Source organism: Kribbella sp. NPDC050124 (genome assembly GCF_044460355.1).
In the GTDB taxonomy this organism is placed as follows: domain Bacteria; phylum Actinomycetota; class Actinomycetes; order Propionibacteriales; family Kribbellaceae; genus Kribbella.
Map to the genome: position 1 here is coordinate 151,101 of NZ_JBITJU010000017.1, position 44,615 is coordinate 195,715.

Genomic DNA, 44,615 nt, shown 5'->3' on the forward strand with positions numbered 1-44,615 from the left:
TCGGGGTCGAGGAGCGGCGGACGCGGATCGGCCGGCGGCACCGGCTCGGGCCGGACGTCCAGGCCGCGGACCCGGTCGAGGCGGCCGCGTCCGTCGTCGCCCTGCACGCCACCGATCCCGCCACCGTCCACCTGTCCATCGCTGCTCGGGTGCCTGGCAGTGAGGTGGCGGGCACGGAGCGTGCACTGTACGACGATCGGACGCTGATCCGGATGCTCGGCATGCGCCGTACGGTGTTCGTCGTACCCACTGCGTTCGCGCCGGTCGTGCAGGCGGCGTGCACGGACGACATCGCGGTCAAGCAGCGGAAGTTGCTGGTCAAGCACCTGACCGAGGCGGGGATCGCGCCGGACTTGGACGCCTCCGGGAAGTGGCTGCGGGCAGTCGAGGAGTCAACCGCTACTGCGCTGACGCTGCGCGGGTCTGCGACCGCCCAGGAGCTGTCTGCGGACGAGCCGCGGCTGCGGAGCCGGCTCAGCATGGCAGAGGGCAAGGCGTACGCCGCTCAGCCGTACGTGACGAGCCGTGTGCTGTTCCAGCTGTCAGCTGAGGGTCGGATCGTACGTGGACGGCCGCTGGGGACGTGGCTGAGCAGCCAGCACCAGTGGTCGCCTGCTGAGGACTGGGTCCCGGGCGGGCTCGGTGACAAGCTCGCGGCCGAGGAGGCGCGGGTGACGCTGGCTCGGGCGTGGCTGTCGTCGTTCGGCCCGGGTACGGCGGCCGATCTGCAGTGGTGGGCTGGTTGGACGGGCGGTCAGACGAAGAAGGCGCTGGCTGCGGTCGAGGCGGTCGAGGTGGACCTGGACGGGCAGGTCGGCTACGTGCTGCCGGGCGACGAGGCGCGTGAGGTGCCGGTGGAGCCGTGGGTGTCGTTCCTGCCTGCTCTCGACCCGACGCCGATGGGCTGGAAGGACCGGGACTGGTACCTCGGCGAGCACAAGGCGAAGCTCTTCGACAACACCGGCAACGTCGGCCCGACCGTCTGGGCCGACGGCCGCATCATCGGCGGCTGGGGCCAGCCAGAGTCCGGCGAAGTCCGCTACCAACTCCTGGAGGACGTCGGCGCGGACACCGTCGCCCTGGTCGAGTCAGAAGCCGCCCGCTGGACCGCCTGGCTCTCCGGCGTCCGCGTGACTCCCCGCTTCCGCGCTCCCCTGGAAAAGCACCTCAGCCAGGGCTAGCCCTACCCACCCGCATTCGAGGGCTGGGTCAGGGCGGGTCGTCGTACGCCGAGAGGGCTTCGCGGGCTGTGGCGGCTATTTGGATCGTCAGGTCGGGTGGGTCCAGGACCGTGGCGGCGCCGCCCAGGCGGAGGACGAGGCGCTGGAGCCAGCCGGTGTCGGCGACGCGGAGCTTGACGATCAGGGAGTTGTCCGGGCCTTCCTCGACCGACTCGTTCGGGTAGTACTCGGCCACCCAGCGGGCCGGCGGCGCGAGCCGGATGGTGGCCAGCAGGTCCCGCTCGGACGGCTGGAACATGCCGTTCGACAGGTCCCGCGGGGTCGCCTCCGGCGGCGGCTCGCTCGGCAGCTCGAGCAGCTTCACGGCGGCGATCCGGTCCAGGCGGAACAGCCGGACGTCCTCGGCCAGCCGGCACCAGGCTTCCAGGTACGTGCGCCCCTCGGACACGACCAGGCGCATCGGGTCCACATCGCGCTCGGTGGTCTCGTCACGCGACGGTACGTCGTACGTCAGATGCAGGCGACGCTTCGCAGCCAGGGCCCGGTTGACCGTCTCGGCGATCTCCGGCGCGGCCGGCTCGACGTGCACATGGGCCGCCGCGCCCTCGCTCGCCGCCGCGGCCTCACCCGCGGCGCGCTCGAGCTTGGCGATCGCCCGGTCGACGGCGTCCCGGTCGCTCCCCGCAGTCACCTCGCGCAGGGTCCGGAGCGCGGTCAGCAGCGCGAGCGCCTCGTCCGCGGCCAGCCGCAGCGGACGGGCCAGGTAGTCGGCGTTGTTGATGTGGATGACGCCGTCGCCCTCGGCCGCCTCGATGTCGATCTCGATCAGGTCGCCCATCTGCGCACCGGGCAGCCCGCAGAACCACAGCACCTTCAGGTCCGCGATGATCTGCTTCGGCCGGACGCCGAACTCCTTGGCGACGTCGTCGACGCGCGCACCGTCGTTCTCGCGCAGGTAAGGCACCAGTGCCAGCAACCGCTGCACCTGGTCACGCGCATTACTCATACCCCAGCCACCGTCCGGAGTCTCCAGAGCACGCCATCCAGTACGTCGCCAGGCCCCTCTACGACCGCGTCGGGCCCGTAGGAGGCAATCTCCTCAGCCAGCACGCCGGAGTCGGCGTACGGGACGTGCAGGAGGTCCCAGCCCTCCTCGTACGGCTCGATCGCGTTCGCTCGGCGCCGCAGGCTGACGCAGGAACCGGTGCGCGCCCGCACCTTCGCCTCCGACGTCGGTCGCGGCGGCGCCAGCTCGGACACCAGCGAGCGCAGGTCGGTGCCCTCCGGCACCGTGAACGCGCCCGGCTCGCCGACCGTCTTCACGTCCCCGCCGATCCGGGACAGCCGGAACATCCGGGTCGCCTGACGGTCGCGGTCGCGGCCCACGACGTACCAGCGGCCGTGCCAGGAGACGATCCCCCACGGCTCCAGGGTCCGCGTGGTCGGCTCCGACGCGCCGCTGCGCAGGTGCTGGAACCGTACGGCGGTCCGGCTGACCACGGCCGACCACAGCGGGTCGAAGGCCGGCTCGGACGCGCCGACGTGCGGCTCGATCGCGCTCAGCGCGGACTGGTCGGTCTGGATCCCGGCCGCCTTCAGCTTGAGCACGGCCGACGTGGTCGCCTCGGCCAGGCTGGCGTGCTGCCAGACCCGGGCGGCGACACCGAGGACGGCGGCCTCGTCCGGCTCCAGGTGGACCTCGGGCAGCTCGAAGACATCCCGGCGGATCCGGTAGCCGACCTCGTCGGAGAAGAACTTGTCGATGGTGCCCATCTCGATCGGGATGCCGAGGTCGCGCAGCTCGTCCTTGTCCCGCTCGAACATCTTCTCGAAGGCGTCGTCGGTCTGGCCCGCGTACCCCTCGACCACCTCGCGGATGCGTTCCTTGGTCACGTAGGTGCGCGCGACCAGCAGGCAGATGACCACGTTGAGCAGTCGCTCACTCTTCCGCGCCGACACCCGACCACCTTACGGCCTGAAAGCGTCAAAACCCGCCCTCCCGCACCGAAATCTTCGAACACACCTTCGAGGCGCTGTACGAGGCACTACAGTCGCCCTGTGATTCGGTGGCGTGACGGTGTGGTGCGTGAGGTCGGGCGGAGCTGGGCGGGCGCTGTCGAGCTGACAGTGACGGTCGGTTCGCAGGCTGTGCGCGCGCTCGCCTACCCGGAACTCGTCGGTACGCCGGTGGCCGGCGACCGGGTGCTGCTGAACGTCGGCGCGCTCGACAAGGGCCTGGGGACGGGCGGGTACGCGTTGGTGGTCGCCGTACCGGACCGGCTGCCCGAGGACCCACCGGAGCACGGGCACCTGGTCAAGGCTCGCTACACGCCGCTGCAGGCGATGGTGCTGGGTGCGGACGAGCAGGACTCCCCCGACCACGATGTGCTGCGCGACGCGGACGACCTGTTCGGTACGCCGGTCGTCGTGGCGGACCTCCACTCGGCGCTCCCCGCCGTACTGGCCGGTGTTTACGAGGCTCGGCCGACCACTCGGGTGGTGTACGTGATGACGGACGGTGGGGCGCTGCCGCTGGCGTTCTCGCGGACCGTGGCGGCCCTGCGGGACAGTGGGTGGCTGGGTGGGACTGTGACCGTCGGACAGGCGTACGGCGGGGACCGGGAGGCTGTCACGGTCCACACCGGGCTGCTGACCGCCGTACACGTGCTGGCGGCGGAGGTCGTCGTACTGACGCAGGGGCCGGGCAACCTGGGGACTGGGACGCGGTGGGGGTTCTCCGGGGTGCAGTCCGGTGAGGCAGTCAACGCGGTGGGCACGCTGGGTGGGCGGGCTGTGGCGTCGCTGCGGATCTCCGAGGCCGACCCGCGTCCGCGACACCGCGGGATCTCGCACCACAGCCTGACCGCGTACGGCCGGGTGGCGTTGCAGCCGGCGGATGTCGTCGTACCCGACCTGCCGGGCGAGTTCGGCGACGCGGTCCGGGACGCCGCCGAGCCACTGAAGGCCCGGCACCGCGTCGTCCGCGTGGGAGTAGACGGCCTGTACGACGCCATGCGCGCAGCACCGGTGAAGCTGTCGACGATGGGCCGCGACCTGGACGCCGACCGCGCCTACTTCGAAGCCGCCGCCGCCTCCGGCCGCCACGCCGCCGGCCTGGTAGACGTGCCGTGATCATCACCGCCGCGAGCTTCCCGACACCCGAGTTCATCAAGACGACGAACAACCCGGCGGTCTGGGACCAGAAAGCGCGGTTCGCCGACTTCCAGGCAGCCGCCGCCAACCAAGCGCTGGAGCGGCTGAGCGGGACGCTCGACCGGCTGTCGACGCCGGGCGAGCGATCAATGGCCTTCGTGCAGCTGTACCGCGACCTCGCGGAGTGGCGGTATCAGCTCGCGCAGACAGCCGAGGGTCAGAGCCCCGGCGCCGAGCTCGAGCAGTACCACAGCCCGATCGGTGGCCATCGCATGCTGGATCGCTTCGGTCCGGGCCGTCGGCGGGAGCTGACGACCGACCCGGCCACCGGTCTGGTGGTCCGGGTCGCCGAGACCCCTGGCAGTCGGACGGCGGCCCGGCTCGGCGCGCTCATCGAGGCACGGTTCCAGGCCGAGCTGCCGCCCCGCGTCGAGATGCTCCAGAACCACGTGCGGTTGCCGGACGGCCGGACGATCCCGGGGAACGTGCTGATGCGCGGGAGCGCCGCCGCCGAGGCGTACGGGATCCCCGTTCCGCCCGAAGGGATCTGGTGCACGATGACCGGGCTGGAAGCCGACCGGCGGGCTCTGCAGCAGGAGGCCTTCACCGTGCTGGGCGACCTGGAGACGCAGCGGGCCGAGGGCCGAGCGGACCTGGTCGCGGACCCGGCCGCGCGGCGGGCGTTCACGGCGGCGGAGTACTACCTGTACCAGGGGCCGGAGTACCAGCGCGGTGGGGACGCGACGATCAGAGTCCTGCTGGCCGCTTCGCACACCCGCATCTTCGGGGCGGCGCCGAAGTTGCCGCAGGACATCGACCTGATGGCGTACGTCGCCGGGCAGCACGAGTTCCACAGGCGTTTGGACAATACTCAGGCGGTGCTGTCGACTCCCGGCTCCCGTGTCCAGGCCGATGCGGGGCATCAGTCGGCAGTACGGCGGCCGCAGCAGCGTGGGGTAGCGCCGGAGCGAGGGTGATCGGTGGGGGTACGTCCACCTCGGGTGTGGTCGCAGTACTCCTGAAGCTCAGGGCTCCGGCGGCGACGCTGGGAGCATGGCAACCATCACTGCAGTTGAAGCCCCGCTGACTGCCCGGTGGGCGACCCTGATGTGGTTGCTCGCCATCGGTGCGGGGGTCGCGGAATCCATCGTGGGCGCGACCCAGGCGGATGCTTCCCTTCCTGCCCTCGCGGCCCAGCTCTCCGTCCGCGCCCTCGTGTACGGCGCCCTCTTCGTCACCATCGACCGCTACTTCCGCCACGGCGTCCCGTGGTCCCGCTACCTGCTGGCCGGCCTCCTGGGCACCGTCGGCCTTGCGTCCCTCATCTACGAACCCATCACCTGGCTCGCCGACCACCACCTCGCCGACCTGAACTGGTCCCCGATGTTCGTCCTGTCGGCCGGTCTCCGCGCAGTCCACCTGAGCGCCCTGGCGGCGGCCCTGGCCCTCACCTTCCACCCAGACACCAACCGCTGGTTCCGCCGCTAGACAGGCCGAAGGCCGGCCTCCCAACGGGAGACCGGCCTTCGCAACGCCTGGAGTTACTGCCCCTGGCCGGGAACTACCTCCACCACCCGGCCGAAGGCCGCTTACTGACCCTGCTGCTTCGGGGCCGGGAAGGCGTTCAGTACGTCGATGACCGCGAAGGCGCTGATGGCCTTGCCGGAGGCGTCCTTGGACGGCGGGAGCTCGACGAGGACGCGGCTGCCGATCGGGATGCCGGCGAGGGCGTCCAGCGGGCCGGTCTGACCGTTCGGGCCGGGGCCCACCTGGAGCTGGTCGGTCGGGGCACCCGGCTGCGCGGGCTGACCCTGCGCCGCGGGCTGGCCGTCCCAGGTGCTGGCCTGCTTCTTGCCGGCGTAGTCGAACACGACGTACCGGCCGATCAGCTGGCTGCCCTTCTCGATCGGCTTGCCCTTGCCGGTGGCGAACACGACCGGCTTGCCCGGCTTCGCCGGCGCCTTGATGCCCGCCGGAACCGTCACCTTCGGCTCCGCGTTCAGCGCGCCGGTGACCTTGATCGCACTCGCCGCCGAGGCCGCCGGAGTGGCGTCCAGCGGGGTGTCGTTGGCGGCCGAGCCGACCAGGTCGACGACGAAGATCAGCGTGTCGTCCTTGGTGATGCCCGCCTTCTCGTTACCGCCGGCCGGACCGTAGCCCTTGTCGGCCGGGATGGACAGCATCACCCGGCTGCCGATCTTCTTGCCGACCAGGGCCTCGTCCCAGCCGGCGATGACGCCGCCGACCCCGATCGGGAACGACGCCGGCGCACCGCGGTCGTAGGAGTTGTCGAAGACCTTGCCGTCGCGCCAGATCTGGCCGAGGTAGTTCGCGGTGAGCAGCTCGCCCTTCTTGACCGCCGGCCCGTCGCCCTCCTTGAGGACCTCGGTCACCAGGGTCTTGTCCGGGTCACCTTCGCGGTGGGTGACGGTCGGCTTCTGGCCGAACTCCGAGGTCACCTTGACCCCACCGGCTCCGAACTCCGGTTCGTCGGAGCCACAGGCGGCCAGCCCGGACCCGAGCGCGACCACCGCGACCAGACTCAACAACTTGCGCACGAAACGAGCACCTCGAAACATCCCGGCGCGATCCGCGCCGCTCGACTCACGGTCAACAACGCGCCCACCCTAGCCTGCACGCGCAACCACACCGCCCGCTGCCCGCGTCACCGTTGAGTCACACCACGCACAGTCACAGCCCTCAGAAGCCGACAGCGTTGTGCGGAGCCCGGTCCTGACGCAGTAGGGCGTCCAGCACGGACACCGCCCCAGCTGTGTGCTCGGCGAGCCGCCCCGCATGCAGGAGCACCACAGGACTGACGCCACCGAGGTACAGGGAGCCCAGCTCCGCCACCGTGAGGCTGATATCCGCTGACGCACCGGACACCGCCGTACAGGTCGCTCCATCGGGACCGGCGTCCAGCCGCCACTTCCTCGCGTTCGACCCGTACAGGTCGTCTGACAGGTCCAGGACCAGCGAACCGGCACCGGCGTACGCGCGAGCTTCCAGAGCTGCCTGTACGTCGAGGAGCCGCAGCCACAGGTTGTCCCGCGCCCGAGTCACCTTTATTGCCCGTGAGTTCTTCAGCATCCAGCGGAGCGGCTCGTCGACGGGACGCTTGGCAGCGACGACCCTGTTTGTCAGGTCGAAGTCGGTCAGCAGCCCCCATAGAGCGCGATAGGCGCCGAGGTTCAGCGTCTCAAAGGCCGAGACCTGCAACGCACCGGCCTGCGCAGGGTCCGCAGACCACGGCAGACGGAACAGGGCCGCGCCGTCTACCTCACCCGACGCGTTGAGGTGCAGGAGATGGTGGGCCGGGCCAGAGCCGTCCGCAGGCAGTCCGGCCGCGCCAAGCCCCTCCCACTTGCCCGGTAGTGTGCTGATCTCACCGACCCGTTCAGCCCGGACCTGCTCATGCAGCGTCGCCCACGCACCCGCAGCGATCGGCGCCTCCACCAGCTGCAGCGAGCCGGGGTCGTCGAACGTGTCGCGGAACGCGGCGTCAGTACGACGTAGCTCCCACCGCTGCTGGAACGTCGCAGGCCCGAACCCGTATCGCCCGTAGATCGTGGCTTCACTCGCACTGAGCCCAGCGAGGAACTCGCCGCGCTCCCGGCAGTCGTCGAGCATCGCGGTCATGATCTTCCGCAGCAACCCGCGTCGCCGGTACGTCGGAAGCACTCCGGTGGAGGTGACACCGCCGAGCGGGACCCGCTGCAGTCCGGGGACGGTGATCTCGACCGACACGATGCCCGAGGCCCCGGCGACCTTGCCGTCGACGAATGCCGCCTGCGGCCGATACCAGTCGCTCTGTATTTCCTCGACATACTGCTCGAGCGCCTCGTCGGTCGCGGGGATCTGCGGTGGCCAAGCGGCCGCACCGGCGTACCAGGCGGACGGTTCGGGCTCCTCCTGGGGCAGGCCGCTCACGAACGGTAGTGCGCGGAGGTACTCCTTCGTCTCGGCTCGGGTCACCGGCCGGATCTCGATCGCCATGCCGCCGTTCTACCTGGAGGGCTCACAGGCCCGCGACCAGTTTTCCCAACCGCTCGCCGTGCACCCCACGACCCCCAGCTTCTACATGCTGGCGATCAGCTTCTCGACCCGCTCGTCGTGCGACTTGAACGGGTCCTTGCAGAGCACGGTCCGCTGGGCCTGGTCGTTCAGCTTCAGGTGCACCCAGTCGACGGTGAAGTCGCGACGGCGCTCCTGCGCGCGCTTGATGAACTCACCGCGCAGCCGCGCCCGGGTCGTCTGCGGCGGCACCGACTTGGCCTCGAAGATGCGCAGGTCGTCGACCACCCGGGTGACCGCGCCCTTGCGCTCGAGCAGGTAGTACAGCCCGCGCGGGCGGTGGATGTCGTGGTACGCCAGGTCGAGCTGGGCGACCCGCGGGCTGGCCAGGCCGAGGTTGTTCTGGTGCCGGTAGCGCTCGATCAGGCGGTACTTGATCACCCAGTCGATCTCGCGCTCGATACCGCTCAGGTCACCGGACTCGATCGCCTTCAGGGTCCGCTCCCACAGCGAGAGCGCCCGCTCGACGGCCGGCGTCCCGAGCTCGCGGCGGTCGACGAAGTCGCGCGCCTTGGTCAGGTACTCGGTCTGGATGTCGAGGGCGCTGGCCTCGCGGCCGTTGGCCAGCCGGACCTCGCGGCGGCCGGTCATGTCGTGGCTGATCTCCCGGATCGCCCGGATCGGGTTGTCCAGGGTCAGGTCGCGCATCACGATGCCGGCCTCGATCATCCGCAGCACCAGATCGGTGCTGGCCACCTTGAGCAGCATCGTGGTCTCGGACATGTTCGAGTCGCCGACGATCACGTGCAGCCGGCGGAAGCGCTCGGCGTCCGCGTGCGGCTCGTCGCGGGTGTTGATGATCGGCCGGGACCGTGTGGTCGCGCTGGAGACGCCCTCCCAGATGTGCTCGGCGCGCTGGCTGACCGAGTACACCGCGCCGCGCGGGGTCTGCAGCACCTTGCCGGCGCCGCAGATCAGCTGCCGGGTGACCAGGAACGGGATCAGCACGTCGGCCAGCTTGGCGAAGTCGCCGTGCCGGCTGACCAGGTAGTTCTCGTGGCAGCCGTAGCTGTTGCCGGCCGAGTCGGTGTTGTTCTTGAACAGGTACACGTCGCCGAAGATGCCCTCGTCGTGCAGCCGCTTCTGCGCGTCCACCAGCAGACCCTCGAGGATCCGCTCACCGGCCTTGTCGTGCGCGATCAGGTCGGTGACCGAGTCACACTCACCGGTCGCGTACTCCGGATGGGAGCCCACGTCGAGGTAGAGCCGGGCCCCGTTGCGGAGGAAGACATTGCTGCTCCGCCCCCAGGACACGACGCGCCGAAACAGGTACCGCGCCACCTCGTCCGGGGTCAGTCGGCGCTGACCGCGAAAGGTACACGTGACGCCGTACTCGTTCTCCAGACCGAAGATTCGCCGGTTCACACACCCACAGTACGTGGCACCTCCGACAACCGGGACATGTCTCAGGCGCGCCGTTTCCCGGCGTTATCCCTTTGATGTCAACCGACTGCGAGTTGAGCGCTCTCCGGACCAGCAGGTGGATCTTCGGGCGGAGGTCCGGCCGACAGTAGTGACGCCACGGGTTGCGACTGCCAGCGTCGGCATCATGAGGAGACGAACCTTCACCGCCGTCCTCACCTCCACGATCCTGACCAGCACGTCGCCCGCCTTCGCTTTTGCTGGTGACCTGACGTGGGCGGCTGGTGTGGTCACGTCGGCCGCACGGGCTCGGCTGATCGGCAGTACGTCTTGCGGCATCACCGCCGTACGCAAGTTGGTGCGGAGCTTCTTCGATCGGGCGCTGTAACTTTCTGGCGACGCAGTGCATCGACGAGGGTATGAGGACACTTCCTGGGTTGGCAGGCACGCTGAGCGCCGTACTGCTGGCGGCGACACTCGTCCCGACGGCAGCGGCCAGCACAACGGCCGCGTGTGGCCTCAGGCTGGGGTCGGTGACGGCATCGGGCGGTCACCGGCTCCAGCAGATCTCCGCGACCACGCCGCCGAGCGTCGTACAGTCGGTCGACGGGCCGAAGGACCTGTTCCCGGACGGGCAGGGGCGGCTGGCCACGTCGGTCGCGTGGGAGCCCGGCGCGAGCGAGGGCGAGCACCGGTTCGGCACTGTGACGATCGGCAACAGCCTGTACGACTTCTACTACCATGTCGGCGACAACCTGACGGACGTCACGCCGGAGACGTACGAGCAGACGCTGATCGGCGGTGGGTGGACGCCGAGCATCAGCTATGTCGAGGAGTCGTTCTACTTCCCGGACGACGGGTCGCACCGGGCCAACAACTACGCGCTGTGGTCCGGGACGATCCACCGGTGGAACCAGGGCTGGGGTCAGGCCAAGGTCTTCAAGGGGTTCGACGCGGTCAAGACGATGACGTTGATCAGCCAGACGGCGACGTACGACACGTTCCTCGCGAACACCCGCGGCGGCGCGCTCTACACGATCCGGATCCCGCTCGGCGCGACCGCCGTACCGATCGTCAAGAAGGTGCGAACCCGGACCTGGCAAGGCTTCGAAACCCTGATCGCCGAGAAGTGCGGCCGCGCAAGCACCCTCCTCCTCGGCATCGACAAAGACACCGGCGCGGGCTACCTGTACGCCGTAAGCCACGCCAACGGCACCGCCACCGTCATCAACCCCCTCGGCAAGGTCCCCACCTCCTTCACCGACCCCACCCACTTCCGCTTCCGCCGCACCATCACCAACCCCACGGGCGCCCTGAACGGCGAGTAGCCCCCCACCACAAGCCGACCTACCCCACCGGCTCGCCCGGTACGACGGGGTCAGCCGGTACGACGGGTCGGGGTGTCTAGAGGTCGACCAGGTCGAGGAGTTGGCCTAGTTCTTTCTGGTCGAGTTCGCGGAGTTCGCCGGTGTGGAGGTTGCCTCGGCGGACCGGGCCGATGGCGGTGCGGGTGAGGCGTTTGACCGGGTGACCGACCGCGTCGAACATGCGGCGGACGATCCGGTTGCGGCCCTCGTGCAGGCTGATCTGGATCAGCGTCCGGCCGCGGATGCTGGAGATCACCTTGACGGTGTCCGCCTGCGCCGGTCCGTCGTCGAGCTCGACGCCGTCGAGGAGGCTGCGCAGTACTCCCGGCTTCACGTTGCCGTCGACTTCGGCGACGTACGTCTTGGAGACCTCGTACGACGGATGCGCCAGACGATGCGCGAACTCGCCATGATTCGTGAGCAGCAGCAGCCCCTCGGTGTCGGTGTCGAGCCGGCCGATGTGGAAGAGCCGCTCCGGCCGCTCCTCAACGAAGTCCGCCAGGCAGCGCCGCCCCTGCGGGTCCGACATCGTGGAGACAACGCCACGCGGCTTGTTCAGCACCAGGTACACATGAGCGCTGGTAGGCGGAATCCGCTCCCCATCAACCCGGATCACCGAAACCGCCGGATCTACCCGCCGCCCGAACTCAGTCACCACCTGCCCGTCGACCTCGACCCTGCCCTGCTCGATCAAGATCTCCGCATTACGCCGGCTAGCCACCCCCGCCTGAGCCAACACCTTCTGCAGCCGAACCCCTTCAACCTCACCCATCCTGCGATCCCCACCCCCGCAACCGCTCCCAAGCCGCACTCCCCGCCACCCCAGCCTCGTCCCCCGTCTCAGCCGCATCAGCTGAGTCCGCCGTATCAGCCTCTCCCGCCGCGTCAGCTGGGGCCGCAGTATCAGGCTGTCCCGCTGTATCAGCCGCGTCCGCCGCGTCACCGTCACCATCGGCGGCAGACTCGCCTTCCACGACGGATGCCTCGCCCGCCCCCGCCTCAGGCGCGCTCGCCTTGTCCTCCGCGCTCGTCTGAGACGGCTTCGCCTTGTCGTCAGCGCTCGCCTCAGCCGTGCTCGCCGTGTCAGCGCTCGCCTCAGCCGTGCTCGCCGTGTCCGCGCTCGCCGCAGGCGTGCTCGCGTCCTCGGCCGGCCCGTCGCCCGGGGCCGACCCGTCAGCGGTCTCGAACTCGTCGGACGGCTCGAGCTCCCCCGGCTCACGTACGACGTCCAGCTCAACGGGCTCACCGGTCGCCAGATCCCCGTCGATCCCAGCGCCACCCTCGCCAGACTCGTCCGCGCGGGCTGTCTCCTCCGGCTCGTCGTCCGCCTCACCGAGCTGATCCACCGACTCGTCGTTCGCGCTCACCTCCGACGCACCCGCCTCGTCGTCCGCAGACGCCTCAGGGGCGCCCGCTTCATCGTCCGCGGTTGTCTCGGAGGTGCTTGCTTCGTCTCCCGCGGTCGGCTCGTCTGCGGTTGAGAACTCTGTGGACGGGTCGAGGTCGAGGTCGCTCGGCTTGTGCTCGACGTCCAGGTCGACGGGCTCGTCGGCTGCCAGGTCTCCGTCGATGCCGGTCTCGTCCGCTGCGACCTCGTCCACCTCGACGGACTCGGCATCCGGCTCGGTGCCAGGCGACGGCGGTTCGGCCGGCTCGGTCGGCGTACCGTCCTCTGACGACACCAGCTCGTCGGTTGCGAGGCCTGCGTCGATGCCGGTCTCGGCTCCGGCAGCCTCGTCCGCCGTGGTGTGCTCCGCGTCTGCCGGGTCCGCCCGAAGTGATCCAGCCGGGTCGGCATCTGCGGCCGGCACCTCGGCTTGCGACGGCTGTTCGTCGGCGGCGTCCGTCGTACTGTCCTCTGAGGACGCTGGGGGAAGGGCTTGGGCGGCTAGTTCTTCCTCTATGTCGTCCATGTCGGGGAGGTAGGGGGCTAGCTCGGGGAGGTCGTCGAGGGACTGCATGCCCATGCGTTCGAGGAAGAAGGACGTGGTGCGGTACAGGGTCGCCTGGGACTCGGTGTCGGCGCCGGCTTCCTCGACGAGGCCGCGGGCTACGAGGGTGCGCATCACGCCGTCGACGTTCACGCCGCGGATCGCGGAGACGCGGGCGCGGCTGACTGGCTGCTTGTACGCGACCACGGCGAGCGTTTCCAGTGCGGCCTGGGTGAGTCGGACCTGCTGGCCGTCGAGGACGAACCTCTCCACGTACGGCGCCGCCTCCACGCGGGTGTAGTAGCGCCAGCCGCCGCCCACCTCACGCAGGTCGAACCCACGCCCCTGCTCGGTGTACTCAGCGGCCAGCGCGCCCAGCGCGGCCGACACGTCGCCCGTCGGTCGCCCGACCGCCCGGGCGAGCGTGAGCACCGGCAACGGCTCGTCCGTCACCATCAGGATCGCCTCGAGCGCCCGCCGCATCGTCTCGTCGTCAACAACAACCTCATCCCCCACCGGCACCGCAGTCTGCCCCGGCTCCAGGTAGTCCTCATCCCCCGGTACGCCGGACCCGTCAGCGTCTACGCGATCCGCGGAGCCGGCGTCCGCGGTCGCCTCGGCGCTCGCCTCCTCCGCCGGGGTCGCCTCGGTGGAGCCGTCGGCGTCGGTGGACGACCGTTCGTCGTCGGACCTAGTGAGATCCGCGGAGGTGGTCGAGTCGTCGGCACCCACTGCGGCGTCGGTCGCCTCCTGGGTCGCGTCGGCGGAGTGGACCTCGCTGGAGTCGGCGCTCGCCTCCTCGATCTGGGTCGCCTCGGTGGACGCGTCGGCGGAGGAGACCTCGTCGTCCGACTCGGCGAGATCCGCGGAGTCTGCGGCGTCGGGTGAAGCGTCGGTCGCCTCTGGGGTCGCGTCGGTGGAGTCTGCCTCGGTGGACTCGGTGGTTGCCTCGCCGGTCGGGCCTGGGTCGGTGGAAGCGTCGGGCGCGGAGGACTCAGGGTCGTCGGGGTCGGTGGGGTCCGCAGAGGAGGGGGCGGGGTCGGGGTCCGCGGAGGGTGTGGTGTTTTCGGGATGGGGGGAGGGGGCGGGGGCTGCGTTGAGGTCGGCGGGGTGCGCTTCGGGGTTGGGGGAGGGCGCGGAGGTGGAGTCCGGGGTTTCGGCGCCTTCGGGTACGAAGCTGGGGTGGGTTGGGGGGTGTTCGGTCACTGGTTCGCCGTCTCGTTCGGGGCGTCGGCCGGGGCGGGCTCGACGTCGTCTTCAACTGTGGCGCTTGCGCCGGGTTCGAGGAAGTCGGTGTCGTCGGAGACCTGTGGGGCCTCGCCGTCCTCGGAGTCGGGGCGCGACACCTCGTCGAACTCGTCGCTGACGTCGATGTCGCCCTCGTCCGACCCGGTCCACCGGATCGTCAACTCCCCCAGCGGCGTCACCTGGTCGAAGGAGACAGCTGCCTCCCGGAACAACTCCAGCAGCGCCAGGAACCGGCACACCGTCGTCACCGTGTCCGGCGAGTCCGCGATCAGCGCGCGGAACGTCGTACTCCGCTGCCGCCGCAACCGATCCACGACGACAGCGGCCTGCTCCCGCACCGTCACCTGCGACCCGTGCAGGTGCGTCAGCGACACACCCTCCGGTACGTCGGTCTTCGGCGCCAGCGCCCGTGCCGCCAACGCAGCAAGACCGGCCGGATCGATCCCCAGCAGCACCTCGGGCAGCAACTCCGCGAACCGCGGCTCCACCCCCACCGCCCGCGGGAACCGCTTGGCCTCGGCGGCCATCCGCTCCTGCATCAGCGCCGCGATCTGCTTGAACGCCCGGTACTGCAGCAGCCGCGCGAACAGCAGGTCGCGCGCCTCCAGCAGGGCCAGGTCCTCGGAGTCCTCGACCTCGCCCTTCGGCAGCAGCCGGGCCGCCTTGAGGTCGAGCAGGGTCGCCGCGATCAGCAGGAACTCCGACGTCTGGTCCAGGTCCCACTCCGACCCGAGCGCCTTGATGTGGGCGATGAAGTCGTCGGTGACCTGGGACAGCGCGATCTCGGTGATGTCGAGCTTGTGCTTGCTGATCAGCTGCAGCAGCAGGTCGAACGGCCCCTCGAAGTTGACCAGGTGAACGCTGAACCCCTTGCCCTCGGCAATGGTCGGCGCGGCGTCGTCCCCAGACAGCTCCAACGGAAGCGAGTCCGCCACGGTCACTCCGAGGCCTTGAGCCGCCGTACCAGCACCGAGTCCGGTCCGTGGTCGACGAAGTCGGCCAGCAGCACGTCGATCGCCTCGCGGACGATCCGGCCGCGGTCGGCCGTCAGGCCGTGGTCGGCGCGCAACGCGAGTCTGGTCTGTTCCAGGCCGAGCAGCTCCTCCTCCGTCACGTACACGGTGATCTTCGTGTCGTGCCGGATCCGACCACTCGACTTGCGGTCGTCGACGACCGCCGTACGGGACCGCACGGTCGACGCCGGCGGTCCGTCAGTGGTGGTGCGCTTCTCGGGTCTGGTCTGCTGCGGTGCCGCACCCCCGAAGAGTTCACTGGCACCTGGCAGGCTCACCCGGCGGGACAACGCGCCAGCACCTCCTTGGCAAGATCGCGGTACTGCGTGGCCGCGGACGAGGACGGGGCGTAGGTCGTGATCGGTTCGCCGACGACCGTGGTCTCGGGGAACTTGACGGTACGCCGGATGACGGTGTGGAAGACGCGTTCGTCGAAGGCCTGGACCACCCGGTCGAGGACCTCCCGGGCGTGCGTCGTCCGCCCGTCGAACATGGTGCCGAGGATCCCGACGATCTCCAGCTTCGGGTTCAGCCGGTCCTGCACCTTGCCGATCGTGTCGGTCAGCATCGCCAGCCCGCGCAGCGCGAAGAACTCGCACTCCAGCGGTACGACGATGCCGTTGGACGCGGTCAGCGCGTTCACGGTGAGCAGACCGAGGGACGGCGCGCAGTCGATCAGGATCACGTCGTAGTTCGGGATGATCGGCTCGAGCACGCGCTGCAGGGTGTACTCGCGGGCGACCTCCTGGACCAGCTGGACCTCGGCCGCGGACAGGTCGATGTTGGCCGGCAGCAGGTCGAGGTTCTCCACCCGGGTCGGCTGGATCACCTCGTCGGCGGTGATGTCGCGCTGCATCAGCAGGTTGTAGACCGAGATATCCAGGTCGTGCGGCTGCACGCCGAGGCCGATCGAGGCCGAGCCCTGCGGATCGAAGTCGATCAGCAGCACCTTGCGGCCGGTCTCGGCGATCGCCGCGCCGAGGTTGATCGTGGTGGTGGTCTTGCCGACGCCACCCTTCTGGTTGCACATCGCGATCACCTGCGCCGGGCCGGTCTTCGTCGGCGGCTTCGGCTCCGGGAGGTCCGGCAGCGGCCGTCCGGTCGGCCCGATCTTGTTCCTCGGGCCGTGCGGGTCGTTCACAGGTGCGATGTCCTCCGCGGTGAGCTTGGCCGTCGGCCGGGGCATCTCCGCATAGTTGTCGGGTGGGGTCAGGTTCCGCTGCGGCTGGGGCGTGGCAGCGGGCTGGGAGACCGTCGGCGCGATCGGTCGGGCCGGCGGCGGGAACTGCTCGGTGCCCGGGAATGTCGACTCGTTCATGACTCGCCAAACCTTTCAACCGATACGGGCGATCCCAGCGACTGTAAGCGTGCATTCAAGCACTCTCAACCAGCCACTCCGCACCGGGGTGGGGTGGTTTGTCGACAAAGCTCCGGACCCGGCCGATCACCGCCTCCGCGTGACCAACCGTGACCAGATGATCGCACACCGTCCCCGAATTCCGTGCACCGCCCCTACCTTTTCACGAGCCTGCCGTACGACGCGAACCAGACGGGAACGACCCTCCACCCGCCAGCAACGCGAACTGGGGTGGCTCAGGACGACAGCGCGCGGGGGTGGGACGTCGCGTAAACCTCGCGGAGTTTGTCGACTGTTACCAGGGTGTAGACCTGGGTGGTGGTGACGGAGGCGTGGCCCAACAACTCCTGGACCACGCGGACGTCGGCGCCGCCATCCAGCAAATGGGTGGCGAAGGAGTGGCGGAGGGTGTGGGGGGAGATCTCCTTGGCGATGCCGGCGCGTTGGGCGGCTCGGCGGAGGACGGTCCAGGCGCTCTGCCGGGACAGGCGGCCACCGCGGGCGTTGAGGAACAGCGCCGGCGTCCCGCGCCCGCGCTGCACCAGGTCGGGACGTCCGCGGACCTGGTACGCCGACAGCGCGTCACGGGCGTACGACCCGACGGGCACGACGCGCTCCTTGCTGCCCTTGCCACGCAGCAGCACCGCCCCGGCGTCGAGGTCGATGTCGTCGACGTCCAGCCCGACCGCCTCTGAGATGCGCGCGCCGGTGCCGTACAAGAACTCCAGCAACGCCGCGTCACGCGTCGCAAGCACCGCCGGCTCCGCTTCGGCCCCGGCGGCCGCGGTCAGGATCCGTGACACCTCGTCCACGGACAGCGCCTTCGGCAACCGTTGCGGCGGCGCCGGCGGCTTCACCGCGGCCGCGGGGTCCACCGCCGTCAGTCCCTCACGCAGACAGAACCGATGAAACCCGCGTACGGCGACCACCGTCCGGCCGGCCGAGGACGCGGTGAGCGGCGGATGGTCCGCGTCGCCCTCCCGCAGCCGCATCAGGAAGTCGCTGACCACGGCCTCGGTGATCCGGCTGAGGTCGTCGATCCCGGCGGCCGCGAGGTAGCCGTCGTACCGGCGCAGGTCACGCCGGTACGACGCCAGGGTGTTCGCGGCCAGGCCACGCTCCACCGTGAGGTGGTCCAGGTACGCGCCGACCGCCCGGCTGATGCTCAGACCAGCACCTCGTCGAGCTTCAGCTGGGACAGGTCGTGGGCCTCGGCAACAGGTCCGTAGGTCACGTGCCCGTCGTGCGTGTTCAGGCCGAGCGCGAGGCTGTGGTCCTGCTTCATCGCCTCCCGCCAGCCCAGGTTCGCCAGCTCGATCGCGTACGGCAGCGTCACGTTCGTGAGCGCGTACGTCGACGTGTTCGGCACCGCACCGGGCATGTTGGCGACGCAGTAGAACAACGAGTTGTGCACCTTGTAGACCGGGTCGGCGTGCGTCGTCGGGCGCGAGTCCTCGAAGCAGCCGCCCTGGTCGATCGCGATGTCGACGAGCACGCTGCCCGGCTTCATCCGGCGGACCATGTCGTTGGTGACGAGCTTCGGCGCCTTCGCACCGGGAACCAGCACCGCGCCGATGACCAGGTCAGCCTCCAGCACCGCCTGCTCGATCTCGAACGAGTTCGCGGCGATCGTCAGCAGGTGTCCCTGGTAGATCTGGTCGGCCTGGCGGAGCCGGGCGATGTTCCGGTCGAACAACTGGACCTGCGCCTGCATGCCGAGCGCGATCGCGGCCGCGTTCATGCCGGAGACACCGGCGCCGATGATCACCACCCGGGCCGGGTGCACACCGGACACGCCGCCGAGCAGAACACCGCGTCCGCCGCCGTTGGCCATCAGGTGGTAGGCGCCGGACTGCGGCGCGAGCCGGCCGGCGACCTCGCTCATCGGGGCCAGCAGCGGCAGCGTGCCGTCCGGAAGCTGAACCGTCTCGTACGCGATACCGGTGGTGCCGGACTTCAGCAGCGCCTCGGTGCAGTCGGTGCTCGCGGCCAGGTGCAGGTAGGTGAACAGGACCTGGTCCCGCCGCATCCGGTGGTACTCCTCGGCCACCGGCTCCTTCACCTTGAGCACCAGCTCAGCATCCGCCCAGACGTCGTCCGCGGTCGGCACGATCCGTGCTCCGGCCGCGACGAACTCGTCATCGGGGATCAGTGAACCGGTCCCCGCGCCCTGCTCGATCAGAACCTCGTGCCCGTTGCGCACGAACTCGTGCACGCCGGACGGGGTGATCGCCACCCGGTACTCGTGGTTCTTGACTTCCTTCGGTACTCCGACCTTCACAACTTGCCCTTCCTTCACGTTCCAGGTGTGCGGCCCACATCGTTGTGTCCGCGGCCCGGCGGTGAGGGGTGAGCTGCCAGGTCGCTGCCGAGTGTAAGCCCGCAAGGTTCATACCACCTGACTGGATGGTCCTATCCGATGGCGACTCGCGGAACCGTTGCCCGGCGGTTCGGTTACACTCCATTGAGACGCCGTGGCACTGTGTGCATGCGGCCCCGCCCCACCTCCCCGGTCAGGGTGACGTTCACACCGGGATCCCTTGCCCGGCAGGCTTTGCGCAATCTTGACGCAACCTCCACTTCTCCCTTTACGCCAGTCTTGCACTGCCCGGAAAAGCGGACTGGTGCGCTCCTCTGTACCCCCGATCGAAACGCAGACAGGAAGGTTCTGACATGGACGAAGAGGTCGCCCTGACGGGTGGCAACGTCGGCGGCGCCGTCCGCGTCGGCGACACCGTCCGCCGCGCCACCGGTCCGTGGACGCCCGCAGTTCATGCCTTGCTCAACTACCTTGCCGACGCAGGGCTGACCGGTCTCCCGCGCGTGCGCGGCTACGACGACCAGGACCGCGAGATCCTCGACTACCTCCCCGGTACGGCGTACGGCCCCGAGGTGCCCGACGACGTCCTGGCAGACGCGATGCGCTGGCTCGCCGAGTACCACCGCGTAGTCACGTCGTACCGGCCCGAAGGCGAGCTCGTCTGGCGCACCAGTCGCGGCGAACTCGCTGCCGGACAGATCATCTGCATGCACGACTACGGGTACTACAACTGGATCGGCACCGAGGCCGGTTTCAGCGGCGTGATCGACTGGGACATGGCCGGTCCGGGCGTCCCGCTCGACGACATCGCCTTCGCCGCCTGGAACACCGCTCCGCTCGCGATCCCGATGGACCCCGCCTTCCAGGCGGACCGCCTGCGCCTGATGGCAACGTCGTACGGCGGCCCCTTCACCGCACTCCAGATCCTCGAAGCCGCCCCGATCCGCGCGCAGCGGTCGGCCCGCGTCATCCGGGCCGGCCAGCAAACAGGTGATTCAGGCATGCTCAACCTGCTCAACGTCGGCGAACCCGACCGCACCGAGCGACGGCTCGTGGACCTGCAGCGACGCATCCCGGAGATCGCCGCGCACCTGTAGGCCGTCCACATGGTGGTTGCGCCGGCAGTCATCGTTGACGTGCCCTGGTGGGGGTCGGGGATGCTTCTCCCAGCACGGAATGGAGCCCGCCCGCTCCCGGTTGCAGCCTGAGAACGGTTCGACGAGAGGAGTACGCGTGGCGGTAGAACTTGGACGCTTCGGGGTCTGGCACGGACCTCAACACTGGGGCCCGGAGCTGGCGGCGGGACTGGAGCAGGCCGGGTACGGCGCGCTCTGGCTGGGCGCCTCCCCGGACGCCGGCCTGCGCGACGCGGAAGTGTTGCTGGCGTCAACGAACACCGTTGCCGTCGGCACCAGCATCGTGAACATGTGGAAATCGCCCGCGGCCGACGTGGCCGCCTCGTACCACCGGCTGGAGGACGAGCACCCGGGCCGGTTCCTGCTCGGGGTCGGCATCGGCCACCCGGAGCGCACCGGCGAGTACAAGTCGCCGTACGACACGATCGTCGGCTACCTGGACGACCTCGACGACGCCAAGGTGCCGGTCGACCGGCGGGCGCTGGCCGCGCTCGGCCCGAAGGTGCTGCAGGTGGCGGGGTCCCGCACGGCGGGCGCGCTGCCCTACCTGACGACTCCCGAGCACACTCGCGAGGCCCGTCGTACGCTCGGGGGCGGTGTGCTGCTTGCGCCGGAGCAGAAGATCGTGCTCGAGACCGACGACGAGATCGCACGGACGACGGCCCGCGACTACCTGGCGTCGTACCTGCAGCTGAGCAACTACCGGTCGAACCTGAAGCGCCTCGGGTTCACCGACGCCGACCTGGACGACGGCGGCAGCGACCGGCTGGTCGACGCGCTGGTGCTGCACGGCACGGCGGTGGAGATCGCAGACGGTCTGAAGGCCCACCTGGAGGCCGGCGCCGACCACGTCGCGGTCCAGCAACTGGGGCGTGAGGGGATCGACCTGCTGCCTGGGTACGAGGCGTTGGCAACCGTTCTCCAGTAGGTGCTGACGAGTCCGTCCGGCGGTGCGCCTGTTCGCCGGACGGGCCCTCTTGACGACCGCCTGAAGCGGAGGAACATCAGCAGTAGACGCACGTCCATTTCGGGTGTGCGCACTGGAGGTGTTCCCCATGACTGAGCGACACGAGTTGCGTTGGGGCGGCGTCGCCGGACTGGCCTTCGTCGTCCTGGCACTCCTGGGCAGGTTCCTGCCCGGCAATCTCCCCACGGTGGACGAGTCGGAAGGCAGCATCACCGCCTTCCTGAACGACGCCCGGACCTCGATGCTGGTCGGGTCGTTGATGTGGGCCGCCGCGGCCGGGTTGATCATCTGGTTCGCCGCCGCCTTCGCCGAGGCGATCCGGGAGCGGGAAGAGCGCAGTGACGTCCACCTCGCAATCCTGGCGGGATCGGTCCTGGTCGGCGGTGCGATCTTCGTGACCGCGGGCCTGTCCGCGGCGACCGCCTACAGCATCGAGGGCCGGGACGCCGCGCTCACCGTCCTGCTGTTCGAGCTGACTGCGGTGATGACGACGATGATCGGCTTCGCCGCCGCGCTGCCGCTGGCCGCGGCCGGGATCGGCGTGCTGCGCACCCGGATGATGCCGAACTGGCTCGGGTGGCTCGCGCTGCTGGCCGCCGTGGTGTCGTTCGCCGGCGCGTTCGGCGTGTTCGCCACCGACGGCGTGTTCGTTGCCGGCGGCACCTTGATGACCACCGTCCCGTTGCTGCTGTCCGCGGTCTGGATCGTCTGCGCCGGCGGCTACATGATCCGTGAGCACCTGCCGGAGGTGACAGCGGGCGAGTCGATCGTTCCGCAGACCTGAGTCCGCCAGTCGTCCCGCCGGGGCCGCGTGCCCCTGACGCGTGTCCCGGCGGGACCTCCCGTCACCGAAGGGTGAAGTCGGCGAAGTCGAACCCCGGCGACACGATGCACGACACCAGCACTGGCTGATCCCCGGCCGGTCGCGCCGCCTGCCACGCCCCCGCCGGTACGACGACCTGCGGCCGCTGACCCGCGCCGACGTCGGGTCCCAGGGTCATCGACTCGTCGCCGTACTCGAGCGTCAACGGACCACCGGAGTGCCACAACCAGATCTCCGCCGACCGCACCCGGTGCAGCCGCGACTCCTCCCCCGGCGCCAGCAGGAAGTAGATCGCAGTCGCACTGGCCCGCGTCCCGTCGTACCCCTCCGGCGCAATCTCCACCTCCGACCGCCACGTCTCCCGATACCACCCACCCTCCGGATGAGGCTCCAGCCCCAACAACCCAGCTAACTCAGGCTTGACCATGAAAGGCATTGTCGGATGGCAGGGCGTTCGGCAGAGTGCGGGGATGGGTGAATTTCCGTCTGAGTATCACCGTCGGTTGCCGTATGGGGAGCAATTGTCTGCGGAGGGGTTGGTGGGGCAGCGGTTCTTTCCGTTCGAGGGGGACGTGCGGGTAGTGCCGTTGGCGGAGCCAGTGGTGCCGGAACCGCCGCGGGGTGGTGAGCCGGGAGGGGCGCCTTGCGTGACGTGTTCCGATCCGAACAAGTTCGTGATCTGGCGAGACGACCAGTGGCAACTGAAGGCCGGCTTCGAGCCGAACGGGCTGCCGTTCGTCGCCGTACTCGAGCCGCGCGAGCACTACCGCCTCGACAACCTGACGCCCGAACTGCTCGCCACGCTCGGCCCGATCATCCAGCGCGTCGCCGGCGCGATCCGCCGGATCGACGGCGTCGGACGCACCCACTTCAACCGCTGGGGCGACGGCTCGGAACACTTCCACATCTGGTTCCTCGCCCGCCCGCTGGGCCAGATGCAGTTCCGCGGCGCCATGATCGCCGCCTGGGACGAGATCCTCCCCAAGGTCCCCGACGAGGAGTTCAAGGCCAACGTCCACACCGTCACCGCCGCCCTCCTCGAAGGCGGCGGCGAGTCGGTGGACTGACCTACCGGGTGCCCAAGGAGCGGGCTACGAGGATGTCGGTCTTGAGTTGCGGTGGGCCGTCGACGGGGGCCGGGTCTTCGGCGGTGGGGGTGACGCCGCCGGCGGCTACCTTGTCGAGGACCTTGAGGCCGAGGCGGTCGACGGTGCCGAAGACGGTGTAGTCGGGGCGGAGGCGGGAGTCGGCGAAGACCAGGAAGAACTGGCTGCCGTTGGTGTTCGGGCCGGCGTTCGCCATCGCCAGGGTGCCGCGGGCGTAGACCTTCCGGGTGCCGGTCGGGTCGCCGGGCCAGTTCGGCAGGTCGGTCGGGAGCTCGTCCTTGTACGAGTAGCCGGGACCGCGTTCACCGGTGCCGGTCGGGTCGCCGCACTGCAGGACCTTCAGGGTCGGGTACAGCGTGAGCCGGTGGCAGGTGGTGAAGTCGTAGAAGCGGCTCTTCGCGAGATGCAGGAAGCTCTGCACGGTGCACGGCGCCTTGGCCCGGTCGAGCGACAGCAGCATCGGGCCCTGGTTCGTCGCGACCACGACCCGCACGATGCCCTTGTTCGGCGTCGGCGTCGGGTCTGGCGGCAGGGTGACCGGGCGCGGCGACGGGTCCTCAGGGGTCGCGGTGTACCCACACGGGCCGCTAGTGGTGACCGGCGCGGCTGACGCCGTACCGGGAACGGTCAGCAGTCCTGCGACGGTCAGAGTCGCCAGTACGGCGACGCGAGTGGCTCTCATCGTTGAGATCTCCTTGGGGCGTTCGGGATCAGCCGGTCAGCAGGGTGATGCTGACCGGAGTCCCGAGCGACGTCAAGGGTGCGGGAGCTCAGCGGTCCTTGGCCGGCCAGGGCGCGTCGGCTGCGCGGAGGTTGTCGAAGCCTGGGCCGTTCAGCGCGGTCCAGGTCGCGAGGGCGCCCATCACGAGGATGGGGTTGTGCAGGTGGCCGGCCAGGACGGCGCCGACCACGTCGATCAGCGGCGCCCAGACGGTTTCCATGTCGGCTTCCTCGTGGAGGCGGTCGTAGGCCTCGTCGGCCGGCGACAGGTCGCGGGCCAGGAAGATCCGGACCGCCTCGTCGGTGAGCCCTGGGGAGGTGAACGCGTCGACGAGGACGCGCCAGTCGGCCGCCTTCGTGCCGGTCTCCTCCCACAGCTCCCGCTCGGCGCCCAGCCGGTACTGCTCGCCCTGTACGTCGAGCAGACCGGCCGGTGGCTCGAGCAGGCGATGCCCGACCGGGTGCCGGTACTGCCGGACCAGCAGCATTCGGTTGGCCGAGTCGAGCGCGACCACACCGACCGCACCCGGATGTACGACGACGTCCCGGACGAACGGTTCGCGACCCGGTGGGGCGAGGTGGTCCCGCCGTACCGAGATCACCCGGCCGGTCTCGTGCACCACCTCCGACGAGGCCACCGGCCACTGCTCCGGCACGTCGGTCAGGCCGGCGCCGAACCGCAGTTCGGGATGGTCCTTCATCGAGCCTTGACCGTGGTCTTGCCGGCCGGCTTCGGCGCCGGCTTCTGGGCCACCGCCGGCTCCTCGACCGGCAGCCGCGACTCGCGCTGCCGGGCCAGGGCGGCGTCGATCAGGCCGGCGAACAGCGGGTGCGGCTTGGTCGGCCGGGACCGCAGCTCGGGGTGCGCCTGGGTGGCCACGAAGTACGGGTGCTGGGCCTTGTCGAGCTCGATGAACTCGACCAGCTCGTTGTCCGGCGACAGCCCGCTGAAGACCAGACCGGCAGTCTCCAGTTTGTCGCGGTAGGCGTTGTTCACCTCATAGCGGTGCCGGTGCCGCTCCTGCACCGACGGGGCGCCGTACAGATCCCGGACGATCGAGCCGTCGGCGAGGTTGGCCGGGTAGAGGCCGAGCCGCATGGTGCCGCCGAGGTCACCGGAGCCGGAGACGATGTGCTTCTGCTCCTCCATGGTCGCGATCACCGGCTGCTCGGCGTCCGGGTCGAACTCGCTGGAGTTGGCCTCGTCCAGCCCGGCCAGGTTGCGGGCGACCTCGATCACCATGCACTGCAGGCCGAGGCACAGCCCGAGGATCGGGATCCGCTGCTCGCGGGCGAAGGTGATCGCGCCGATCTTGCCCTCGATCCCGCGGACGCCGAACCCGCCCGGGATGCAGATCGCGTCGACGTCGCCGAGCAGCCGCGCGGCCGCCTCGGGCGTGGCGCAGTCGTCGGAGGCGATCCAGCGCAGCGTGACCTTGGCGTCGTTGTCGAACCCGCCGGCCCGCAGCGCCTCGGCGACCGACAGGTACGCGTCCGGCAGGTCGATGTACTTGCCGACCAGCGCCACCGTGACCTGGTCCTTCGGGTTGTGCACGACCCGCAGCAGCTCGTCCCACCGGGTCCAGTCGACGTCACGGAACGGCAGGTTCAGCCGCCGTACGACGTATGCGTCGAGGCCCTCGGTGTGCAGCACCTTCGGGATGTCGTAGATGCTCGGCGAGTCGACGGCGGCGACCACGGCCTCGACGTCGACGTCGCACATCAGCGAGATCTTCCGCTTGACGCCGTCCGGGATCGGCCGGTCGGCGCGGCAGACGACCGCGTCCGGGGCGATACCGATCGAGCGCAGCGCGGCGACCGAGTGCTGGGTCGGCTTGGTCTTCAGCTCACCGCTCGGGGCGAGGTACGGGACCAGCGAGATGTGCAGGAAGAAGACGTTGTCCCGGCCGACGTCGTGCCGGACCTGACGGGCCGCCTCCAGGAACGGCAGCGACTCGATGTCCCCGACGGTGCCGCCGATCTCGTGCAGTACGACGTCCACGTCCGGGCCGGCCATCGCCAGCATCCGTTCCTTGATCTCGTTGGTGATGTGCGGGATCACCTGCACGGTGTCGCCGAGGTACTCGCCGCGGCGCTCCTTGGCGATCACGCTGGAGTACACCTGCCCGGTCGTCACGTTCGCGACCGCGGACAGGTCCCGGTCCAGGAAGCGCTCGTAGTGGCCGATGTCCAGGTCGGTCTCGGCGCCGTCGTTGGTGACGAACACCTCGCCGTGCTGGAACGGGTTCATGGTGCCGGGATCCACGTTGAGGTACGGATCCAGCTTCTGCATGGTGACCCGGATGCCCCGTGCCGTCAGCAGACTGCCGAGGCTGGACGCTGTCAGCCCCTTGCCGAGACTGGATGCCACGCCACCGGTGACGAATACGTGCTTGGTCTGCTGGGAATTCGAAGCCCTGTCCACGGGCCTCCAGCCTACCTCTTGTCAACCCCGGGTCGCGACGAGACCCGCATAGATGTCGAGCAGATTCTTCGCCACCGCGTCTTCGTCCGGCCATCTGGCGGCCAACTCCCGGCCCCGCGTCCGCATAGCGTTCGCCGTCTCCGGCTCCGCCAGCACCGCCCGGACCCCGTCCGCGAGCCCGTCGGCGTCCCCGGGAAACGCCAGCACGGCACTGCCGTCCACCAGCTCCGGGACGCCGCCGACTGCCGTCGCCACCACGGGTACGCCGACCTGCAGAGCCTCCTGAATGACCAGGGCGCGCGCCTCCCAGTGCGAGGTGAGCAGGAACACGTCAGCCGCACCCAGGAGGTCCGCGATGTCGTCGCGGTGACCGAGGAGGTGCACTGGGAGGTTCTCCGCGTCGATCCGCGCCTGCAGGCTCTCCCGCAGCGGGCCGTCGCCGACGATCACGAAGACCACGTCCGGATTGGACTCCCGCACCGAGGCGGCCACGGACAGTAGCGTCGGATAGTCCTTCTGCGGCGCCAGTCGACCGACAGTGAGCACCAGCGGCTCCTCGTCGAGCCCGAGCGTCTGCCTGACCTCGTGACGCGGCGTGCGTACCTGTGGCATCGCGGGTGCCGCGACTGGAGCCAGCAGGGCCTGCCGTGCTCCGAGGCTCTTGGCAAGGTCCACGAGGTCGCTAGAGGCTCCTAGAGTCAGGTCCGCTCCCCTGGCGACCAGGCGCTGCCCAAGCCGCATGACAAGCCCGCGTGGGCCCGGAGCGATGACTGCGTTGTGCCAGGTGACCACCAGGGGCCGCAGCCGCGACCTGTCCCGGAGCGCCGTCATGCCGGCCCGGTAGCCGTGCGCGTGGACCACGTCAGCCCCGCGCAACGCGGCCGTCTGGGTCACGACCGTCGCACCGCCGAAGTCGAAGTGCTCAGCGGTGCCGGGAGGCGCGCAGACGACCACCTCGTGCCCGGCGTGCAGGAACCGCGGTACGAGCGAGGCGACGTGCTGCCCGATCCCGCCCCTCGACTCCGCGAGCAGCAGGCCGATCCTCATTGCGTCTCCTCTACAAGTCCACGACGTCGCAGTGCGCGGACGTCCGCGCGATCCAGTACCAGCGCGACGGCGGCGTACACGACAACGACGGTCAGGCCGGACAACACCGCGAACACGCAAGCCTTGCCCACTCCGGCATCGCCCGCCGGCAACGACACCGCCCAGCCAGCTGCACCAGCAAGTACGGCGCCGACCAGTGCAGCCAGTGTGGCCCGCGGCAATCCGGCGAGTACCCCAGCGCCCGCCTCTCGACGCAGTACGACCAACAGCACGATCGCTCCGGAGACCATGCCGATCGACATCGCGGCCGCCAGCGCCGGCACGGCATCCCAGGACGCTGTCAGCACGACACCGGCCACCGCGACCACCACCCAGGCTGCGGCCGTCACCACTGCCACCTCACGACCGCAGTGCCTCGCGTACAGCACCCTGCCCACGTGCATGAGTACGGCGAACCCAATGGCCGCAGGCGCAAACGCCAAGAACGCGTCGACCAGTGACGCCGCCCTCGACTCCTGCACCGCGCCGTCGTCGTACGCGAAGATCCGAGCGACCGGGACCGCGGTACCCACAAGCAGTGCCGCCCCAGCACCGCCCGCCAGCATCACGGCGCGCGTCGACGAGGCAGCGTAGAAGTCGAACCGCTCCCCCGCGTCATACGCCGCCGCGAGCCGCGGGAACACCGCTGTGGTGATCGGCACGGCCAGTACGGCGTACGGCAGCAGATAAACCGCGTTGGCCCAGGTGTAGACCGCGATGCTGCCAGCCACGCCCCTGTGGTTGGCCAGGTAGGTCGTCACGACGAACGTCAACTGCTGCGCGATCAATATGGCGAGACCGGCAAACGCGAGCCTTCGCAGGACCGGACCGACACCCGGGTCGAGGCGCAGCGTCGGCTTGATCGGGATGCGGAGGAACAGCATCGGCACCAGCACAGTCAGCGCCAGCGCGGCGACGCCCGCCGTCGTACCCCAGGCCAGCAGATCAGCCGCTCCACGCGAGGCCGCGTCGGCGTCCGGCGCCGCGGCCGCGAACGCCAGATAGGTGCCCACGACAACAAGACTGGACACGAGCGGCGCCAGCGCACCGGCCGCGAACCGCTTGTGCGACTGCAGTACGGCGGTCGCGATCACCGCGAGCGCATAGCCGAAGACCTGCGGTACGAAGATCGCCAGCATCCGCGTCGCCGTCGCGGTCGAACCACTGCACTCGGCACCCGGATCGAGCATCGCGTCGGTGTAGGTGGACGCGAAAAGCCAAGCCAGCAAGGCGAACGGCGCCAGCAGCACGAACGACCAGGTGATCAGCGCGCCGATGACACGACCCTGCGCGGCACGGTCGCCACGCGCCACCGGACCGGCGAGCACCGGGATGACCGCACCCGCCAGGGCACCACCCGCGACCACCTCGAAGAGGATGTTCGGCAGTTGGTTCGCGGTCGTGTAGGCCTCGGCGAGACAGCCCGCGCCGACGGTTTTCGAGAACACCAGCCAGCGGCCGAATCCGACCACCCGAGCGAGGACTGTGACCGCGGCAACCAGCAGTGCGGCCCGGGCGATCCGACCGCCCGTACTCACCGCGTCATCATCGGGGCCTACGGCCCCACTGGTCGATCTTGTCCAGCACCGGGTTCTCCGCGATCACCTTGGTGAAGCTGACCTTCTCGCTGGCCAGGTTCAGCGCGACGACGGCGCCCAGCGCGAGTGCCTTCAGCGGACGCGGCAGGGAGGCGGCCAGCGCCGTACCGGTGATTGCGCCGAGGCCGTTCGCGCCACAGTCGCCGAGCATCGAGCGCTCACCGAGGTCGGACGGCGCCGCGGCCGCGGCCGCACCGACGACCGCGCCGGCCGGACCGTTCGTCGCCGCCAGCGGCGCGTTCACGGCGGCGACCGCCTTCAGCGCGCGGCCGGGCCGGAGGTCGAGCAGGTTGGTGAGGTTCGCCGTCCCCGCGATCAAGGCGCCGTCGGCAACGACCCCGGCGACGGCCTGCACCCCGGACGACTTCCGCGGCAGCAGCGCGGCAGCGACCAGACCGGCGGCGCCGACCCCGAGGATCTTCACCGCGCCGCTCGTCACCTCGCCCCGCTTCAGCGCGCTGAGGTGCCCGCGGAATCCCTTCGCCTGCGTGGTCCCGCGCAGGTCGTCGTAGGCGCCGACCGCACCCGACACCGACCCGGCGAGCAGCGCCGCCGCCTTCACCTTGCCCGGAGTCTTGGGGGATGCCGCGACCCCTGCCAGCGCACCGAGCACCGCGACCGGTCCCTCGAGCAGGGTGACCGGCTCGCCACGATGGTTGGTCCGCTCGAACGGCTCGCGGTTCTCCTTGGGCAGGTTCGCCGCGGCGCGTTCGAGCGCGGCGGTGGCGGCTGCCGCGACGGCAGCGCTCAGAATTCCCACGTCAGTTGTCCTTCGTCTGTACGTCCGACGGCGCTACGCCGTTCTTCGCGTCGATGGCGCCGTACTGCCCCGCCTTGCCGCTCGCCTGCTCGGCCAGCGAGAAGACGACCGTCGCCTGCCCGGCGGGGATGTCGGCCACGTCCACCGAAGAAACGATCTTGGTCGCGTCGGAGTCACTCCGCAATGCCTTGAGCAGACCGCCGTCCTGCGCGGTCACCGGCGTGCCGGCCACCACGACGCCGTTGCTGCCCTGGTCCAGACCCTCGATGAAGTCCACGGAGTCGTTGTACGACGAGTTGTCCGGCGTCGGCGTCGGCGGCTTCGCGGCGACCACGACGAGCAGGCTGGCCCGGTCCTTGATCTGCGACGGCTTCAGCGACATCAGCTTCGACCCGGTCAGGCCGCTGATGATCTTGGTCGACTCGCCGTCCGCGCCCTTGCCCTCCTCCTTGGCCGCGACGCCACGGGCCAGGATCAGCCCGGCCCGCTGGTACGCCGTACTGTCCGCGGGGAAGTCGACGTCGGGGGTGACCAGCTCGGTGACGATCTGCTCGACCAGCTGGCGCTGACCGGCGTCGAACATCTTGCTGTCCAGCGCGACCCGGGTGGTGACCTGCCCGCCGGCCTTCTCCAGCTCGTCGGTCAGCGTGTTGGCGAGGTCGCCGTCGGCGTTCGGCATCGTGACGACGACGATCTTCTTGCCGCTCAGCTTGCCGTCGGTCAGCCCGGCGGTGACCTTGGCGACGTAGTCGTCGCGGTACTTGTCCAGCGTCTTGGTCTCGTCCAGCTTGGCCCGGGTGTCGGCGAGCTGCTGGCGGTCCTTCTCGGCTTGGCTCGCGACGAGCTCGCTGCCGGTGCCCTTCAGCGGCCCGGCGCCCAGCACCACACCGGCGCCCAGGGCGAAGAAGATCGCCACGATCGAGACGATGTGGTAGCGAAAGTCGATCACGTGAACAGCTCCCGGATCCAGTAGACGAAGTCGCTCCAGCGCGCCCGCAGGATCGACCAGAGCACGTCGTCGGCGCCGATCGCGACCAACGCCATGCCGAGTGCGAACAGGCCGGCCGCGGCCAGCGCGACCACCTGGAAGGTCGAGACCCGGCTGCGGTAGAGCCGGCCGACCCCCTTGGCGTCCACCAGCTTGGCGCCGACGCGCAAGCGGGTGATGAAGGTGCTCGCCATCCCGGGGCGGCCCTTGTCGAGGAACTCCACCAGCGAGTTGTGGGTGCCGACCGCGACGATCAGCGACGCGCCCTTGGAGTCGGCCAGCAGCATCGCGACGTCCTCGCTGGTGCCGGCGGCCGGGAACTCGATCGACTCCACGCCGAGCCGTTCCATCCGCTCCGAGCCCGGGGCGCGGCCGTCGCGGTAGGCGTGCACGACGACCTCGGCGCCGCACTTCAGCGTCTCGTCCTTGACCGAGTCCATGTCGCCGATGATCAGGTCCGGGACGTAGCCCTCCTCGACCAGCGCGTCGGCGCCGCCGTCGACGCCGATCAGCACCGGCCGGTACTCCCGGATGTACGACTTCAGCGCGACCAGGTCCTCGCGGTAGTCGTACCCGCGGACCACGATCAGGACGTGCTTGCCCTCCATCGGCGTGTGGATCTCCGGTACGCCGACGCCGTCGAGCAGCAGGTCGCGTTCGCGGCGCAGGTACTCCAGCGTGTTGGCGGTGAACGCCTCCAGCTGAGTGGACAGCCCGGACCGGGCCTCGTCCATCAGGTCCGCGACGGTCTTGCTGTCCTGCGAGATGCCCTTGGCGACGACCTCCTCGCCCCGGTACAGCGAGCCGTCGTGCAGCCGGACCCGCTCCCCCTCGTGCAGGATCGAGAACACCTCGCGGCCGACCCCGTCGACCAGCGGGACGCCCGCCTCGACGAGGATCTCCGGACCGAGGTTCGGGTAGCGGCCGCTGATCGAGTCGGACACGTTCACCACCGCGGCGACCCGGCAGTCGACCAGCGCCTCGGCGCTGACCCGGTCCAGGTCGACGTGGTCGATGACCGCGATCTCGCCCGGTTTCAGCCGCTTGGTGAGATTCTTGGTACGGCGATCGAGCCGGACCACGCCGGCGATGCCGGGCAGTTCAGCAGGACGTGCTCTCCGCAGGCTGGGCAGTTTCATCGCGCTCTCATCCTGCCATGTCAAGAGCCCCCTCCCGGTTCATTTACCCCGCCGGGCGGGCAACCACGCACGGAAATCGTGGTGACTGTGCGTCAAATCATCCTTTCGAACGACTCTTCCGGCGCGGTGTGTGACGCTCCGCTGCGAGCGCGAGCAACTCCTCTGCGTGCGCCTGCGCGGCGTCGGAGTTCTCCAGACCGGCCATCATCCGGGACAGTTCCTTCAACCGGGCGTCGTCGTCGAGGGCGACCAGGCCACTCGTGGTGACGGATCCGTCGTCACTCTTCAGCACAACGGCATGACGATCCGCGAACGCGGCTACCTGCGGCAGGTGGGTCACCACGATCACCTGTGCCTTCTCGGCCAGCCGGGCGAGTCGCTTGCCGACCTCGACCGCGGCGCGGCCGCCGATGCCGGCGTCGATCTCGTCGAACACCAGCGTCGGCACCGGGTGCGTGTCGCTGAGGATCACCTCGAGCGCGAGCATCACCCGGGACAGCTCACCGCCGGACGCCGCCTTCTGCAGCGGGCGCGCCGGGCTGCCCGGGTTCGCCGCGAAGCAGAACTCGATCTCGTCGATCCCGAACGGACCGGGCGCGGTCTCGTGCACCTCGATCGACAGCTTCGCGTGCGGCATCGCGAGGCCGGTCAGCTCCTCGGACACCGCGACACCGAGCCGCTCGGCTGCCTCTTGGCGCGCCGCCCTGATCTGCCGGCCGAGGTCGGTGAGCTTGGCGTCCAGCTCGGCGAGCTCAGCGGTCAGGAGCTCGACTCGCTCGTCGCTGCCGTCCAGCTCGGCCAGCCGTTGCGCGGATCGCTTCGACCATTCGAGCACCTCGTCCACCGTGCCCTCGTCGGCGCCGTACTTGCGGACCAGGCTGGTCAGCAGCGACCGCCGCTCACTCACGACGGCCAGCCGAGCCGGGTCCGTGTCGACGTCGGCGGCGTACGACGAAAGCTCTTGAGCCAGGTCCGCCGCGAGGTACCCGAGCTCGCCGGCCCGATCGGCCAGCTCCGCCAGCTTGGGATCGTGGTGGCGCTCCGCGTCGAGGACCTGCTTGGCGAGCGCGAGCAGCCCGAGTACGTCGCTCGGCCTGGTGGACTCGAGATCCTCCGAGGCCATCGCGTCGGCTGCTGTCGTGGCCGCCGTACGGAGGCCGTCGGCGTACGCGAGTCGGTCCTCCTCGGCGGCGAGCTCGGTGTCCTCGCCGGGCAGCGGCTCGGCCTTCGCGACCTCGTCGAGCCCGAAGCGCAGCAGGTCCGCCTCGGCGAGCCGATCGCGCTGCCGGGTGGTCAGCTCGGTCAGCTCGGCCTCGACCTCACGGTGCCGTTTGTAGGCGGCGGCGTACTCCTGCAGGGGCACGAGCACGGCCTTGCCGGCGAAGGTGTCGAGGGTCTCGCGCTGCCGAGACGGCTGCAGCAACCGCCACTGCTCGGCCTGCCCGTGGATCGCGACCAGGTCGCCGGACACCTCGCCCAGGACGGACACCGGCACGGACGCACCACCGAGGAACGCCCGCGAGCGTCCCTCGGAGGACAGCTCACGGGCGATCAGCAACTCGTCGTCGTCCAGCTCGCCGCCACGGTCCTCGGCCTGCTGCACGATCGCCTTCGGTACGGCGCTGGCCCGGCCCTCGACCCTGGCCCGGCGGGTCCCGTGCCGCACCAGGCCGCTGTCCGCGCGGCCACCGAGCAGCATGTTGACCCCGGTCACGACCATCGTCTTGCCGGCCCCGGTCTCGCCGGTGACCGCGGTGAACCCCGGATCGAGGTCCAGCGTGGCGTCCTCGATCACGCCCAACCCGGTGATGCGAATCTCCGAGAGCACTTAGGTCTCCTGTTGTCCGTTGCCGTTGCGCTTTCGCTCGGCGGCTCCGCGCCACCCGAGCACGGGTAGATCGAACTTGGCTACGAGTCGGTCCGTGAACGGGGCCTCGTGCGCCCGCGCCAGCCGGACCGGCCGGTTGCCGCGGCGGACCTGGATCTCGGCGCCCGGCGGCACCTCGACCATCCGGCGGCCGTCGCACCACAGCACCCCGCGACCGTGCCACGACGGCACCAGCTCGATCGACAGCTGCGACGTCGGCGCGACCACGATCGGCCGGGAGAACAACGCGTGCGCGCTCAGCGGCACCATCAGGATCGCCTCGACCTCGGGCCACACGATCGGACCACCGGCCGAGAAGGAGTACGCCGTACTGCCCGTCGGCGTGGCCACCACGACGCCGTCACAGCCCCAGCGGGACAGCGGCCTGTCGTCCACCTCGACCATCACCTCGAGCATCCGCTCGCGGGCCGCCTTCTCCACACTCGCCTCGTTCAGCGCCCAGGTGTCGAAGATCTGCTCGCCGTCCAGCCGTACGTCGACCGCGAGCGTCATCCGCTCCTCGACTGTGTAGCTGCGATCCACCACCACCTGGACGATCCGCTCGAGGTCGTCCACCTCGGCCTCGGCCAGGAAGCCGACGTGACCGAGGTTGACCCCGAGCACTGGAGTCCCGTGCGGGCGGGCCAGCTCGGCGCCGCGCAGGATCGAGCCGTCGCCACCGAGCACCATGATCAGCTCGACGTCCAGCGCCGCCTTCTCGTGGTCGTCGACGAGCTCCGCGGGGTCGAGTTTCAGCGCTTCGGCCTCGTCCGCGAGCAGCCGGACCAGCAGACCGGAGTCGGTCAGTAGCCGGTGCGCGTCCCGCGCCACCTCGACCGCCTGCTCCCGCCCGGTGTGCGTCACCAGCAGCACGCGCCGCGGCTCGTGCTCACCCACTCGCGTCCCCACCTTTCACTGTGCCTTTTCCTTCCCCGCCCCACCGCCCCGGACAGGGGGACCGTTCTCGACCGCGGTCTGGAGCATCGTCTCATCGAGAGGCGGCGCGGACCGGCGTATCCACAGGAAGTATTCGACATTTCCTGACGGACCAGGCAACGGGCTCGCGGCGACGCCCTCCACTCCCCAGCCCAGCTCCGCAGCCTTGGCCGCCACCCCGCGCACCGCGTCGGCGCGCAACTCGGGATCTCGGACCACCCCGCCCTTGCCGAGCCGCTCCTTGCCGACCTCGAACTGCGGCTTCACCATCAGCACCAGGTCGCCGTCCGGTTTCACCACCCCGATCAGGGCCGGGAGGACGAGCGTGAGCGAGATGAAGCTGAGGTCGGAGACGACGAGATCAACCGGTTCGCCGCCGATGTCGTCGAGGGTGAGCGTGCGGACGTTCGTCCGGTCCATCACCGTGACGCGGTCGTCGGTCTGCAGCGACCACACCAACTGGCCGTACCCGACGTCGACCGCGATCACGTGCGCCGCGTCCTTGCGCAGCAGTACGTCGGTGAATCCGCCGGTGGACGCGCCCGCGTCGAGGGTCCGGCGACCCTTCACCAGCACGCCGCTGAAGGCTTCGAGCGCGCCGACCAGCTTGTACGCGCCGCGGCTGGCGTAGTTCGGGTCGTCGATGTCCGACGTGTCGACGACGATCGGGGCATCGGCTCCGACACCGGTCGCGGGTTTGGTGGCAACGGTGCCGGAGACCTTCACCTTGCCCGCGGCGATCAGCTCGCTCGCGTGCTCACGGGACCGTGCGAGGTTCCGTCGTACCAGCTCGGCGTCGAGCCGCGATCGCTTGATTCCTTTGGCCACAGCCGTCTAACTGCGGTCACCGGTCTCGGCGTCCGCCTCCACCAGTGCGGTCTGCAGGCGCTCGTGCAGGTCGGCGTACACGTCGGCATGCTCAGCGACCGGCCGGTCCCGCAACTCGTCGAGCCGGGACATCGTCTCCTCGACCAGCGGGTGCGCGTCGTCGTCTTCTGGGCTGTCATCCTCGGGTTCGGCGGCGGAGTCCGCGACGAACGGGTGCTGGTGCTCGTCCTCGGGCGCCCGCGCGAACTCCGGCCCGAACTCCACCTCGGCCGGATCGACGTGCGGCGCCGGCTCGTCCTCGCGGTTGGCGGGGGCGTCCACGGATGCCTCGAAAGCTGCTTCGGTGTCCTGCTCGCCGTCCTCGCCGTACTGGCCCATCTCGGGCTGGACGTCGCCGTACGAGAAGTTCTGTGGCGCCGGCTCGGCGTCGTAGTCGGGGGCCTCCGGGGTGTCCTCCGACGGGTAGGGGTCGAAACCCGGCTCGACGTCGGGGTCGACGCCCGGCGGGAACTGCTCGCCAGGATGCTCGGTCACGTCACGCCTTCTTCGCCGTCTTCTTGGCCGGCGCCTTCTTGGCCGCCTTCTTCGCCGGGGCCTTCTTCGCGGCCTTCTTGACCGCCGCGTGCGCCGAAGCCGGTGCCGCGGCCCGCGCCGCCTTCAGTTCGGTCTCCAGCGTCTGGACCCGGCGGGTCAGCGCGTCGACCTCCTCGGACCGGACGAACCCGAGCCGCGCGACCGCGCCCTCGACCTCGTTGGTCACGATCGCCTGCAGCAACTGACGGTTGCTCTTGCTGGTGGCAACGATCTCGTCGGCCAGGTCACTCACCTTGGCGGTCAGCCCGGACGTCAGCTTGTCGGCGCCGGTCTGCTGCAGCAGCGCCTTGGCCGCCGCCTCAGCCCGTTGCTTCGTGACCTCGGTCAGCCCGCTCGCCAGTTGTACGTAGCCGCGCAGTGCATCCAGCACCATGACTGCCTCCTTGCTTCGTTCCAGCAACGGTATCGCCTCACTCCCGCAATACCACCCACCCCACTGGCCGTGGGGCTACTTGTCCAGCCCCACGCGATGCAGGGCGGCGTCGATGGCGATCGAGCCCGGCACCGGGGCCGGCTTGGGCAGTGGGCGGCGACCGCGTGCCGTGCTCTTCTTCACGGCCGGTTTCGCCGGGGTGTCCACGGCGGTCCACACCGCGGACAGGATCGCCCGCAGGCCGTCGTACGGCGCGCCCTCGCCCTTGACGCTCACGGCGTTGTCCACGACCTCGGCGGTCCAGCCCGCACACGTGTGCCGCCCGCCCTCGACCGTGACTCCGGGCTGCTTCTCCGCAAGCGCTCCCAGGTCGGCCGCGACGTACGTCGGCCGCTGGTGCTTCGGCGCCCGGGCCAGATCGTGCGCGTCGTGGACGCCGGTCGCCACCCACAGGCTGGCGATCCCGACCTTGTTCGCACCCTCGATGTCGGAGTCGAGCCGGTCGCCGATCATCAACGGCCGCTCGGCGTTCAGCCGCTCGATACTCGTCTCCAGCAACGGCCGCTCCGGCTTGCCGGCCACGATCGGGTCCACGTCGACCGCGGCCCGGATCGCCTGCACCAGCGTCCCGTTCCCGGGTGCCATGCCCGCGGCGGTGGGGATCGTGAGGTCCAGGTTGGTCGCGTACCACTTCGCGCCCTCATGGATCGCGTGCGCGCCGTCGGCAAGCATCACCCAGTTCACGTCCGGGTGGAACCCTTGTACGACGGCCACCGGGTGCGCGTCGCTGCTGCGGACCGGGCGCAGCCCGTACTCCTCCAGCGCCGACGTGAGTCCCTCACCGCCGACCACGAGCACCGGCGACCCCTCGGGGTACTCAGTCGCGATCAGCTTCGCGGCAGCCTGCGCGGACGTCACCACGTCGTCGGCGATCACATCCAGCCCGAACGACGCGAGGTGCTCGGCGACCACCCGGGCCGGCCGGCTCGCGTTGTTGGTGATGTAGCCGATCCGCAGGCCTTCTTTGGCCGCCTTGCGCAGGTTCTCCGGCGCGTCGGGGACCGGGTCGGGGCCGACGTACACGACACCGTCGAGGTCGAGCAGCGCGACGTCGTACCGACTGGCGAGCGGTTCGTCACATGCCGACAGCGGCGCGGGCGAAGTTCGTTCCGTGCTCATGCTTCCCCCCGTACGATTCCGCCCATGCCAGCAAGCGGACCGGACTCGAGCGAGAGCGTGCTGCGGCTCGAGCCGTTGCGCGCCTGGCGGTTCGTGGCCGGCAAGGTGAGCGCGCTCGGCGCCGTCACGTCACCGCCGTACGACGTACTGGAACCCGCCATCGTCCGGCGGCTGACTGACTCTGATCTGCACAACATGGTGAGGCTCATCCTTCCACGCGATCCGGACCTCGGCCCCGGCCGGTACGACGAGCCGGCCCGACGGCTCGCGGGATGGCAGCGCGACGGCGTGGTGGTTCAGGACGAACGGCCCGCGTTGTATGTCTACGAGCAGCGACTGGGCAACGCCGTACTGTGCGGACTGGTCGGCTCACTCGGCCTGGATCCGGCCCGGCGAGTGGTGCTGCCGCACGAGAACGTCATGCCGCACTGGGTCGACGACCGGCTCGAGCTGATGGAGGCCACGCACGCCGATCTGGAGCCCATCCTGCTCGCCTACGGCGACGGGGGCGTGGCCAGTGACGCAGTAGACGCCGCGCGGTCCGGCGAGCCGTGGCTGGAGGCCGAGACCCTCGGCGCAGAGCACCGCATCTGGCGCATTGAGGACCCGATCGTGCTCGCTGCCATCGCTGCGGAGCTGGCGACGCACGAGGCCCTGATTGCCGACGGCCACCACCGCTACGCGGCCTACCTGGAACGGCGTAGGCGTGAGCCGTCACACGTGAGTACAGACGTCGGTCTGGCGATGCTGGTCGACTACAACCGCCACCCGCTGACGCTGGACCCGATCCACCGCGTCATACCTGGCTTGGACCTGGCCACCGTCTCCTCGCGTACGCCGGACGGCTGGCGGGTGCTGCAGGGCCGCGTTGAGGGCGTGCCGGACCGGATTGGTGTCACTGACGGCTCGGAGTGGCTGACGCTGCACTCGACGGAAGGCCAGGAGGCTCCGACGGTGTCCATGCTGCACGACCTGCTGCTGCCGGCCTGGGGCGTGGTGGAGGACGACATCAGCTTCCACCACACGCTTGCTGACGCACTGGCCCTGGCTGGCCCTCAGCAGGCCGTTGTGGAGCTCACTGCGCCCCGTATGGACCAGGTACTGCGTTCGGCCGTGCGGGGCGTCGTACTGCCGCAGAAGGCGACGTCGTTCGGGCCCAAGCCGCGGGTGGGGTTGCTGTTCCGGACGCTGTGAAGCCTCAGGGCCGGTGGTAGAGGCTGAGGAACTCCTCGCGGAGCGGCTTGCGAGCCGCACGGTGGCGCTCGGTGAGCCGGCCCAGGGTGAACGACAGCTCCGGGTCGTCCTGCGCGGCTGCCTCCCTGGCCATCGCGGTCAGGTTGTCCGCGGCAGCGCAGTGGTCCTGGTGCTGACCTAGTAGCTCCTGGTACTTGGCTGCGTGGGTGGCGACCTCCTTGGCGTCGTCACCGAGCACGGCGGCGCTGGTGTCGGCGGCGTACCGGAGGCGCTTGGCGAGTAGGCGTACCTCATGCCAGTCGTCGTCCTGGGTCCAGGGCTTGAGCTTGTCGGCTTGCTCGGTGAACGTGCGGTCGGCGGCCTTCAGCAGCTGAGGCAGCACCTCACTGCACGGCTTGCTGGCCTTCGGCTTGAGGAGTGGGGACGCCGCGACCGCGTCCAGGGTCTGCAGCAACTCCGCCGTACCCTCGCCGGTCACCACCTCGTTGGACCGGGCAGCGGCACGATCCAGGCCCAGGGTGAGGGTCGTGAGGATCGTCTCCACGTGCTCCGGGTCGTCCTCGCTGTTGGCGGTCTCGCGGACGAGCGCCGCGATCACCTCGAGGTCGCGAGCCTCCCCGCAGGCGTTGGCGAGCGCAGCGAGGTCGGTGCGAAGGTCCTGCGCCCAGTCGCCGGCCAGCAGCTTGCGGAACAGCTTGAGGTCGCTCCGCAACCGGCGGCACGAGACCCGCACCTGGTGGATGGCGTCGTCCTCACCCTTCTCGACCATGAGGATTGCGCGCTGCAGCCGCGTCGTCCCCTTGGCGAGAGCCTTGACCACCAAGGCCCCGACCGGGGCTTCCGCCGACAACTCACCGCTCCAACCCACCACACTGTCCACCATCGAGTCATTCTCCCCGCTCGAGGTGAACACGGCGCCATGGCAAGCGCGCCGTCCTACTCCGTGGGCTTCTCCGGCCCCTCGATTTCCCCGTCCAGGGCATCGTCAACCACCCCGTCCAGGTCCACCTCGTCGGCCTCGTCCACCTCGTCGGCCTCGTCCACCTCGTCCTCGAGCTCGGCGTCGTCGTCCTCGGCGTCGTCGTCGAGCTCCTCGTCGTCGTCCTCGGCCTCGAGGGCGTCCGCCTGGTCCTCGAGCTCGGCGTCGTACGCGTCGTCCTCGGGCTTGTCGTCGTACTCCTCGTCGTCCTCGTCCTCGTCGTCTTCGTCGAGGTCGGTGAACTGGAGGCCTTCGAGCTGGGCGGCGCGTTCGGCGGCACCCGTGGAGCCGTCAGCGTCGACGCCGGCCGCCCGGTGGAACCAGATCAGCGCGTCGTCCTCACGGCCGGCCTCCTCGAGCGCGTCGGCGTACGCGTACCGCAGTCGCGGCAGCCAGTCGGCCTTTGTGCGCTTGGTCAGCTCCGGCACCTGCAGCGTCTGGATCGCCGCCGCTGTCTGACCCATGTCACGCCGCGCGCCGGCCGCCACGATCAGCAACTCGACCTGCGTCGCCTCGGTCAGGTCCCGTACGTGCTTGTCCCGCGACAGCGTCAGCGCCTTCTCCGGCCGCCCGAGCGCCCGCTCGCAATCCGCCATCATCGCGAGAACCTCATGGTTCCCGGTCATCCGCCGTACTGCCCGGAACTCGGTCAGCGCCTCGTCGTAGTGCTCAGCCAGGTACGCCGTGATCGCCACAGCCTCCCGTACGCCGCCAAGCCGCGCAGCGAGCCGCCGCGCGGTCCGCGCATGCTGGTACGCCCGCTCCGGATCGTCGTCGATGAACCGGCCCGACGCGACGAGGTGCTGCGCGACCAGATCCGCGAGGCCACGCGGCAACGACCGCAGCTCAGCCTTCACCGACCGGTCCAGCTCAGCCCCGGTGATCCCCTCCGGAATCACCGGATCATCCCGCCGCGGCCCAGCCTTCTCCTCTACCGGCCGATCCCCGCGCCGCCCGGCGCCACGGTCGTCCCGCCGGGTGCCACCACGCTCATCCCGCCGGAAAGCTCCACGCTCCCCCCGAGCCGGCCCACTCCCACGAGCCGCACCACGCCCACGCTCATCCCGCCCCGACCGCTCATCCCGCCGGTACCCACCACGCTCGTCCCGCCCACCGCGCTCATCCCGCCGGAACCCAGTCCCCGACCGCTCCTCGCGCCGGTACTCCCCACGCCCCCCACGCTCATCCCGGCCACCACGCTCATCCCGCCGGTATCCACCACGGTCATCCCGCCCACCGCGCTCATCCCGCCGGTGACTGCCACGGTCATCGCGCCCACCCCGGTCATCCCGCCGAAAGTCTCCACGTCCCCCGCGATCGTCGCGCCCACCGCGGTCATCCCGCCGGTAGTCACCGCGTCCGCCACGCTCATCGCGGCGGTAGTCCCCACGCCCACCACGCTCGTCCCGGCCCGAGCTCTCGTCCCGCCGGTAGCCACCCCGGCCACCGGATCGGTCGTCACGACCGTCAGTACGCCGATACCCGCCGGACCTCTCGTCCCGCCCCGCTCCACGCCCACCGCGGTCGTCCCGGTCGCCCCGCCCGGACATCTGCCCACCGAACGGATCCCGCTCACCCTTGTCATCCCGCCGAGACCCGGCATACCCTCGCTGGCTCTCGAACCGCCGGTCCTCCCGGTCCTGTCCGTCCCGATACCCACCGGACCGCGAACCACCCCGCGGCCCGGCCGACCGCGGCCCGTCACCCCGGCTGGAAGCCCCTCGAGGCCCGCCCCCGGACCCGCCAGAACCCCGACCACCGGCACCACCCGAACGCCCAGAACCGAACCCTCCGGAACCGCCCGACCGCCCAGCGCCAGAGCCACCCGACCAGCCGCTGCCAGAACCACCGGACCGCCCGCTGCCGGAGCCACCCGACCGCCCAGCGCCGGACCCCCCGGATCCACCGGAGCGCCCGCCACCCGAGCCGCCCGCCCCCGAGCCGGACCGTCCACTACCGAAGCCCGAACGACCGGAGCCCGAGCGCCCACCACCGTCGCGACCGTCCCGGCCGCTACCTCCGGAGGAACCGCGAGGGTCCCCAGAACCGGAGCGAGGATTGCGAGGTGGCGTCGCCACGTTGACTCCTAATTGCTGTAGCTCGATCGAGCACCTGCGCTGCAGCCAGCTGCAGCAAACGGACAAAGTACAAAGGTACCGCCGCCAGCCCCACAACAAGACATCCGGTACACCCACCCCTCAAACCGAGAGGTTGCATCGGTGCAGGAGGTACCACGGCCGCCTCGACTGCGACATGGCGACACCCGTGCCCTGAAGCAGCCGCGGGCAGCAAAGAAGTCCGGGGTCGTGGCTGCCGGGGGATCGTGCGATTGTGAGGTGGGGGGAGGGCGAATGAGCAGTGATGTGATCGTGGTGGGAGGTGGCAGCGCAGGGTGCGTGCTGGCGGCTCGGTTGACCGAGGACGCGGGGTGCTCGGTGTTGCTGATCGAGTCCGGGCCGGACTATCCGGCCCTGGACGACCTGCCGGCCGACGTTGCCGATGCTTCCGAGCCGACAGTGGCTCACGACTGGGGCTACTACGCCGAGGCTGACCCCCTGGACCGGCGTATCCCGCTGCCGCGAGCGCGGCTGATCGGCGGCTGTTCAGCCACCAACGGCTGCTTCGCGCTGCGCGGTGCACCGGCCGATTACGACCGCTGGCAGGCTCTTGGCAATCCTGGGTGGAGCTTCGCTGAAGTCCTGCCGTTCTTTCGGCGATTGGAATCCGATCTCGATTTCACCGACAGCTGGCATGGAAACGACGGCCCGGTCCCGATCCGCCGTCATCCGGTCGACGAGCTCAACCCGATCCAGCAAGCGTTCATCGATGCCGCCGTTCAGGCCGGGCACAGCTATGTCGCCGACCACAACCGACCAGGCGCACTCGGTATTGGACCGACTCCACGCAACGTCCGAGACGGCCTGCGGATGAGTACCGCCGTCACTTACCTCGCCGCCGCCAGGGACCGGCCGAACCTCGCCATCCGCGCCGACACGACGATCGGACGGGTAGAGATCGCACACGGCCGCGCGGTCGGCGTACGGTCCACAACCGGCGAGCTGCTCGAGGCGGACCGCGTCGTCCTGGCGGCCGGCACGTACGGCAGTCCAGCGATCCTCGCTCGCTCGGGCGTCGGCTCCGCAGCTCGCCTGTCACGTCTTGGCATCGACGTCGTCGCGGACCTGCCAGCTGTCGGCGAGCATCTGCTCGACCATCCGATCGTTGCCGTCGACCTACCCACCAGGCCGGCCGCGGGACCGAGATTCCAGGCGATTGCCACGCTCTCCTCGACGTCGAACGGAACGCCAGACCTGCACCTCTTCACGGCCGGACCGTTCCCCGTCAACCGTGAGATCAGCGAGTCCGGCGCGATCTTCGGCATCGTCGCCGGGCTGATGGCGCCGCAATCGGAAGGATCAGTGCGACTCAGGTCGGCCGACCCCAACGATCCGCCGCGCATCGACGTCGCACACCTTCGTCACCCCGACGACCTCGCCCGCATGGTCGACGCCACGATCGAAGCCCGCAGAATCGCCCGCACCGAACCGCTCGCCACCCTCATCACCGGCCCCGAGCTCGCACCAGGACCCGCTGTCCCGGACGACGCCCGCACCGCGATCGCCGACTCCATCCGCGCTCGCGTCGCCTCCTACCACCATCCCGTAGGCACCTGCCGAATGGGCCCCGACCCCGACCAAGACGCAGTCGTAGACGCCCAAGGCCGCGTCTACGGCGTAGACCACCTCTGGATCGCCGACGCATCAGTAATGCCAACAATCCCCTCCGCCAACACCAACCTCCCAACCATCATGCTCGCCGAACACATCTCCACCCGCCTAACCGCCCCTTAACCAGAAACGCCACCCCACTGTCACCGCCCGTGAACCGCCCAACATGCGCACCAGAAGAAGACGCGTGCGGGGGAGCCGCACGGGAGGAGACGCATGGGGCGAGGGCACCCCGGGAGAACACTCCAGGCGACGCACTCGAGGTAGGCGTCGGGGGTGAAGAGCCCGCGGTGAGGCGGCCCCGGGGTGAGGCGGCCCCTGGGGAACTCTCCAGGCGACGCCCGAGGTCGGGCGTCGCGGGTGAGGCGTCCGGGCGTGCGACGCCCCGGACGGAGACCTTCAGACAGGTTGGGTACGCGGGTTGGGTACGCGCCTGGGGGTGAGACGCCGTGAGGTGAGACGCGGGGTGAGACGCGCAGGGTGAGACGGCCCGGGGTGAGGCGGCGCGGGCAGAACCCTCCAGGTGATGCGCTCGAGGTGGGTGTCGGGGTGAAGCGCCCGGGGTGAGCCGCCTGAGGGGAGGCGAAGCGGCCCCGGGAGAACACTCCAGGCAACGCGCCCAAGGTCGGGCGTCGGGGGGTGCGGCGCCCCTGGGTGAAGCCCTGCAGGCGGGTTGGGTGCGCGGGTTGGGCACGCGCGTCGGGCGAGACGCGTGAGGTGAGGCACCCCGGTAGAGCACCTCGGGTGAAGCGCCTGAGGTAGAGCCTTCGCGCGGGTTGGGTAGGCGCGCGGCGAGGAGTCGTAAGCGTCGAGAGCCGCACAGTGGAGCTCACCGCTTCGCAAACCACCAGCTGAGCGAGCCGGCAGCAGTCTTCGGCGGTTTCTCACCGAGCAGGTGAGTTCCGGCGCACCCCGACCATGGGCGGCACCGATGCCCCGGAGCTGCCGATCAGGCAGCGCCCGCCCGGCTGGTGTGGCGCCTGGGCGGTGCACGTGCCGGGTGTCGGGTGTCGGCGTCAGGTGATTGTTGCCGGCCGTGCGGGGCCGGCTGTCCCCTCACGCGGCGCCGCGGGCCTGAGACGTCGGGGGAAATGTTAAGGGCCACCCCAAATCGGGGTGGCCCTTAACAGTGTGAATGTCCGGCGGCGTCCTACTCTCCCACGACCTCCCGGTCGCAGTACCA

At 70.0% G+C, this 44,615-nt stretch carries 42 protein-coding genes (1 of these 42 only partly in view); 12 read left to right on the plus strand and 30 right to left on the minus strand.

Translation table 11 applies throughout. The features are described 5' to 3' along the window. On the plus strand, nt 1-1,181 hold the 3' portion of the coding sequence (locus ACIBL3_RS31820; RefSeq protein WP_396357452.1) for a winged helix DNA-binding domain-containing protein. 10 nt of this gene lie to the left of the window's left edge; 1,181 of the gene's 1,191 nt are visible here — the last part of the coding sequence; the start codon falls outside the window, past its left edge; its stop codon occupies nt 1,179-1,181. A 28-nt stretch (nt 1,182-1,209) separates the two neighbouring features. Here ACIBL3_RS31820 and ACIBL3_RS31825 read toward each other — a convergent pair whose 3' ends face one another. Both ACIBL3_RS31825 and ACIBL3_RS31830 read right to left on the minus strand, forming a co-directional pair. Continuing rightward, nucleotides 1,210-2,187, minus strand: coding sequence for a helix-turn-helix transcriptional regulator (locus ACIBL3_RS31825; protein ID WP_396357453.1), 978 nt, complete (start codon nt 2,185-2,187; stop codon nt 1,210-1,212). After that, entirely contained in the window at nt 2,184-3,140 is a 957-nt protein-coding gene (locus tag ACIBL3_RS31830; protein WP_396357454.1) for a helix-turn-helix transcriptional regulator, read from the minus strand. Before ACIBL3_RS31830 ends, ACIBL3_RS31825 begins: the two co-directional genes overlap by 4 nt. Nucleotides 3,141-3,239: 99 nt before the next feature. On the opposite strand from ACIBL3_RS31830, the gene ACIBL3_RS31835 reads away from it, so the two are divergent. From ACIBL3_RS31835 to ACIBL3_RS31845, 3 genes are all read left to right on the plus strand, one after another. Then, on the plus strand, nt 3,240-4,313 hold the full coding sequence (locus ACIBL3_RS31835) for a DUF3866 family protein (protein ID WP_396357455.1): 1,074 nt from the start codon (nt 3,240-3,242) through the stop codon (nt 4,311-4,313). Next, nucleotides 4,310-5,311 (plus strand): hypothetical protein, encoded by a 1,002-nt coding sequence (locus tag ACIBL3_RS31840; protein ID WP_396357456.1) that lies wholly within the window; start codon nt 4,310-4,312, stop codon nt 5,309-5,311. The genes ACIBL3_RS31835 and ACIBL3_RS31840 overlap by 4 nt, the downstream gene beginning before the upstream one ends. A gap of 76 nt (nt 5,312-5,387) precedes the next feature. Beyond that, nucleotides 5,388-5,822, plus strand: coding sequence for a hypothetical protein (locus ACIBL3_RS31845; protein WP_396357457.1), 435 nt, complete (start codon nt 5,388-5,390; stop codon nt 5,820-5,822). Nucleotides 5,823-5,923: 101 nt separating this feature from the next. On the opposite strand, the gene ACIBL3_RS31850 is transcribed toward ACIBL3_RS31845, so the two are convergent. The 3 genes from ACIBL3_RS31850 to pafA all read right to left on the minus strand — a co-directional run bounded on the left by ACIBL3_RS31850 (nt 5,924) and on the right by pafA (nt 9,773). After that, nucleotides 5,924-6,892, minus strand: a complete 969-nt coding sequence (locus tag ACIBL3_RS31850) for an FKBP-type peptidyl-prolyl cis-trans isomerase (protein ID WP_396357458.1) — start codon at nt 6,890-6,892, stop codon at nt 5,924-5,926. Nucleotides 6,893-7,034: 142 nt separating this feature from the next. Continuing rightward, nucleotides 7,035-8,330: a GNAT family N-acetyltransferase gene (locus tag ACIBL3_RS31855; protein ID WP_396357459.1), complete on the minus strand. Its 1,296-nt coding sequence runs from the start codon at nt 8,328-8,330 to the stop codon at nt 7,035-7,037. 81 nt (nt 8,331-8,411) lie between these two features. Further along, nucleotides 8,412-9,773 carry a Pup--protein ligase gene (gene pafA / locus ACIBL3_RS31860; RefSeq protein WP_396357460.1) on the minus strand — a complete coding sequence of 454 codons (1,362 nt, stop codon included), beginning with the start codon at nt 9,771-9,773 and terminating at the stop codon, nt 8,412-8,414. A 184-nt stretch (nt 9,774-9,957) separates the two neighbouring features. On the opposite strand from pafA, the gene ACIBL3_RS31865 reads away from it, so the two are divergent. Both ACIBL3_RS31865 and ACIBL3_RS31870 read left to right on the plus strand, forming a co-directional pair. Continuing rightward, nucleotides 9,958-10,158: a hypothetical protein gene (locus ACIBL3_RS31865; RefSeq protein WP_396357461.1), complete on the plus strand. Its 201-nt coding sequence runs from the start codon at nt 9,958-9,960 to the stop codon at nt 10,156-10,158. Nucleotides 10,159-10,189: 31 nt separating this feature from the next. After that, nucleotides 10,190-11,098 (plus strand): hypothetical protein, encoded by a 909-nt coding sequence (locus ACIBL3_RS31870; RefSeq protein WP_396357462.1) that lies wholly within the window; start codon nt 10,190-10,192, stop codon nt 11,096-11,098. 76 nt (nt 11,099-11,174) lie between these two features. On the opposite strand, the gene ACIBL3_RS31875 is transcribed toward ACIBL3_RS31870, so the two are convergent. The 7 genes from ACIBL3_RS31875 to ald all read right to left on the minus strand — a co-directional run bounded on the left by ACIBL3_RS31875 (nt 11,175) and on the right by ald (nt 18,967). Further along, nucleotides 11,175-11,909, minus strand: a complete 735-nt coding sequence (locus tag ACIBL3_RS31875; RefSeq protein ID WP_396357463.1) for a pseudouridine synthase — start codon at nt 11,907-11,909, stop codon at nt 11,175-11,177. Continuing rightward, nucleotides 11,902-14,274 (minus strand): SMC-Scp complex subunit ScpB, encoded by a 2,373-nt coding sequence (scpB, locus tag ACIBL3_RS31880; RefSeq protein WP_396357465.1) that lies wholly within the window; start codon nt 14,272-14,274, stop codon nt 11,902-11,904. Before scpB ends, ACIBL3_RS31875 begins: the two co-directional genes overlap by 8 nt. Then, on the minus strand, nt 14,271-15,251 hold the full coding sequence (locus tag ACIBL3_RS31885; protein ID WP_396357466.1) for a segregation and condensation protein A: 981 nt from the start codon (nt 15,249-15,251) through the stop codon (nt 14,271-14,273). Before ACIBL3_RS31885 ends, scpB begins: the two co-directional genes overlap by 4 nt. Nucleotides 15,252-15,253: 2 nt before the next feature. Next, nucleotides 15,254-15,619, minus strand: coding sequence for a hypothetical protein (locus ACIBL3_RS31890; RefSeq protein ID WP_396357467.1), 366 nt, complete (start codon nt 15,617-15,619; stop codon nt 15,254-15,256). Beyond that, complete coding sequence (locus tag ACIBL3_RS31895) at nt 15,604-16,647, minus strand: AAA family ATPase (RefSeq protein ID WP_396357468.1); 1,044 nt, start codon at nt 16,645-16,647, stop codon at nt 15,604-15,606. Before ACIBL3_RS31895 ends, ACIBL3_RS31890 begins: the two co-directional genes overlap by 16 nt. 275 nt (nt 16,648-16,922) lie before the next feature. Beyond that, nucleotides 16,923-17,855: a site-specific tyrosine recombinase XerD gene (gene xerD / locus ACIBL3_RS31900; RefSeq protein ID WP_396357499.1), complete on the minus strand. Its 933-nt coding sequence runs from the start codon at nt 17,853-17,855 to the stop codon at nt 16,923-16,925. Then, nucleotides 17,852-18,967, minus strand: coding sequence for an alanine dehydrogenase (gene ald / locus ACIBL3_RS31905; protein WP_396357469.1), 1,116 nt, complete (start codon nt 18,965-18,967; stop codon nt 17,852-17,854). The genes xerD and ald overlap by 4 nt, the downstream gene beginning before the upstream one ends. 392 nt (nt 18,968-19,359) lie before the next feature. Between ald and ACIBL3_RS31910 the strand changes: the two genes are divergently transcribed. The 3 genes from ACIBL3_RS31910 to ACIBL3_RS31920 all read left to right on the plus strand — a co-directional run bounded on the left by ACIBL3_RS31910 (nt 19,360) and on the right by ACIBL3_RS31920 (nt 21,893). Continuing rightward, nucleotides 19,360-20,103, plus strand: a complete 744-nt coding sequence (locus tag ACIBL3_RS31910; RefSeq protein ID WP_396357470.1) for an aminoglycoside phosphotransferase — start codon at nt 19,360-19,362, stop codon at nt 20,101-20,103. Between the two features lie 136 nt (nt 20,104-20,239). After that, nucleotides 20,240-21,070, plus strand: a complete 831-nt coding sequence (locus tag ACIBL3_RS31915; protein WP_396357471.1) for an LLM class F420-dependent oxidoreductase — start codon at nt 20,240-20,242, stop codon at nt 21,068-21,070. Between the two features lie 127 nt (nt 21,071-21,197). Then, the gene (locus tag ACIBL3_RS31920; protein ID WP_396357472.1) at nt 21,198-21,893 is read left to right on the plus strand and encodes a DUF4386 family protein; all 696 of its coding nucleotides are present in this window, start codon (nt 21,198-21,200) and stop codon (nt 21,891-21,893) included. Between the two features lie 61 nt (nt 21,894-21,954). Here ACIBL3_RS31920 and ACIBL3_RS31925 read toward each other — a convergent pair whose 3' ends face one another. Further along, nucleotides 21,955-22,359, minus strand: coding sequence for a cupin domain-containing protein (locus ACIBL3_RS31925; RefSeq protein WP_396357474.1), 405 nt, complete (start codon nt 22,357-22,359; stop codon nt 21,955-21,957). 220 nt (nt 22,360-22,579) lie between these two features. Here ACIBL3_RS31925 and ACIBL3_RS31930 point away from each other — a divergent pair, with 220 nt between their 5' ends. Beyond that, nucleotides 22,580-22,999, plus strand: a complete 420-nt coding sequence (locus ACIBL3_RS31930) for a hypothetical protein (protein ID WP_396357475.1) — start codon at nt 22,580-22,582, stop codon at nt 22,997-22,999. Between the two features lies 1 nt (nt 23,000). Here the strand turns inward: ACIBL3_RS31930 and ACIBL3_RS31935 are convergent, their stop codons facing one another. From ACIBL3_RS31935 to ACIBL3_RS32000, 14 genes are all read right to left on the minus strand, one after another. After that, nucleotides 23,001-23,720, minus strand: a complete 720-nt coding sequence (locus ACIBL3_RS31935; protein WP_396357476.1) for a peptidylprolyl isomerase — start codon at nt 23,718-23,720, stop codon at nt 23,001-23,003. A gap of 88 nt (nt 23,721-23,808) precedes the next feature. Continuing rightward, nucleotides 23,809-24,459: an NUDIX domain-containing protein gene (locus tag ACIBL3_RS31940; RefSeq protein ID WP_396357477.1), complete on the minus strand. Its 651-nt coding sequence runs from the start codon at nt 24,457-24,459 to the stop codon at nt 23,809-23,811. Then, entirely contained in the window at nt 24,456-26,183 is a 1,728-nt protein-coding gene (locus tag ACIBL3_RS31945; protein WP_396357478.1) for a CTP synthase, read from the minus strand. The genes ACIBL3_RS31940 and ACIBL3_RS31945 overlap by 4 nt, the downstream gene beginning before the upstream one ends. A gap of 21 nt (nt 26,184-26,204) precedes the next feature. Next, a complete protein-coding gene (locus tag ACIBL3_RS31950) occupies nt 26,205-27,230 on the minus strand; it encodes a glycosyltransferase family 4 protein (RefSeq protein ID WP_396357479.1) in 1,026 nt (341 codons plus the stop codon). Next, a complete protein-coding gene (gene murJ, locus ACIBL3_RS31955) occupies nt 27,227-28,807 on the minus strand; it encodes a murein biosynthesis integral membrane protein MurJ (RefSeq protein WP_396357480.1) in 1,581 nt (526 codons plus the stop codon). Before murJ ends, ACIBL3_RS31950 begins: the two co-directional genes overlap by 4 nt. Nucleotides 28,808-28,814: 7 nt before the next feature. Further along, nucleotides 28,815-29,627, minus strand: coding sequence for a hypothetical protein (locus ACIBL3_RS31960; protein WP_396357481.1), 813 nt, complete (start codon nt 29,625-29,627; stop codon nt 28,815-28,817). Nucleotide 29,628: 1 nt separating this feature from the next. Further along, complete coding sequence (locus tag ACIBL3_RS31965; protein ID WP_396357482.1) at nt 29,629-30,576, minus strand: copper transporter; 948 nt, start codon at nt 30,574-30,576, stop codon at nt 29,629-29,631. Beyond that, complete coding sequence (gene steA / locus ACIBL3_RS31970; protein WP_396357483.1) at nt 30,573-31,754, minus strand: putative cytokinetic ring protein SteA; 1,182 nt, start codon at nt 31,752-31,754, stop codon at nt 30,573-30,575. Before steA ends, ACIBL3_RS31965 begins: the two co-directional genes overlap by 4 nt. A gap of 97 nt (nt 31,755-31,851) precedes the next feature. Beyond that, the gene (gene recN, locus ACIBL3_RS31975; protein WP_396357484.1) at nt 31,852-33,582 is read right to left on the minus strand and encodes a DNA repair protein RecN; all 1,731 of its coding nucleotides are present in this window, start codon (nt 33,580-33,582) and stop codon (nt 31,852-31,854) included. Next, nucleotides 33,583-34,518: an NAD kinase gene (locus tag ACIBL3_RS31980; RefSeq protein WP_396357485.1), complete on the minus strand. Its 936-nt coding sequence runs from the start codon at nt 34,516-34,518 to the stop codon at nt 33,583-33,585. A gap of 15 nt (nt 34,519-34,533) precedes the next feature. Continuing rightward, nucleotides 34,534-35,385: a TlyA family RNA methyltransferase gene (locus ACIBL3_RS31985; RefSeq protein WP_396357486.1), complete on the minus strand. Its 852-nt coding sequence runs from the start codon at nt 35,383-35,385 to the stop codon at nt 34,534-34,536. A gap of 6 nt (nt 35,386-35,391) precedes the next feature. Beyond that, on the minus strand, nt 35,392-35,919 hold the full coding sequence (locus ACIBL3_RS31990; protein ID WP_396357488.1) for a hypothetical protein: 528 nt from the start codon (nt 35,917-35,919) through the stop codon (nt 35,392-35,394). A 1-nt stretch (nt 35,920) separates the two neighbouring features. Then, nucleotides 35,921-36,352, minus strand: a complete 432-nt coding sequence (locus ACIBL3_RS31995) for a phasin family protein (protein ID WP_396357489.1) — start codon at nt 36,350-36,352, stop codon at nt 35,921-35,923. 75 nt (nt 36,353-36,427) lie between these two features. Next, entirely contained in the window at nt 36,428-37,531 is a 1,104-nt protein-coding gene (locus ACIBL3_RS32000) for an HAD-IIA family hydrolase (protein WP_396357490.1), read from the minus strand. A 24-nt stretch (nt 37,532-37,555) separates the two neighbouring features. Here ACIBL3_RS32000 and ACIBL3_RS32005 point away from each other — a divergent pair, with 24 nt between their 5' ends. Further along, a complete protein-coding gene (locus tag ACIBL3_RS32005) occupies nt 37,556-38,725 on the plus strand; it encodes a DUF1015 domain-containing protein (RefSeq protein WP_396357491.1) in 1,170 nt (389 codons plus the stop codon). Nucleotides 38,726-38,729: 4 nt separating this feature from the next. On the opposite strand, the gene ACIBL3_RS32010 is transcribed toward ACIBL3_RS32005, so the two are convergent. From ACIBL3_RS32010 to ACIBL3_RS32020, 3 genes are read right to left on the minus strand one after another with little or no spacing between them, the layout of a single operon-like run. Beyond that, nucleotides 38,730-39,608, minus strand: coding sequence for a CHAD domain-containing protein (locus ACIBL3_RS32010; RefSeq protein ID WP_396357492.1), 879 nt, complete (start codon nt 39,606-39,608; stop codon nt 38,730-38,732). 53 nt (nt 39,609-39,661) lie between these two features. After that, nucleotides 39,662-40,603 (minus strand): hypothetical protein, encoded by a 942-nt coding sequence (locus ACIBL3_RS32015; protein WP_396357493.1) that lies wholly within the window; start codon nt 40,601-40,603, stop codon nt 39,662-39,664. Nucleotides 40,604-40,635: 32 nt separating this feature from the next. Next, the gene (locus ACIBL3_RS32020) at nt 40,636-41,262 is read right to left on the minus strand and encodes a hypothetical protein (protein WP_396357495.1); all 627 of its coding nucleotides are present in this window, start codon (nt 41,260-41,262) and stop codon (nt 40,636-40,638) included. Between the two features lie 793 nt (nt 41,263-42,055). On the opposite strand from ACIBL3_RS32020, the gene ACIBL3_RS32025 reads away from it, so the two are divergent. Then, complete coding sequence (locus ACIBL3_RS32025; protein ID WP_396357496.1) at nt 42,056-43,555, plus strand: GMC family oxidoreductase; 1,500 nt, start codon at nt 42,056-42,058, stop codon at nt 43,553-43,555. Nucleotides 43,556-44,615 lie beyond the last annotated feature (1,060 nt).

Excerpts from the sequence above, each read along its gene's own strand:
- ACIBL3_RS31825 (WP_396357453.1), bottom strand. The coding sequence starts at position 2,187 with ATGAGTAATGCGCGTGACCAGGTGCAGCGGTTGCTGGCACTGGTGCCT.
- ACIBL3_RS31845 (WP_396357457.1), top strand. The coding sequence starts at position 5,388 with ATGGCAACCATCACTGCAGTTGAAGCCCCGCTGACTGCCCGGTGGGCG.
- ACIBL3_RS31855 (WP_396357459.1), bottom strand. The coding sequence starts at position 8,330 with ATGGCGATCGAGATCCGGCCGGTGACCCGAGCCGAGACGAAGGAGTAC.
- ACIBL3_RS31865 (WP_396357461.1), top strand. The coding sequence starts at position 9,958 with ATGAGGAGACGAACCTTCACCGCCGTCCTCACCTCCACGATCCTGACC.
- ACIBL3_RS31870 (WP_396357462.1), top strand. The coding sequence starts at position 10,190 with ATGAGGACACTTCCTGGGTTGGCAGGCACGCTGAGCGCCGTACTGCTG.
- ACIBL3_RS31875 (WP_396357463.1), bottom strand. The coding sequence starts at position 11,909 with ATGGGTGAGGTTGAAGGGGTTCGGCTGCAGAAGGTGTTGGCTCAGGCG.
- ACIBL3_RS31895 (WP_396357468.1), bottom strand. The coding sequence starts at position 16,647 with ATGAACGAGTCGACATTCCCGGGCACCGAGCAGTTCCCGCCGCCGGCC.
- ACIBL3_RS31910 (WP_396357470.1), top strand. The coding sequence starts at position 19,360 with ATGGACGAAGAGGTCGCCCTGACGGGTGGCAACGTCGGCGGCGCCGTC.
- ACIBL3_RS31920 (WP_396357472.1), top strand. The coding sequence starts at position 21,198 with ATGACTGAGCGACACGAGTTGCGTTGGGGCGGCGTCGCCGGACTGGCC.
- ACIBL3_RS31925 (WP_396357474.1), bottom strand. The coding sequence starts at position 22,359 with ATGGTCAAGCCTGAGTTAGCTGGGTTGTTGGGGCTGGAGCCTCATCCG.
- ACIBL3_RS31935 (WP_396357476.1), bottom strand. The coding sequence starts at position 23,720 with ATGAGAGCCACTCGCGTCGCCGTACTGGCGACTCTGACCGTCGCAGGA.
- ACIBL3_RS31940 (WP_396357477.1), bottom strand. The coding sequence starts at position 24,459 with ATGAAGGACCATCCCGAACTGCGGTTCGGCGCCGGCCTGACCGACGTG.
- ACIBL3_RS31950 (WP_396357479.1), bottom strand. The coding sequence starts at position 27,230 with ATGAGGATCGGCCTGCTGCTCGCGGAGTCGAGGGGCGGGATCGGGCAG.
- steA (WP_396357483.1), bottom strand. The coding sequence starts at position 31,754 with ATGAAACTGCCCAGCCTGCGGAGAGCACGTCCTGCTGAACTGCCCGGC.
- ACIBL3_RS31995 (WP_396357489.1), bottom strand. The coding sequence starts at position 36,352 with ATGGTGCTGGATGCACTGCGCGGCTACGTACAACTGGCGAGCGGGCTG.
- ACIBL3_RS32000 (WP_396357490.1), bottom strand. The coding sequence starts at position 37,531 with ATGAGCACGGAACGAACTTCGCCCGCGCCGCTGTCGGCATGTGACGAA.
- ACIBL3_RS32005 (WP_396357491.1), top strand. The coding sequence starts at position 37,556 with ATGCCAGCAAGCGGACCGGACTCGAGCGAGAGCGTGCTGCGGCTCGAG.
- ACIBL3_RS32010 (WP_396357492.1), bottom strand. The coding sequence starts at position 39,608 with ATGGTGGACAGTGTGGTGGGTTGGAGCGGTGAGTTGTCGGCGGAAGCC.
- ACIBL3_RS32025 (WP_396357496.1), top strand. The coding sequence starts at position 42,056 with ATGAGCAGTGATGTGATCGTGGTGGGAGGTGGCAGCGCAGGGTGCGTG.